This is a genomic window from Sutterella sp. KLE1602, from assembly GCF_001578585.1.
GTDB classification, from domain to species: domain Bacteria; phylum Pseudomonadota; class Gammaproteobacteria; order Burkholderiales; family Burkholderiaceae_F; genus Sutterella; species Sutterella wadsworthensis_A.
In genome coordinates this window covers 6,474-63,724 of record NZ_KQ968570.1, presented here as the reverse complement: position 1 = coordinate 63,724, position 57,251 = coordinate 6,474, and the positions used below count along the sequence as shown (strand labels likewise).

General features: G+C 62.3%; 48 protein-coding genes and 4 tRNA genes. 30 read left to right on the top strand and 22 right to left on the bottom strand.

All coding sequences use genetic code 11. From position 1 onward, the window contains the following. The first annotated feature begins 31 nt into the window (after positions 1-31). The 4 genes from bamB (at position 32) to hflX (ending at position 4,376) form a co-directional block, all read left to right on the top strand. Complete coding sequence (gene bamB, locus HMPREF3036_RS10050; RefSeq protein WP_005433504.1) at positions 32-1,165, top strand: outer membrane protein assembly factor BamB; 1,134 nt, start codon at positions 32-34, stop codon at positions 1,163-1,165. 90 nt (positions 1,166-1,255) lie between these two features. Continuing rightward, positions 1,256-2,602 (top strand): ribosome biogenesis GTPase Der, encoded by a 1,347-nt coding sequence (der, locus tag HMPREF3036_RS10045; RefSeq protein ID WP_005433509.1) that lies wholly within the window; start codon positions 1,256-1,258, stop codon positions 2,600-2,602. A 306-nt stretch (positions 2,603-2,908) separates the two neighbouring features. Continuing rightward, positions 2,909-3,142 (top strand): RNA chaperone Hfq, encoded by a 234-nt coding sequence (hfq, locus tag HMPREF3036_RS10040; protein ID WP_005433510.1) that lies wholly within the window; start codon positions 2,909-2,911, stop codon positions 3,140-3,142. A gap of 34 nt (positions 3,143-3,176) precedes the next feature. Next, a complete protein-coding gene (gene hflX, locus HMPREF3036_RS10035) occupies positions 3,177-4,376 on the top strand; it encodes a GTPase HflX (protein WP_005433514.1) in 1,200 nt (399 codons plus the stop codon). A gap of 69 nt (positions 4,377-4,445) precedes the next feature. On the opposite strand, the gene HMPREF3036_RS10030 is transcribed toward hflX, so the two are convergent. From HMPREF3036_RS10030 to HMPREF3036_RS10020, 3 genes are all read right to left on the bottom strand, one after another. Beyond that, positions 4,446-5,420, bottom strand: a complete 975-nt coding sequence (locus HMPREF3036_RS10030; protein ID WP_062334159.1) for an NAD-dependent epimerase/dehydratase family protein — start codon at positions 5,418-5,420, stop codon at positions 4,446-4,448. Between the two features lie 142 nt (positions 5,421-5,562). Beyond that, complete coding sequence (locus tag HMPREF3036_RS10025; RefSeq protein WP_005433517.1) at positions 5,563-6,039, bottom strand: YjiG family protein; 477 nt, start codon at positions 6,037-6,039, stop codon at positions 5,563-5,565. Between the two features lie 33 nt (positions 6,040-6,072). Continuing rightward, positions 6,073-6,771: a nucleoside recognition domain-containing protein gene (locus tag HMPREF3036_RS10020; protein ID WP_005433518.1), complete on the bottom strand. Its 699-nt coding sequence runs from the start codon at positions 6,769-6,771 to the stop codon at positions 6,073-6,075. A 439-nt stretch (positions 6,772-7,210) separates the two neighbouring features. Between HMPREF3036_RS10020 and hflK the strand changes: the two genes are divergently transcribed. From hflK to HMPREF3036_RS09985, 7 genes are all read left to right on the top strand, one after another. Beyond that, positions 7,211-8,791 carry an FtsH protease activity modulator HflK gene (gene hflK, locus HMPREF3036_RS10015; RefSeq protein ID WP_062334156.1) on the top strand — a complete coding sequence of 527 codons (1,581 nt, stop codon included), beginning with the start codon at positions 7,211-7,213 and terminating at the stop codon, positions 8,789-8,791. Positions 8,792-8,803: 12 nt separating this feature from the next. Next, positions 8,804-9,676, top strand: a complete 873-nt coding sequence (gene hflC, locus HMPREF3036_RS10010) for a protease modulator HflC (RefSeq protein WP_005433521.1) — start codon at positions 8,804-8,806, stop codon at positions 9,674-9,676. After that, positions 9,673-9,861 carry a DUF2065 domain-containing protein gene (locus tag HMPREF3036_RS10005; protein WP_005433523.1) on the top strand — a complete coding sequence of 63 codons (189 nt, stop codon included), beginning with the start codon at positions 9,673-9,675 and terminating at the stop codon, positions 9,859-9,861. Before hflC ends, HMPREF3036_RS10005 begins: the two co-directional genes overlap by 4 nt. 388 nt (positions 9,862-10,249) lie before the next feature. Beyond that, on the top strand, positions 10,250-11,548 hold the full coding sequence (locus HMPREF3036_RS10000; protein WP_005433528.1) for an adenylosuccinate synthase: 1,299 nt from the start codon (positions 10,250-10,252) through the stop codon (positions 11,546-11,548). 195 nt (positions 11,549-11,743) lie between these two features. Then, positions 11,744-12,271, top strand: a complete 528-nt coding sequence (locus tag HMPREF3036_RS09995) for a phosphoribosyltransferase (protein WP_005433529.1) — start codon at positions 11,744-11,746, stop codon at positions 12,269-12,271. A 385-nt stretch (positions 12,272-12,656) separates the two neighbouring features. After that, positions 12,657-13,001, top strand: coding sequence for a hypothetical protein (locus HMPREF3036_RS12360; RefSeq protein ID WP_005433530.1), 345 nt, complete (start codon positions 12,657-12,659; stop codon positions 12,999-13,001). Between the two features lie 465 nt (positions 13,002-13,466). Further along, positions 13,467-14,903, top strand: a complete 1,437-nt coding sequence (locus HMPREF3036_RS09985; protein WP_005433532.1) for a mechanosensitive ion channel family protein — start codon at positions 13,467-13,469, stop codon at positions 14,901-14,903. A 121-nt stretch (positions 14,904-15,024) separates the two neighbouring features. Here the strand turns inward: HMPREF3036_RS09985 and HMPREF3036_RS09980 are convergent, their stop codons facing one another. Continuing rightward, complete coding sequence (locus tag HMPREF3036_RS09980) at positions 15,025-15,459, bottom strand: type II toxin-antitoxin system HicB family antitoxin (protein WP_005433533.1); 435 nt, start codon at positions 15,457-15,459, stop codon at positions 15,025-15,027. Between the two features lie 93 nt (positions 15,460-15,552). Beyond that, positions 15,553-15,639, bottom strand: a tRNA-Leu gene (locus HMPREF3036_RS09975). A 111-nt stretch (positions 15,640-15,750) separates the two neighbouring features. Here HMPREF3036_RS09975 and HMPREF3036_RS09970 point away from each other — a divergent pair. The 6 genes from HMPREF3036_RS09970 to rplI all read left to right on the top strand — a co-directional run bounded on the left by HMPREF3036_RS09970 (position 15,751) and on the right by rplI (position 20,626). Next, positions 15,751-18,162: a ribonuclease R family protein gene (locus tag HMPREF3036_RS09970; protein WP_062334153.1), complete on the top strand. Its 2,412-nt coding sequence runs from the start codon at positions 15,751-15,753 to the stop codon at positions 18,160-18,162. A 113-nt stretch (positions 18,163-18,275) separates the two neighbouring features. Continuing rightward, positions 18,276-19,022: a 23S rRNA (guanosine(2251)-2'-O)-methyltransferase RlmB gene (gene rlmB / locus HMPREF3036_RS09965; RefSeq protein ID WP_005433535.1), complete on the top strand. Its 747-nt coding sequence runs from the start codon at positions 18,276-18,278 to the stop codon at positions 19,020-19,022. 138 nt (positions 19,023-19,160) lie between these two features. Further along, entirely contained in the window at positions 19,161-19,544 is a 384-nt protein-coding gene (gene rpsF, locus HMPREF3036_RS09960; protein ID WP_005433537.1) for a 30S ribosomal protein S6, read from the top strand. Positions 19,545-19,589: 45 nt separating this feature from the next. Beyond that, positions 19,590-19,874: a primosomal replication protein N gene (gene priB, locus HMPREF3036_RS09955; RefSeq protein WP_005433539.1), complete on the top strand. Its 285-nt coding sequence runs from the start codon at positions 19,590-19,592 to the stop codon at positions 19,872-19,874. A gap of 11 nt (positions 19,875-19,885) precedes the next feature. After that, a complete protein-coding gene (gene rpsR / locus HMPREF3036_RS09950; protein ID WP_005433541.1) occupies positions 19,886-20,152 on the top strand; it encodes a 30S ribosomal protein S18 in 267 nt (88 codons plus the stop codon). 21 nt (positions 20,153-20,173) lie between these two features. Then, entirely contained in the window at positions 20,174-20,626 is a 453-nt protein-coding gene (gene rplI, locus HMPREF3036_RS09945) for a 50S ribosomal protein L9 (protein ID WP_005433543.1), read from the top strand. A gap of 358 nt (positions 20,627-20,984) precedes the next feature. Here the strand turns inward: rplI and HMPREF3036_RS09940 are convergent, their stop codons facing one another. The 3 genes from HMPREF3036_RS09940 to HMPREF3036_RS09930 all read right to left on the bottom strand — a co-directional run bounded on the left by HMPREF3036_RS09940 (position 20,985) and on the right by HMPREF3036_RS09930 (position 24,899). Next, positions 20,985-21,497, bottom strand: a complete 513-nt coding sequence (locus tag HMPREF3036_RS09940; protein ID WP_062334150.1) for a DUF456 domain-containing protein — start codon at positions 21,495-21,497, stop codon at positions 20,985-20,987. An 18-nt stretch (positions 21,498-21,515) separates the two neighbouring features. Next, positions 21,516-22,907, bottom strand: coding sequence for a replicative DNA helicase (dnaB, locus tag HMPREF3036_RS09935; RefSeq protein WP_062334147.1), 1,392 nt, complete (start codon positions 22,905-22,907; stop codon positions 21,516-21,518). 213 nt (positions 22,908-23,120) lie between these two features. Further along, entirely contained in the window at positions 23,121-24,899 is a 1,779-nt protein-coding gene (locus HMPREF3036_RS09930; protein ID WP_062334144.1) for a PhoH family protein, read from the bottom strand. 288 nt (positions 24,900-25,187) lie between these two features. Here HMPREF3036_RS09930 and thrC point away from each other — a divergent pair, with 288 nt between their 5' ends. From thrC to clpB, 7 genes are all read left to right on the top strand, one after another. After that, complete coding sequence (thrC, locus tag HMPREF3036_RS09925) at positions 25,188-26,624, top strand: threonine synthase (protein WP_062334140.1); 1,437 nt, start codon at positions 25,188-25,190, stop codon at positions 26,622-26,624. Beyond that, positions 26,617-27,105 carry a molybdopterin-guanine dinucleotide biosynthesis protein B gene (gene mobB / locus HMPREF3036_RS09920; protein ID WP_005433456.1) on the top strand — a complete coding sequence of 163 codons (489 nt, stop codon included), beginning with the start codon at positions 26,617-26,619 and terminating at the stop codon, positions 27,103-27,105. Before thrC ends, mobB begins: the two co-directional genes overlap by 8 nt. Then, on the top strand, positions 27,102-28,307 hold the full coding sequence (gene glp, locus HMPREF3036_RS09915; RefSeq protein WP_062334138.1) for a molybdopterin molybdotransferase MoeA: 1,206 nt from the start codon (positions 27,102-27,104) through the stop codon (positions 28,305-28,307). The genes mobB and glp overlap by 4 nt, the downstream gene beginning before the upstream one ends. A 53-nt stretch (positions 28,308-28,360) precedes the next feature. Further along, the gene (gene moaD / locus HMPREF3036_RS09910) at positions 28,361-28,618 is read left to right on the top strand and encodes a molybdopterin converting factor subunit 1 (RefSeq protein ID WP_005433454.1); all 258 of its coding nucleotides are present in this window, start codon (positions 28,361-28,363) and stop codon (positions 28,616-28,618) included. A gap of 2 nt (positions 28,619-28,620) precedes the next feature. Next, positions 28,621-29,091, top strand: a complete 471-nt coding sequence (gene moaE / locus HMPREF3036_RS09905; RefSeq protein ID WP_005433453.1) for a molybdopterin synthase catalytic subunit MoaE — start codon at positions 28,621-28,623, stop codon at positions 29,089-29,091. Next, positions 29,088-29,480 carry a fluoride efflux transporter CrcB gene (crcB, locus tag HMPREF3036_RS09900; protein ID WP_062334135.1) on the top strand — a complete coding sequence of 131 codons (393 nt, stop codon included), beginning with the start codon at positions 29,088-29,090 and terminating at the stop codon, positions 29,478-29,480. Before moaE ends, crcB begins: the two co-directional genes overlap by 4 nt. 236 nt (positions 29,481-29,716) lie before the next feature. Beyond that, entirely contained in the window at positions 29,717-32,311 is a 2,595-nt protein-coding gene (gene clpB, locus HMPREF3036_RS09895; RefSeq protein WP_062334132.1) for an ATP-dependent chaperone ClpB, read from the top strand. A gap of 350 nt (positions 32,312-32,661) precedes the next feature. Here the strand turns inward: clpB and HMPREF3036_RS09890 are convergent, their stop codons facing one another. The 5 genes from HMPREF3036_RS09890 to HMPREF3036_RS09870 all read right to left on the bottom strand — a co-directional run bounded on the left by HMPREF3036_RS09890 (position 32,662) and on the right by HMPREF3036_RS09870 (position 39,351). After that, a complete protein-coding gene (locus HMPREF3036_RS09890; protein ID WP_062334129.1) occupies positions 32,662-33,918 on the bottom strand; it encodes a hypothetical protein in 1,257 nt (418 codons plus the stop codon). A 191-nt stretch (positions 33,919-34,109) separates the two neighbouring features. Then, positions 34,110-35,594, bottom strand: coding sequence for a sodium/proline symporter PutP (gene putP, locus HMPREF3036_RS09885; protein WP_005433449.1), 1,485 nt, complete (start codon positions 35,592-35,594; stop codon positions 34,110-34,112). Positions 35,595-35,821: 227 nt separating this feature from the next. Continuing rightward, positions 35,822-36,928, bottom strand: a complete 1,107-nt coding sequence (gene moaA / locus HMPREF3036_RS09880) for a GTP 3',8-cyclase MoaA (RefSeq protein WP_062334124.1) — start codon at positions 36,926-36,928, stop codon at positions 35,822-35,824. A 56-nt stretch (positions 36,929-36,984) separates the two neighbouring features. Further along, positions 36,985-37,935: a ribosome small subunit-dependent GTPase A gene (rsgA, locus tag HMPREF3036_RS09875; protein WP_062334121.1), complete on the bottom strand. Its 951-nt coding sequence runs from the start codon at positions 37,933-37,935 to the stop codon at positions 36,985-36,987. 63 nt (positions 37,936-37,998) lie between these two features. Next, positions 37,999-39,351 (bottom strand): M48 family metalloprotease, encoded by a 1,353-nt coding sequence (locus HMPREF3036_RS09870; protein ID WP_062334118.1) that lies wholly within the window; start codon positions 39,349-39,351, stop codon positions 37,999-38,001. 131 nt (positions 39,352-39,482) lie between these two features. On the opposite strand from HMPREF3036_RS09870, the gene orn reads away from it, so the two are divergent. Next, positions 39,483-40,052 carry an oligoribonuclease gene (gene orn, locus HMPREF3036_RS09865; RefSeq protein WP_005433445.1) on the top strand — a complete coding sequence of 190 codons (570 nt, stop codon included), beginning with the start codon at positions 39,483-39,485 and terminating at the stop codon, positions 40,050-40,052. Between the two features lie 346 nt (positions 40,053-40,398). Further along, positions 40,399-41,196, top strand: a complete 798-nt coding sequence (locus tag HMPREF3036_RS09860; protein ID WP_005433439.1) for an FAD-binding oxidoreductase — start codon at positions 40,399-40,401, stop codon at positions 41,194-41,196. Positions 41,197-41,805: 609 nt separating this feature from the next. Here the strand turns inward: HMPREF3036_RS09860 and dcuC are convergent. From dcuC to HMPREF3036_RS09835, 5 genes are all read right to left on the bottom strand, one after another. Beyond that, positions 41,806-43,071, bottom strand: a complete 1,266-nt coding sequence (gene dcuC, locus HMPREF3036_RS09855) for a C4-dicarboxylate transporter DcuC (protein WP_062334115.1) — start codon at positions 43,069-43,071, stop codon at positions 41,806-41,808. A 237-nt stretch (positions 43,072-43,308) separates the two neighbouring features. Then, complete coding sequence (locus tag HMPREF3036_RS09850; RefSeq protein ID WP_062334112.1) at positions 43,309-44,601, bottom strand: AI-2E family transporter; 1,293 nt, start codon at positions 44,599-44,601, stop codon at positions 43,309-43,311. A gap of 20 nt (positions 44,602-44,621) precedes the next feature. Further along, positions 44,622-45,566: a LysR substrate-binding domain-containing protein gene (locus HMPREF3036_RS09845; RefSeq protein WP_062334109.1), complete on the bottom strand. Its 945-nt coding sequence runs from the start codon at positions 45,564-45,566 to the stop codon at positions 44,622-44,624. A gap of 68 nt (positions 45,567-45,634) precedes the next feature. Beyond that, complete coding sequence (recG, locus tag HMPREF3036_RS09840) at positions 45,635-47,728, bottom strand: ATP-dependent DNA helicase RecG (protein ID WP_062334107.1); 2,094 nt, start codon at positions 47,726-47,728, stop codon at positions 45,635-45,637. 23 nt (positions 47,729-47,751) lie between these two features. Beyond that, entirely contained in the window at positions 47,752-48,132 is a 381-nt protein-coding gene (locus tag HMPREF3036_RS09835; RefSeq protein ID WP_062334105.1) for a Rid family detoxifying hydrolase, read from the bottom strand. A gap of 837 nt (positions 48,133-48,969) precedes the next feature. Here HMPREF3036_RS09835 and HMPREF3036_RS09830 point away from each other — a divergent pair. The 4 genes from HMPREF3036_RS09830 (at position 48,970) to HMPREF3036_RS09815 (ending at position 54,872) form a co-directional block, all read left to right on the top strand. After that, entirely contained in the window at positions 48,970-50,955 is a 1,986-nt protein-coding gene (locus HMPREF3036_RS09830) for a fumarate reductase flavoprotein subunit (protein WP_005433419.1), read from the top strand. Positions 50,956-50,975: 20 nt separating this feature from the next. Next, entirely contained in the window at positions 50,976-51,791 is an 816-nt protein-coding gene (locus HMPREF3036_RS09825) for a fumarate reductase iron-sulfur subunit (RefSeq protein ID WP_005433417.1), read from the top strand. A gap of 187 nt (positions 51,792-51,978) precedes the next feature. Next, a complete protein-coding gene (locus HMPREF3036_RS09820; RefSeq protein ID WP_005433413.1) occupies positions 51,979-53,376 on the top strand; it encodes an aspartate ammonia-lyase in 1,398 nt (465 codons plus the stop codon). 170 nt (positions 53,377-53,546) lie between these two features. Next, positions 53,547-54,872, top strand: coding sequence for an anaerobic C4-dicarboxylate transporter (locus HMPREF3036_RS09815; protein WP_197457979.1), 1,326 nt, complete (start codon positions 53,547-53,549; stop codon positions 54,870-54,872). A 171-nt stretch (positions 54,873-55,043) separates the two neighbouring features. Here HMPREF3036_RS09815 and HMPREF3036_RS09810 read toward each other — a convergent pair whose 3' ends face one another. From HMPREF3036_RS09810 to HMPREF3036_RS09795, 4 genes are all read right to left on the bottom strand, one after another. Continuing rightward, positions 55,044-56,660 (bottom strand): carboxylesterase/lipase family protein, encoded by a 1,617-nt coding sequence (locus HMPREF3036_RS09810; RefSeq protein ID WP_062334212.1) that lies wholly within the window; start codon positions 56,658-56,660, stop codon positions 55,044-55,046. A gap of 222 nt (positions 56,661-56,882) precedes the next feature. Beyond that, a tRNA-Leu gene (locus HMPREF3036_RS09805) sits at positions 56,883-56,970 on the bottom strand. 88 nt (positions 56,971-57,058) lie between these two features. Beyond that, a tRNA-Gly gene (locus HMPREF3036_RS09800) sits at positions 57,059-57,134 on the bottom strand. A gap of 7 nt (positions 57,135-57,141) precedes the next feature. After that, a tRNA-Cys gene (locus tag HMPREF3036_RS09795) sits at positions 57,142-57,215 on the bottom strand. Positions 57,216-57,251: the final 36 nt, after the last annotated feature.

Genomic DNA, 57,251 nt, shown 5'->3' with positions numbered 1-57,251 from the left:
GCGAGAAGCCCAACACAACGAGATGAATACGATGTTTGCCAAGAAAGCTCTGCTCGGCGCCGCCGCAGCGTTGACGGTTCTCACCCTCGCCGGCTGCAGCACGCCCGACAGCCACGAACCTGCGGACCTGCAGGACTTCCGTGAAATGGTCAGCCCGAAGGTCTCCTGGACGGCTTCCGTCGGCGAAAGCGACGGCTATCTCACGCCTGCCGTGACGGACAATGCCGTCTACGCCGCGGGCGGTAGCAGCCTCTACCGCCTTGACCGCCATACGGGCGACAAGGTCTGGGAAGCCGAAGCCGGCTCCCGCATCGTCGCAGGCGTCGGCACGGACGGCATGCATCAGGCCGTCGTAACGGACCGCGGCGAAGTCGAGGTCTACGACGCCGAGGGCAAGTTCATCTGGCGTGCCACGCTCTCCGCCGAGACGGACGTTCCGCCGCTCGTCGGCCAGGGCCTCGTCGTGGTGAAGACCTCCGACACGCGCATCACCGCCTTCGACATCGTCACCGGCGAACGCCGCTGGCACTATCAGGGCCAGGCTCCCGCGCTCACGCTCCAGGCCTTCAACCAGATGGCCTGGTCCCCCGCGGGCATCCTCGCCGGTCAGGCCAACGGCCGTCTTCTCGCCCTCGGCCTCAACGGCAAGCCCGTCTTTGACGCCGTCATCGGTCAGGCCGCCGGCATCACCGAGGTCGAGCGGCTCATCGACGTCGTCGGTCGTCCGTGGGTCGACAACCAGCTCATGTGCGCCGCCGCCTTCCAGGGCAACCTCGTGTGCATGAGCTCGACGAACGGTCAGCTCGTCTGGAATGCGAAGGTCGACAGCGTCACCGGTCCGGTCGCCGACGCCCGCATGGTCTACGTCGTCGACGACCAGAGCTACGTCCACGCCTACAACCGCGCCAACGGCCGCGAAGCCTGGGTCAACCGCGACCTCGAGTACCGCACGGTCTCCGCTCCGATCCGCATCGGTGCCACGGTGGCCGTTGCCGACTATGAGGGCTACGTCACGATGATGAACCCCGCCAACGGCGAGGTCGTCGGCCGCACCCGCCTTGACGGCGCCGTGCGCGCGCCCGCCGCCCAGTTCGGCTACGGCGCGGTCTTCCAGACCGTCGAAGGCGAGGTCGCCTACGTGCTTCAGGAGTCGCTCGGCGAATGACGCCGCGCGCCCGCGCTCTTTAAAACGCCTTGAATCCACGCCGGTCGATGCTCCTCTGGAGCGTCGTCCGGCCTCTCTTTTTCCAGAAACATGCTTCCTGTCATTGCTCTCGTGGGCCGTCCGAACGTCGGCAAGTCCACGCTTTTCAATCGCCTCACGCGCAGCCGCGACGCCATCGTCGCCGACTTCCCCGGGCTTACCCGCGACCGTCAGTACGGTCAGGGCCGTGTCGGCCGCATGCCCTACATCGTCGTCGACACGGGCGGCTTCGAGCCCGTCAAGTCCGAAGGCATCGTCAAGGCCATGGCCAGCCAGGCCGAGCTTGCGATCGACGAGGCCGACGTCGTCATCTTCGTCTGCGACGCCCGTTCCGGCCTCACTCCGCACGACCAGCGCATCGCTGTTCGCCTGCGCCAGTCCGGCCGCAAGGTGATCCTCGTCGTCAACAAGGCCGAAGGCCTTTCCGCTGTCGCCGCCGCCGAGTTCTACGAGCTCGGCTTCGGTGAGCCGTGGCTCATCTCGGCCGCCCACGGCCAGGGCGTCAACGCCGTCATGGACCTCGCCCTCGAGGGCTTCGAGGAGGAGCCCGAGGATGAGGAGGATGACGACCCCGATGCGCCCAAACGCCTCAAGGTGACGCTCGCCGGCCGTCCGAACGCCGGCAAGTCCACGCTCATCAACGCCCTGATCGGCGAAGAGCGCCTCATCGCCTTCGACATGCCGGGCACCACCCGCGACGCCATCCGCGTCGACTTCGAATACAACGGCCGTCCCTACGAGCTCGTCGACACGGCCGGCCTTCGCAAGAAGGGCAAGGTGTTCGAGGCCATCGAGAAGTTCTCCGTCGTCAAGACCCTGCAGGCCATCGAGGACGCCAACGTCGTCATTCTCGTCGTCGACGCCAAGAACGGCATCGCCGATCATGACGCCCACATTGCGGGCTACGTACTCGACTCAGGCCGCGCCCTCGTCGTCGCCGTCAACAAGTGGGACCTCATGTCCGACTACGACCGCGAGATGTTCAACCTCGAGCTCGAGCGCAAGCTGCACTTCCTGCGCTGGGCCCGCATGATCCGCATCTCGGCCCTCAAGCGCAACGGCCTCAATCACCTCATGAAGGCGGTTGACGAGGCCCACGCCGCGGCCTACCGCAAGATTCCGACGCCCAAGCTCACGCGAGCCCTCTTCGAGGCCGTCGAGCGCCAACAGCCCCCGCGCGCCCGCGGCGGCCGTCCGAAGCCCCGCTTCGCGCACCAGGGCGGCTCGAATCCGCCGGTCATCGTGATTCACGGCAACGCCCTCGAGGACATCGGCGAAAGCTACCGCCGCTATCTCGAAGGCTTCTTCCGCGAGAAGTTCGACCTCGCCGGCACGCCGCTTCGCATCGAGTTCCGCACGAAGGAAAACCCCTTCGTCAAGGACGACAACAAGCGCTGATCCTCTCGGGATCCGGGGGCGGCCGTCGTCCCCGCGTGCACGAAAACGCTCCCCTCGAATCTGGCGGGAGCGTTTTTTTTCGCCGCCGTCTTTTCTGATGCCCGTGAAAACGCGTTTTTCGGTTTCTTTTTCTGTTTGCGGACGATATTTACAATCGTCAGGTGATAAGATAGAAGGGAGTGCCGCAGTACGTGCGGCCGTGCGCGGGCGGTTGCCGGAACCGGTTCAGATCCACCCGCATCGAATAACAACAAAGACTGATGGGCTGCCGCAAGGAACAGGCCCAGACGGTCGGAGAACAACAAAATGACTCAGAAAGGTCAGCTTCTTCAGGATCCGTTCCTGAACATCCTTCGCAAGGATCGCATCCCCGTTTCCATTTATCTCGTCAACGGCATCAAGCTTCAGGGCCAGATCGAATCCTTTGACCAGTACGTCGTGCTTCTGCGCAACACGGTCACCCAGATGGTCTACAAGCATGCGATCAGCACCGTCGTTCCGACGCGTGCCGTGAACATGCCCTCCGTGCCGGAGAACTGAGATAAGCACGTTCCAGATCGATGAGACGCGCGCGGTGAAGGCCACGCGCGCCTTTCTCGTATGCGTCGTCGTCGGCCGCGTCGTCTACCAGGACTCGGCCGAAGAGCTTGCGCTTCTCGTCAAGTCCGACGGACTCGAACCCGTCGGACTTCTTGATGCCAAGCGCGACAAGCCCGATCCCGCCTTCTTCATCGGCTCGGGCAAGGTTGACGAGCTCGGAGAGCTCGCTCATGAGCTGCATGCCGACGTCGTCGTCTTCGACGTCCCCCTCTCGGCGGCCCAGCAGCGAAACATCGAGCGCGCCATCGAGCTTCCCGTTCTTGACCGCACCCAGCTGATTCTCGACATCTTCCGCGCCCGCGCGAAGTCCCGCGAAGGCCGCCTGCAGGTCGAACTCGCCCAGCTCGAGCATCTCTCCACGCGCCTCGTGCGCGGCTGGACTCATCTGGAGCGCCAGCGCGGCGGCCTCGGCAAGACCGGCGGCCCCGGCGAAAAGCAGATCGAGCTTGACCGCCGAATGATCGGCGTGCGCATGAAGCAGCTTCGCGACCAGCTCAAGCGTCTCGCGCGTCAGCGTGACACGCAGCGCCGCTCGCGCTCCCGCTCCGACACGCTCTCCGTTTCGCTCGTGGGCTACACGAACGCAGGTAAGTCGACGCTCTTCAACCGCCTCACGCGCGCCAAGAGCTACGCGGCCGACCAGCTGTTCGCAACGCTCGACACCACCGCCCGCCGCTGTTGGATCAGCGACGAGGAGACGGTCGTCGCGAGCGACACTGTGGGCTTCATCAGGGGCCTTCCGCATCAGCTCGTCGAGGCCTTCAAGTCCACCCTTGACGAAACGGTCCATGCGGATCTTCTGCTTCACGTGGTCGACGCCTCCTCGTCGGTCCGAGAGGACCAGATCAGCGAGGTTAACGCGGTGCTCGAGGAGATCAAGGCGGACGACGTCCCCGCGATCCTCGTCTACAACAAAATCGACAATACGGCTCTCGAACCCGAGATCGTGCGTCATCCCGACGGCCGGCCCAAGGCGGTCTTCGTTTCCGCCCTTACGGGTGAGGGGCTCGATCTTCTGCGTCAGGCGATCGGCGAGTTCGCGCACCAGTGGCGAGTTGACAATCCGAACGAACCGCGCGCGCCCGAACCCTGGGAGGAAGAGGTCGCACACGACCTTGTCGCCCTGGCGGACGACAACATCGAGGACTTCCTCGTTCGCAAAAAGAAGAGATAGCCGCTGACGCCCTTCTGCGCCTTCATGCAAGAAAGCCTGCATTCGCGATGAATGCAGGCTTTCTGTTCATCAGGCCTGAGAGCTGTGCCCTGACTTTCCGCCGAGCCTTTCGGAGATCGCCTCGAGCATGACGTCCGTCATTGCGTCGAGGTCGTACTCGGGTTTCCAGTCCCATTCCTCGCGCGCCGTCGTGTCGTCAAGTGCGTCAGGCCAGCTCTCGGCGATGCCCTGCAGCAGGGGATTCACCTCGTAGGTGAGCTCGAACCCGGGCATCCGCCTTCTGATGCTCGCCGCCACGTCCTCGGGCGCAAAGCTCATCGCGCCCACGTTGAAGCTGTTGAAGTGCCGGAGTCTTGAGGCATCGGCCTCCATCAGCTCGATGGCAGCGCGCAGCGCATCGGCCATGAACATCATCGGCAGCCTCGTCCCTTCGGCGAGCGGAGAGGCGTAGCGGCCGTGCTCGACTGCCTTCCAGTAGATGTCGACCGCATAGTCGGTCGTGCCGCCGCCGGGCGGCGTCACGTAGGAGATGAGGCCCGGATACCTGACGCTTCGGGCGTCGACGCCGTACTTCGCCCTGTAGTAGTCGGAGAGCAGCTCGCCTGCCACCTTCGTGATGCCGTACATCGTCCTCGGCCTGCAGACCGTGTCCTGAGGCGTCGGATCATGGGGCGTTTCGGGACCGAAGACCCCGATGGAGCTCGGTGTGAAGACGGAGAGGTTCTTGTCGCGTGCGAGCTCGAGAAGACCGATCACGCCATTGACGCCGATGTCCCATGCCGTCATGGGCTTCGACTCGCCCACGGCCGAGAGAATGGCCGCCATATTGAAGATCGTGTCGATGGCGTAGTGTTCGACGGTCCTGCGCAGGCCGTCCGCGTCGAGAAGGTTGACGACGGCCGTCGGACCGCCTTCGGAGAGCGCGGCGGTCAGCGGCGTGCGACCGCTGCCTGCGGCCACGGTCATGTAGCCGCGGCGCCTGAGTTCGGGGACGAGCTCGGAGCCGATCTGGCCTGCCGCGCCGATCACGAGGATGTTCTTCATGGGCCCTCCTTCCAGAGTGTTGTCCGAATCAGGATAGCACGGGTGCGCGGAGGCACAGGCTGTTCAGAACGTACAAGGAAAAAGGCCGCTCCTGCGCCTTGTGGCGCGGAAGCGGCCTTGTTGGAGCGGGCTCCGGGAGAGCTTAGCTCGCGAGAACGATCAGCTTCATCACGAAGAGCGAGACGAAGGCCGTGACGATCGGGAGAGCCATGATCTTGAAGAGGTTCGAGCCCTTGATGCCGATCACGCCGAGGCAGCGGCCCATGTACTGGACCTGGCTGCCCATGAGGTAGATCGACGGGGCGACGATGGCGACGTGCTCGCCGGTGAGAAGCCCCTGGTCAAAGAGCGAGACGGCAACACCCACGCCGCCGCCCATGGACATCCAACCGCCGAGGAGAACGGCGGCGGCTTCGCCGGGGAGGCCGAAGATGGCCATGATCGGGGCGAACAGTTCGCCGAAGATCGTGAGGAGGCCCGAGTGGTTGAGGACCTTGATGATCACGAACGCCATCAGGACGTTCGGAATCGTGGAGGTGACGGCGATGTTCCAGCCCTGGACGGCGCCCTTCACGAACACGTCGGTGACCATCGGATTAGCAGATTCATGTCCGGACATTTTTGTTCCTTCTTCTGTTTTTAACGTTCGTGGTTACTTGCGGGAGGCGCGGATCTGGAGGAGGCGCATCATGTTGGCGGAGAGAACCTTGCCGAGCAGGATGACGCCGAGGCACAGGCCCAGGCTGACCGGAACGGCGAGCGTGCCGTCGGCAGCGACGAGCGTGAAGAGTACGGCGCCGGAGGAGAAGAAGTTCGTGATCGGTGCGTCGGCCGTCATCTGGAACGCGGCGAACGTGTTGGTCTCGGATTCCGTGAGCTCGCCGGCGTCCTTGAGCTGGCGGGTGAGGGCGGCACCACCGTCGGTCGACTGCATCGAGGCGATGAGGGCGAGAGCGGCGGAACCGGGGATGCCGATGAGCGGACGCAGAACCGGGGTGAGGATCTTGCGGGCGGCCTTGAGGGCGCCGTAGTGCTCGAAGACGGTGATCATCGCAAGGGCGAACATCACCGTCGGAACGAGGGAAAGAGCGAACATGAAGCCGTCGATGGCGCCGGAGCCGCCCTTGCCTCGGAAGTTGGCCATGGCCGTCTTGATGGCGTCGCCCTGTTCGGTGACGCCGCTTACGAGTCGGCCGAAGCCGCCGTTGACGGTCGTGAAGTCGAAGACGCCCCACCACTGAGAGGAGGCGCAGAGGCCGGAGAAGAAGACGACGGCAAATGCGAGCGAGAGATACGCGCCGATGCCGACCTTTTCATTGACGGCCTGTTCGGTCGTTTTTTCGGGGGTCATGATACAAGTCCTTTGGTTGTTTTGGAGTAAGGGGGCGGTCTTGAGCCGCTTTTTTCCTTGCTGCGCGGGAAGGGAAAGCTTCGCGCTCGCCTGCAAATCATAATGGAGACGCCTTAAAACGTCGCTAAGCGTTTACCCTCTGCCACTGGGCATGCGGAGGAGATGCCGCTTTTGGTGATCCTTCGGACGTGTTCCGTGCGCGCGACTGCTTGAGGTGTTCCTGCCGGTTGCCGATTGGAAACGCCTATCTTACTGATGAAAAGGCGCTTTCGGATTGCTGTGTGCGAGGCCGGTAGTTGTAAAGAAGCTTGCCCGCGAGTCGGGCATGCAACAAAAGTCATTAAAATGAAAGATTCAGTTCGGGAGTCTTCAGCAGAGTCCTGCGCAGACCCGCCGACACGCCATTCAAAGACAAACATTGCTGACTGGAGCAACGCATATGCCGCTCAATGACCCCCGCTGGGGCCGCTCCTCCGACGAGGAGCCGCGCAGGGACGATCGTTCCGCCGACGAAGAGCCGCCCCGTCGTCCCGACGAGGACGATGACCGACGTGACGACAACCGCCGCGACGACCGCCGCCGCGGCGATCGACGCGATGACAACGACGGGATGGACGATCTCGACCGTCTCTGGAAGGAATTCTCCGAACTTCTGCACGGCGCAACGGGCCGCGACAGGAAGGAGGACCGCCGTCATCCCGACCTTCGCAGCCGAGACGACTTCTCCCGCGACGATGTGGATGAGCGTGATGACCGCTACGGTCGTGACGAGGATCGTGACGACGAGCGTGTCGAGCGTCCTCAGGCCCGCCGATACGGCGACGACGACCGTCGTGACGACCGCGCCGACCGCCCGACGGGCGCCCGCGGCATCTTCGGCGGCCTTGGCGGCATGGGAGGCCTCGGCGGCTTCGGCGGCAAGCGTCCCAATCTGCCTGCGGGCCGCAAGGGGGCGGGCATCGGCATGTCCGTGATCGTGGGCCTGGCGGTTCTCGCCTGGGGCGCCACGGGCTTCTACATCGTGCCCGAAGGCCAGAGCGGCATCGTGACCACGTTCGGTCGCTATGCCGAGACGACCGCCGCCGGCTTCCGCTGGCATCTCCCGATGCCGATTCAGGACGTGCAGATCGTCGACGTCTCGAGCGTTCGCACGACCGAAATCGGCTTTGCCGGCCGCTCCGACCGTCTGCGCGAAGCCCTGATGCTCACCGACGACGAGAACATCGTCGACGTGCAGTTCACCGTCCAGTACCGCATCAAGCCGGGCGACGGCGCGCGCGACTACGTCTTCCGCATCCGCCAGCCCGACCTCACCGTGACGCAGGCCGCCGAGTCCGCCATGCGCGAGGTCGTCGGCCGCAAGGCAATGGACAGCGTCCTCTTCGAAAGCAAGGCCGAGATCGCCGAGGCCGTCAAGAAGTCGATGCAGGACATGCTCGATCGCTACTCCTCCGGCATTGAGGTCATGAGCGTCGCCATCCAGAACGCCCAGCCGCCCCAGCAGGTTCAGGCCGCCTTCAACGACGCCGTCAAGGCTGGTCAGGACCGCGAGCGCTCGATCAACCTCGGCGAGGCCTACCGCAACGCCGTCATCCCGAAGGCCGAAGGTACCGCCGCACGCCTCAAGGAAGAGGCGCTCGGCTATCAGGCCCGCATCGTCGAGACCGCCCGAGGCGATGCCGACCGCTTCTCCGCCCTGCAGTCCCAGTACGCCAGGGCTCCTGAAGTCACGCGCGACCGACTCTACGTCGACACCGTGCGCGACGTCATGAAGAACGTCACCAAGGTCTACGTCGACGCCAAGGGCGGCAACAACCTGCTGTACCTGCCGCTCGACAAGATCGTCAACAACACGAAGTCCGACGCCATGACTCAGGCCCAGAAGGAGGCCGCCGCGCTCGCCGACCACGGCGTCACGGCCGACCAGAGCGCCGTCGAGACGACGGGCTCCGCCCAGCCGACGACTTCTTCCGCCGCTCCCGGCGACGAATATCAGCGCATGCTCCGCGACCGCCGCTAAAGGACGACAGCCATGAAGAAACTCTCCACGCTTTTGATCGCCGTCCTCGTGGCGGCCGGCCTGCTCCGCATGTGCGTCTACACCGTGAACGAGCGCGAGTACGCTCTTGTCTTCGCCCTCGGCGAACTCAAGACCGTGATCTCCGAGCCCGGCCTTCATGTGAAGCTCCCGCCGCCTCTGCAGAACATCGTCTACCTCGACAAGCGCATCCTCAACCTTGATGCGGCCGGCGCCGACCTCGTCCAGACGTCCGAAAAGAAGAACCTTCTGATCGATACGTTCGTCAAGTGGCGCATCGAGGATCCGCGCCTCTACTGGGTCTCCTTCCAGGGCTCCGAACCCGCTGCCGCGAACCGCGTCTCCGCACTTCTGCGCGACGTGCTCAACGTGGTCGTCAACAAGCGCACCGTCAACCAGATCACGTCCTCCGAGCGTGACAAGGCCATGGTCGAAATCTCGCAGCTCCTTCAGGAACGCGTGCGCGACGTCGGCATCGGCATCGTTGACGTGCGCATGAAGCGCGTTGACTTCACGCCCGAGATCTCCGAGTCTGTCTACCGCCGCATGGAGGCCGAGCGCAAGCGCGTCGCGAGCGAGGAACGCTCCAAGGGCGCCGCCCAGGCCGAGCGCATCCGCGCCTCCGCCGACCGCGAGAGCGAGGTGATCCTCGCCCAAGCCTATCGTGATGCGCAGAAGGTCAAGGGCGAAGGCGATGCTCAGGCCGCCGAGATCTACGCCGAGGCCTTCGGCCGCGATCCCGAGTTCGCCCGCTTCTACCGCAGCCTGCAGGCCTACCGCGACAGCTTCGCCGACAAGAACGACGTGATGGTCGTTGATCCGTCCGCCGACTTCTTCCGCTACTTCAAGTCGGAAAAGGCGCAATGAGCAGGCTCGACGTCATGATGCTCGCGCTCGGGTGGGTCCTCGTCATCGAGGGCTTCACGCCGATGGTGGCCCCGGGCTTCTGGAAGGAGTCGATAAGCCGATTCCTCGACGAGCCCGACCGCGCGCTGCGCATCACGGGCCTTCTGCTCGTCGCACTCGGACTGGCGATCATCTGGATCGTCTGATCCGCTGATTCAGGATCAGGTCCTCGGCTCTCAAAGCCGTTCGAGCCGAGTTGAATTGGGACACTGTCCTTCAGGGGGCGGATGCTTTGAGGTATCCGCCCCCTGAGTTTGTTGCGCTCGGCGAAGGCGTCTAAGTGGTTTTTCGGACCCTGATTCGGGAGCGGCGCGCGCATTTTGCTAAACTTACGATTCGTGTGAGAGACGACGCCCCGCCGGCGGGTACCAAGCCCTGTCGGCTTCCGCCGTGCCCGCAGACTTTGCGGTCGCCTGCAGCGGGCCTGCGTCGCCGCTCTCAATCCATTTCAAGCCCGCAGCTGCTTCCCTGCTTCTGCGGGCAGCCAATGGGCGGCTCGGATCCGCCGTCAATCTGTTCATTAAGGGTAATCTCATGGCCAAGAATGTAGTTGTGGTCGGCGCTCAGTGGGGCGACGAAGGCAAGGGCAAGATCGTTGACTGGCTGACCGAAAAGGTCGCCGGCGTCGTCCGCTTCAACGGCGGTCACAATGCCGGTCACACGCTCGTGATCAACGGCAAGAAGACCATTCTCCGTCTCATTCCGTCCGGCATCATGCATGCCACGTCCGTCTGCTACCTCGGCAACGGCGTCGTCCTCTCTCCGGAAGCCTTCTTCCGCGAAGTCGACGAACTCAACGCCATCGGCGTGCCCAACGTTGAGAAGCGTTTGCGCGTCTCCGCCAACGCCGCCCTCATCATGCCGTACCACGTCGCCCTTGACCATGCCCGCGAAGCCGCTGCCGGCGACAAGAAGATCGGCACGACGGGCCGTGGCATCGGCCCCGCCTACGAGGACAAGATTGCCCGCCGCACGCTGCGCGTCGCCGACCTCTTCGACAAGGAACGCTTCGTCGAGCAGGTCCGCTCCGTCCTGAAGTATCACAACTTCGTTCTCGAAAACTACCTTGGTGCCAAGCCGCTTGACGCCGACGAAGTCATCGACCACATGCTCTCCTACGCCGAGCGCCTCCGTCCGATGGTCTGCGACGTCTCCGCCGAACTCCATCAGCAGTGCGCCGAAGGCAAGCAGTTCCTCTTCGAAGGCGCCCAAGGCTCGATGCTCGACATCGACCACGGCACGTACCCGTACGTCACGAGCTCCAACACCGTCGCCGGCTCTGCCTGCGCCGGCGCCGGCGTCGGTCCGCACATGCTCAACTACGTCCTCGGCATCACCAAGGCCTACTGCACCCGCGTCGGCGAAGGTCCGTTCCCGACCGAACTTCACGACGAAGTCGGCCAGATGCTCCGTGAAAAGGGCTGCGAGTTCGGCGCCGTCACGGGCCGTCCCCGCCGCTGCGGCTGGTTCGACGGTGCCGCCCTGCGCCGCGCCGTTCAGATCAACGGCCTCACCGGCCTCGCCGTCATGAAGCTCGACGTCCTCGATGGCATGGAAACCGTCAAGCTCGGCGTGGGCTACAAGTACCGCGGCGAAGAGATCGCGATCATGCCCGCCGGCGCCGATGCCGTCGCCGAATGCGAACCGATCTACGAAGAATTCCCGGGCTGGAAGGAGAGCACCTTCGGCGTCACGAAGTGGGATGAACTCCCCGAGACCGCCCGTCAGTACCTGACGCGCCTCTCCGAAGTCGCCGGCGCCCCGATCGCTCTCGTGTCGACCGGTCCTGACCGCGAACAGACGATTCTTCACGTCGACCCGTTCGAAGCCTGAACTCCGTTAGACTGAAACCATGAAAAAAAACGGCGGGAAGCTCATGCTTCCCGCCGTTTTTTTCATCTATTTCGCCCCTTCTTGACCGAAACCTCTCAACAAGGCGAGCTTTTTGGTCTAAAATCCCGTCTTTCATTTCTCGGATCCCGCCCATCCTCGCGGGTCCGCTCACTTGGCACGTTCAGAGAGACACACATGTCGGACATTTCTTACACCTGGGAAGAGTACATCGACCTTAACGAAAAGCTTGTTGCCATGGTCGCCAAGAGCGGCTGGCAGTTTGACAGCATCCTTTGCCTGTCTCGCGGCGGCATGCGCCCGGGCGACTTCTTCAGCCGCGTCTACGACATGCCTCTTGCCGTTCTCGCCACGAGCTCCTACCGCGAAGCCAAGGGCACGGTCCAGTCCGACCTCGACATCTCCGACTGCATCACCGGCGTCTCCGAACTCAAGGGCCGCGTCCTTCTCGTCGACGACATGGTCGACTCCGGCAAGACGATCCGCGAAGTGATCGAGCACCTCAAGAAGCGCTACCCCGGCATCACCGAGATCCGCGTCGCCGTCCTCTGGTACAAGGCCCACTCCGTCCTCGTCCCCGACTGGCACGTCGAATACCTCGAGGACAATCCCTGGATCCACCAGCCGTTCGAATGCTACGACGCCCTCGGCCCGGCCAAGCTCATCGAGCTCGTCGAAGCAAAGGAAGCCGCCAAGAAGGCCTGAGGACCTGTCGGGGCGTCACATTTCGAGAGCTTTTCGGCTCTTGAACACGCCTCGCGCTGAGTTATACTGACCAGAGCGCAAAGCCGTTTTCGGAACTTTCCGGAAGCGGCTTTTGAACTGATTTCCCATCTATGCGAAGCATGGGGGGCAAGCGGGGCTGATGAAGTCTGTATGGGTGTCGATTGATCGTTGATCCACTTAAGTTGCGCCGAAACGCAATGAGGGTGATTTTGATTTGGTATATGATCTGTGCGGGGTGATGGGTAATCAGGATTAAAAAGCATACTAATGTTCGATTTTAATGTAGTGCTTTTTAAGCCTGTCCAAAAAAATCAAAACTTGGTAGCATGGATCCATATTCCAGTTAACCAGACTGCAGATTTCGATGAAGATTGCGTCCGCCTATTCCGTGCACCTGCGCAACTTCTGCCGCGTCTTCGATGATACGGTCGAGGTGTATCGCAAGGCAGTGGACTTTTTCATCGAGATCATGCTGAGGCACCGGGATCCGAAATTCACGGAACTCAAGCATGACAACGACTGCATTCGACTTGCAGAGGGGTTGAACGTTGTCAATAAGGACATTGCCGTCAAGACGGCAAACTTCATCGTGAAGCTTGCGAATGAATTCAAGGTTGACGTCATCGTCATGGAGCACCGCGATCTTACGGGTCGAAAACGGGGCACCAAGCGGCAACGGCTGCATCACTGGCGGGCCAAGTATGTCTAGAAGATGGTGGAGCACAAGGCGCATCGGTGCGGCATTCGCATTCGTCGCGTCTGCGCCTGGAACACGTCGAAGCTTGCCTACGGCGGCTCGGGTCCTGTCGCAAGAGACACGGAGAACTACAGCATGTGTACGTTCAAGACAGGGAAGCGCCATGAGTGTGATCTGTCGGCTTCGTACAATATCGGATCTCGCTACTTCCTTCGGGAGTACGAGAAGTCCATTCCGGCAACGGAATGGCGACGCATTTCGGCAAAAGTTCCGGAGTGCGCCCATAGGATCCCTCGCACCCTGAACACTCTAATTAGGGTATGTGCGGAGCTGCACTCCAAGTGAGCGCAGAGTTCTGAGCATTCCCGCTATCTGTGGTTAGGGAGCCCTCTGGTAAGTCGGAGGGAAGGCACGTCCATGCGACCGAAAGGGAGGATGGGCGTGGAAGATTCTCAATACTCATACTGAGCAACAACAATGACTCAACCTGTTACGCCCGACCTGACCAACGCCGGCATGGACGTCACGGAACTCGCCGTTGGTGCGAAGGACGTCATCGCCTCGACGGCCGAGCGCTTCACGAGCGTGATCGAGGGGCTACTCCAGCACCTCTCGCTTGAAAACGTGCTCATGCAGATTGCGGCCGTCTTCGTCAGCATGGCGATCGGCTACGTGATCTCCCGCCGCATCAACACGCTCGTCGACCGCGTGCTCCCCGGCGAGGACGTGCGCGGTCTCGGCGCATACGCCCGCCGCGCGCTCGTCGCCTTCACGCACAACGTTTCCTTCAGCTTCATCTCGGGCTCTCTTCTCGCCCTCATCGTCTACTGCATCGTCAAGATCTTCGAATTTGCGCCGCAGTCGATGGTCATCGCCCGAGTCTGCTACAACATCCTCTACGCCTTTGCGCTTCTCTCGCTCCTCATGGCCTTCCTTCAGGGAGGCATCGGGCTGCGCATGATCACGCCGGGCGTTCGCCGCATCGTCACGATCATCTTCTGGGTGATGGCCGTGCTGCAGTTCTTCGGCATCCTCACCGACATCATCCAGTACCTCGATACGACGGTCATCCCGATCGGCGGGGGCAGCATGACCGTCTGGAAGCTTCTCGTCGCGATCGTCTCCGTCCTCCTCACGCTCGGCGTCGCGAACTGGCTCGCATCCCTCGTCAACCAGATGGTCGAGGGCCTCGAGAACATGTCCGAGAACATCAAGGTCGTCCTCAAGCGTGTAGTCACCGTAATCTTCATGGTCCTCGCCGTGATCATCGCGCTCGGCACCGTCGGCATCGACCTCACGATCCTCTCGGTCTTCGGTGGTGCGGTCGGTGTCGGTCTCGGCTTCGGTCTGCAGAAGATCGCCTCGAACTACATCTCGGGCTTCATCATCCTGCTCGACAAGTCGATCAAGATCGGCGACCTGGTCACGGTCGGCGGCTTCAAGGGGCGCGTGACGGAAATCAACACCCGCTTCACCGTTGTGCGCAACAACGACGGCGTCGAGAACATCGTGCCGAACGAGTCCTTCGTGACGAGCGCGGTGCTCAACCACTCCTACACCGAGTCCACGTCCGTCCAGTACATCGACATCTCGGTCGCCTACGACGCCGACGTCGAGCGCGCCCTCGCGATCATGCTCGAGGAAGGCATGCGCGCGCGTCCGCGCATCGATACGGGCCGCCGCGGCTGGGCCTATCTCGACACCTTCGGCGACTCGGGCATCAACCTGAGGCTCGGCTTCTGGGTGAAGGATCCCGTCAACGGCGTCGCCGGTCTCAAGACCGCCATCTCGCTCGCCATTCTCAAGCGCTTTGCCGAAGAGGGCATCGAGGTGCCGTACAACCAGCTCGAGGTCAACCTGCGCAAGGTCGACGTCGGTGAAATTCCGGTCCGCATGAAGGTCCAGTCCTCCTGACGATCGTCACCGACAACTCGGAAATGTTCAACGAGAAAGGGCGCGCCTTCCGCGAGGCGCGCCCTTGTTATTTCGATTGCTGCGGTCGGACTTGAGCGCGGACGCGGCTGCTTTCGACCAGTCAATGTCTGAAGGTGACCGAACAGGTGAGTTCGCCACCGAGCGCTGAGAGCGCCGCGGAGATCGTGTCGATCTTCGTCGGGTGGCTGAGTTTCAGAAGACGGTGGGTTTCCTGCGGCAGGCAGCCCAGACGCCTGGCAAGCTCGGAGCCGCTCAGCTTCTCCTTCTTCAGCGCGACGATGAGGTGAAGCTTGCTCGCGAAGTTGGGGGAGAGCGAGAAGACTTCCTCGCCTGCGCGGGGCTCGCGCGGCTCGGGCAGCCTGTCCTCCTTGAGCCTTGCCTCAAGTGCGGGCAGCACCTCGTCCTGCAGCCCCTCGACGAGCTTTGCGATGCTCGGCGCCGTAGGCAGAATTTCCGGAATGCTCGGAAAGCGCGCGCGGTAGCTGCCGTCGGCTGTGCGTTCAATCCAGTAGGGGAAGCGTGTTGTTGTGATCATGGACGATAATGGTGTTCTGCTGTCGACAGTCAGGATAGCACGGGCTGAAATGAAAAAAGGCCTGTACTTTCGTACAGACCTTTTAGAATTTGGTGGTGCCCGGAAGAGGACTCGAACCTCCACGGCCGTGAAGCCGCCAGCACCTGAAGCTGGTGCGTCTACCAATTTCGCCATCCGGGCAACCTTGAGGATTTGAATTATGCACATGCTTTTCGAGTTTGTCAAGAATTTCTAAAAATATTTTTTTGAGTTGGCTGTAGACTGTCGCAATGCATGAACAACAGAGGTGTTATGGCTAAAAAGAAGAAGACGCCAGTGGCGCAGATCGAACCGATTTCCCTTCCTGACGAGGATCTCGCCAAGGCGCGTGCCTGGCTTGAGGGGCTCAATGCCGACATTGCCTACTCGCAGGCAAAGCGCCAGCTTGCAGAAGCCTGTGGCTGGGAACGCTCGAAGTCCAACGCCGTCATCGTGGCCCTCCACGAGGAGGGTTTCATGGCGGGCGAAAAGAACTATTTCTGCAATCCGAACGCGCCTGCCGAACCCGGCGTCGTGCGCGGCGCCCGCGAGGTCTCGAACTTCACGATCATGCTCCAGAGCGATCCTGAGGTTTCGGTTCCCTTGCCCTACGCAATCCATTGCCTGCCCGGCGACGTCTTCATGCTTCGCAAGACGGTCACGGGCAACTGGCGCGTTTCGAACTTCATCGCACGTCATCAGACGCGCTGGGTCTGCAAGCTTCGCGGCCGCATCCGCCGCGGCCGTCGTTCGGGTATCGCACAGGTCGTTCCGATCAACGGCTTCGCCCCGGTCGAGATGCAGATGGACCTTGCAGATGTTCCCGCCGAGGTCGATCTCGAGAAGGCGGCCTTCGAGGTCGAGTTCCTGCCCGAATCGATGAAGCCCGAGCCCTACGTCGAGATCTTCGTGCGCTTCGTCAAGGAGATCGGCAACCGCTTCGATCCGCTCGGCGAAATCGCCATCGCCTCGGCCGAATACGACCTGCCCGTTGAATTCAGCGCTACGGCGCTTGACGAGGCTCAGGCCCTGCCTGACGAAGTCGATCCCAAAAACATGGGTCGCCGCGTCGACCTGCGCGACATCCCGTTCGTGACGATCGACGGCGAGGATGCCCGTGACTTCGACGACGCCGTCTACTGCGCGCGCGTCGAAGACGGCAGAACGCGCCTTCTCGTCGCCATCGCCGACGTGAGCCACTACGTCAAGCTCGGTGCGCCGCTCGACGTTGACGCGCAGCAGCGCGCCACGAGCGTCTACTTCCCCGCGAGCGTCGTGCCGATGCTGCCTGAGAAGCTCTCGAACGGCCTCTGTTCGCTCAATCCCGGCGTCGATCGCCTGACGATGGTCTGCGATGCGGTCATCGATCCTGAGGGCAGGACCGAGGCCTATCAGTTCTATCCCGCCGTCATCCACTCTCACGCACGCCTCACCTACACCCAGGTCTGGGGCGCGATGCAGGGCGAGGAAGGGGGACTAGCCGCCGTCGGTGATCGCCTTGACGACATCCGTGCGCTTTACGAACTCTTCAAGACGCTGCGCAAGGCCCGGGATGCACGCCATACGCTCGACCTGGAGACGAAGGAGACGATGGCCGTCTTTGACGACAAGGGCGTCATCAGCGAATTCAAGGTGCGCGAACACAATGACGCGCACCGTCTCATCGAGGAGTGCATGCTCGTCGCGAACGTCTGCGCCGCGGACTTCGTGATCCAGAAAAAGCGCGGGGCACTCTTCCGTGTTCATGACGCGCCGAGTCAGGAGCGTCTCGAGACGCTGCGCACCGTTCTCAAGAGCTTCAACGAGAAGCTCGAGTCGCCGACGCCCGAGGGCTTCGCAGAGCTCATCTCGCGCACGAAGGAAAATGAATTCCTGCAGACCGCCATCCTGCGCTCGATGTCCCGTGCCTGCTACTCGCCCGACAACGTCGGTCACTACGGGCTGCAGTACGAGGCCTACGCCCACTTCACGTCTCCGATTCGTCGCTATCCCGACCTGCTGCTTCATCGTGCGATCAAGGGAATTCTCTCGCGTCGCATCTATGTGCCGCAGGTGGTCTTCGACGACTCGTCCCTGATGGTCTCGCGTCAGGCCCGAGGCCTCGGCAGCAGGCCTGAGGCAGGGGACGGAGACAAGCCCGCAACGCAGGCCGAGAAGCGCCACAGCGTCTGGGAGCGCCTCGGCATTCTCTGCTCCGCGGCGGAGCGCCGCGCCGACGACGCGACGCGCGACGTGATGAACTATCTCAAGTGCGACTACATGCTTCGCCACGGCAAGGGCCGTCACGAGGCGGTCGTCACGGGCATGATTCCCGCGGGCGTCTTCGTCGCCCTGAAGGACATCGCCGTTGACGGCTTCATCCACATTTCGAACCTCGGTTGGGGCTACTACGAATTCGACGAGAAGAACCTCACGATGACGAGCCGCGAGGAGATGACGCAGGTGCGCGTCGGCGACCGCGTCATCGTCAGGCTTGAGGAAGTCGACCTTGAGAACCGCCGCATGTCCTTCGTGCTCGAGTCGAACCTAGAGCGCCGTCTGATCAAGGGCGGAAAGGGCGGCTCGCGCCGTTCTTCGAGACGCGGTTCGAGGCTCTATGGGCGCAAGTTCGACCCGTTCGACATTGATGACGATGACTTCGACGAGCTGTTCGGCCAGGAAGGCGATGACGACTGGGACGATTGAGCCCGTTTCGAGCTGACGCTCGAAACATCGTGCGCTACAATGAGCGCAAATTTCAAAACCCCTGCGCGCTGTTGGTTTGCTCGACAGCGCGCTTTTAATAGTAGTTGCTGTAAGTGAAGAACATTGTTTTGGCAGGCTTCCATGCCGTGGGCGCCCGTCTGCGCATGGACCCGAAGTCCATCTCCGCCGTCTACCTTGATCCCGAACGCCGCGACAAGCGCATGCGCGAGATGCGCGAGAAGCTGATCGCCGCCGGCGTGCGCGTGATGACCGCCGACAACCGTCGCCTTGACGGCATGGCTCCCGACGTTCCGCACCAGGGCATCGTTGCGATGGCCGAGGAAAAGCAGGCCCAGCTCGAGTTCGATGAACTGCTCGATCTGATTACCGACGACACGCTCATCCTGATCCTTGACGGCGTGACCGACCCGCGCAACTTCGGCGCCTGCCTGCGCGTCGCCGACGCCGCCGGCGTCCAGTGCGTACTCGTGCCGCGCGACCGTTCCGCCCACATGTCGCCCGCCGCCCTCAAGGCCGCCGCCGGCGCTGCGGAAACGGTGCCCGTCGTCACGGTGACGAACCTCGCCGCCTCGATCGTTGAACTGCGCGACGCCGGCGTGACCGTCGTGGGTACTGCCGGTGAAGCCACGAAGTCGATCTACGAATTCGACCAGAAGAAGGCGTTCGCCTGGGTGCTCGGCGCCGAGGGCGACGGCCTGCGCCAGCTGACCCGCCGCCGCTGCGACGACCTTGCCGCCATTCCGATGGCCGGCGCCGTCGAGAGCCTGAACGTGTCCGTCGCCTCGGGTATCTGCCTCTATGAATCCGTGCGCCAGCGCACGGGCGGCAAGCTCAAGTAATCTTTTTTCCGGGCATGCGATTTTTTCCGCTTTTCGGGTGGCGAAAGCCCGAGAAAGTGAGTAAAATCGCATGCTTTCTGTCCTTGCTGCACCGGAGTAGACGCCCGGGCAGCTTTCATCCGCAAGGAGACAATAACAATGCGTCACTACGAACTTTGCATTCTCGTGCATCCTGATCAGAGCGAACAGGTTCCCGCCATGATCGAACGCCTCAAGACCCTTGTCGCCGAACAGAACGGCAAGATCGAACGCGTCGAAGACTGGGGCCGTCGTCAGCTCGCCTACCCGATCGAAAAGCTCGTCAAGGCTCACTATGTTCTCATGAACATCGAATGCGGCCATGAGACGATTGAAGAAATCGAAAACGGCTTCCGTTTCAACGACGCCATCCTGCGTCACCTCACCGTCAAGACGAAGCATGCCGAAACGGCTCCGTCCGTCATGATGAAGGCTGTTGAAAAGGAAGAAGCCAAGAAGGTCGCCGCTGCTGAAGCCGCTGCCGCCGAAGCTTCCGCCGAATAATTCAGTCTCGACTGAACAGATTTTTCTGTGCGATCTGAGATCTGAGTGAACCTCATCGAGATTTCCGGCACGTTGACTTCCAAGGAGGAAGTTCGATACACGCCGGCGGGCATTCCGGTTTTTGAGGGTGTCTTTCACCATCGATCCGAACTGACCGAAGCAAACAGGATCAGAAAACTCGAGTACGACTTCCCCGCCATCGCCTTCGGCGCTCTGGCCGAGAGCCTGAACAAGGCTCAGATGGGACAGGACGTGAACATCCGAGGCTTTCTGGCGCCGCGCTCGATGAAGAGTTCCAAACTGATCGTACACATCACCGAATTAAATTAAGGAGCTACAAAATGGCTTTCAAGGGTAAGGGCAAGCCCCGTCGCGCTAACCAGCAGAACTCTCTCTTCAAGCGCAAGAAGTTCTGCCGCTTTACGGCCGAAGGCGTTGAAACGATCGACTACAAGGACATCGACACGCTCAAGGACTTCATCCAGGAAAACGGCAAGATCATGCCGGCTCGTCTGACGGGCACGAAGGCTCACTATCAGCGTCAGCTGGACACCGCCATCAAGCGTGCCCGCTTCCTCGCTCTCCTCGCCTACACCGACAACCAGTAATCAGATTTAAGGAGATATCAAATGCAGGTTATTCTTCTCGAGAAGATTGCTCACGTTGGTGACCTCGGCGACGTCGTCAAGGTCAAGGATGGCTACGGCCGCAACTTCCTGATCCCGACCGGCCGTGCCAAGCGCGCCACGAAGGCTGCCATCGCCGAATTCGAAGCCCGTCGTGCCGAGCTCGAAGCCGCTCAGGCCGAACGTATCGCTGCCGCCCAGAAGATCGCCGACACGATCAACGAAGGCGAAATCGAAATTTCTTCCAAGTGCGGCGTTGACGGCCGTCTCTTCGGTTCCGTCACGAACGCTGACATCGCCGAAGCCATCGATGCCAAGTACGGTCTTCAGATCAAGAAGTCCCAGGTCCGCACGCCGCTTGGCGCCATCAAGGCTGTCGGCGACTACGTTATCACGATCGGTCTTCTCACCGACATCACGGCTGACGTCACGGTCCACGTTGTTGGCGAAGCCTAATTCGCTTCCGCTTCAACTGACTTGAAGTCAAAAAAAGGCCCGCAGTGTTGCGGGCCTTTTTGCCATTCAGGCGTCGGGAGAGCCATGCCTCAAACTTTCGTTTGAGTTAAGATGTTGCCAGATGCTCGCGTCTGCCTGCTGACGCCGTGCGGCCATTCGAGTTTCAGATCTGATGCTGGCTTGAGTTAAGATGTTGCCCCGCCCGCAGTACCCTGCAGCGCAGAGGAAAAGGAGCCAAGCAGTGGAGCATTTTTTCGAAAATGCCCCGCCTGTCGAAAAAAACAGCATTTTTTGCGTAATTTTGCAAAGCATGGCCTGGGCAAAAGGGAGTTGAGCTCGCGCTCAACTCTTTTTTTTATCAGACGAAGTACATCACGATCATCAGCCCGAGCATGGTGAATGCCAGAGCGATTTTGACGGCAGTTCCGACGACCATGCCGATCCAAGTCGCAACACCTACGCGCCCCGCGTGAAGATAATCTCGTTTGGCCCAGAACTCGCCGATGAATGCACCGACGAGCGGCATGATGAAGATGCCTACAAGACCGCCCATGAAGACACCGACGAAGGTACCAATGACCGAACCCCAGATGCCGTAGGAGCTGGCACCGGCCTTCTGTGCCCCGGCGGTCTGCGCCACAGTGTCGACGATGACGCCGATGATGGCAAGAACGGCGAGCGTCGCGATCGTGCCCCAGCCGATCAGTTCGAAACCGCCTGCCCATCCGATCAGGGCGCCTCCTGCGGCGATCAGCGGAAGTCCGGGAATGGCTGGGATGACGGTGCCGGCGAGGCCGGCGATGATCAGCGAAACGGCACTCAGCCAGCAGATGACGGCAAACCAGTCTATTTGTGCAAACCAGTCGAGCATTCGAAATTCCTCTTTAGGTTACTGTGCGCCTTCCCAATAGCCGACATCGCCTGCCCAGGGCTCGAAGCGGGTGTTGCCGCCGCGGAAGACCATGCGGAGCGTACCGATTGGACCGTTACGCTGCTTGGCGATGATGATCTCGGCAAGATTCTTGTCAGGAGTGTCCTTGTTGTAGACGACCTCGCGATAAATGAACATGATGACGTCGGCGTCCTGTTCGATTGCGCCGGATTCGCGAAGGTCGGACATGATCGGGCGCTTGTCGGCTCGCTGTTCAAGAGAGCGGTTGAGCTGCGAGAGCACGATGACCGGGCAGTGCAGCTCCTTTGCCAGCGCCTTGAGGCCGCGTGAAATTTCAGACAGTTCGGTCGAGCGGTTGTCGACGCCGGCACGGCCCGTCATCAGCTGAATGTAGTCGACGACGATGAGGCCGAGCGGGCCCGTCTGGTTGACCAGACGTCGAGCACGGCTCGAAAGCTCTGAGATCATCAGGGCGGGCGTGTCGTCGATGTAGATGGGCTTGTTTTCCAGACGATGGACGGCCTTCGAGAAGGCGTTCCATTCCTCGTCCTCGAGCTGCGCCTTCCTGAGCTTCTGGGCGTCGATGTTGGCGACGGAGCTGATCAGACGCTGGGCGAGCTGGTCGCCACCCATTTCGAGAGAGAAGACGGCGACGGGCAGTTCCTGACGTACGCCGACGTTTTCTGCAATGTTGATGGCGAACGAGGTCTTGCCCATTGAGGGACGGCCCGCGATGATGATCAGGTCGCCGCGCTGCAGACCCGCAAGCTCTCTGTCGAGATTGGGATAGCCCGTCGGCACACCCGTGACTTCCGAGCCCTGCTGGTTCTGGTAAAGATCGATGATCTTCTCGGAAACTTCTCGAACGAGCGTGGCCATGGGCTGGAAGCCGCGCTGGCCGCGAGAATTGCGTTCGTTGATCGCGAGCACGATGCGCTCGGCCTCATCGAGGATCTGCGCCGTTTCGCGTCCTTCGGGTTGCAGCGCGCATGTGACCATGTGGTCGCCCGCACTGATCAGCTGTCGCAGAACGGACTTGTCGTGAACGATTTCGGCGTAGCGGCGGATGTTGGCAGCGGAGGGCGTGTTGTTGACGAGTTCCGCAAGATACGCAAAGCCGCCCGTATCGGTGTCGAGGCCGGCATCGCGAAGCGACTCGGCGACGGTCAGCGAGTCGGCGGGACGGCCGCGCTGGATCATCGCGGCGATGTGCTCGTAGATGATCTTGTGGTCGCGGCGGTAGAAGTCATCGGGCTGAATGATGTCGACGATGCTGTCTAGAGCATTGTTGTCGATCATCAAGCCGCCCAGAATGGACTGTTCGCTGTTGATGCTCTGCGGAGGCCTACGCACGGCCTGCGCGGCGGGATCGTCAATCATGTCAGTCATGTGTTTGCTTCTTCCTCGTGTGTGAGCTCAATATCTTAGCTTCAATCACGCTTGAAAGTGAGGTCGGTCTTCGTCAAAAAACTGAGCATGTTTGCGACAGTCTGAAGATGAAGAAACAGCTTTCATTGTGCGAGAGACGTTGACGAGTTTTCCGGCCCTCCAGAAACGAAGAGGCGCACAATGCGCCTCTTCGTTGTTGTGGGGAAAACGTTGTCAGAGCACTTCAGTCGCGAAGTCCGCCAGACGCGAGCGTTCGCCGCGCGTGAGCGTGATCGTGGCTGCGTGCGGCCAGCCCTGGAAGCGTTCGACGACGTAGGTGAGGCCGGAGCTGCCTTCCGTCAGGTAGGGCGTATCGATCTGGGCGATGTTGCCCAGACAGACGATCTTCGTGCCGGGGCCCGCGCGCGTGATGAGGGTCTTCATCTGCTTCGGGCTCAGGTTCTGCGCCTCGTCGATGATGACGAACTTCTTGAGGAAGGTGCGTCCGCGCATGAAACTCATCGACTTGATGCGGATGCGGGCCTTGATGAGGTCGAGCGTCGCCTGCCGACCCCAGTCGCCGCCCGTGCTGTTTTCCGAGCGGTGAAGCACCTCGAGGTTGTCCTCGAGCGCTCCCATCCACGGCGCCATCTTCTCCTCTTCGGTGCCGGGCAGGAAGCCGATGTCCTCGCCGACGCTGACGGTCGCGCGCGTCACGATGATTTCGGAGAATCGGCGCTCGTCTACCGTCTGGGTGAGGGCGGCGGCAAGGGTCATCAGGGTCTTGCCCGTGCCCGCCTGGCCGAGCAGCGTGACGAAGTCGATCTCGGGATCGGTGAGCAGGTTGAGCGCCATGTTCTGTTCGGCGTTGCGCGCATGAATGCCCCAGACCTTGAGGCGGGTTCGGTAGTCGCGCAGCAGGCGGATCGTGACCGCGTCGGGCTCGACGCTCGTGACGATGGCCATGAAGTCGGGGTCGCCCTCGATCGTCAGACACATGTTGACGACGTAGCGGCCGGCCTCCTTCGTCTCGAAGCGGTAGTGCGTCGTGCCGTCGTCCTGCCAGGACTTGAGGGATTTGCCGACGGTCGTCCAGAAGTCGGAGGGCAGCGCCATGCGGCCCGAGTAGAGCATGTCGGTGTCGTCGAGCACCTTGTCGGAGAGATAGTCCTCCGCGGGAATGCCCAACGTCGTCGCCTTGATGCGCATGTTGATGTCCTTGCTCACCAGCACGACGGCCAGATCGGGGAAGGCGCCTTCAACGCCTTTGACGACCGCGAGGATGCGGTTGTCGCCCTTGAAGGTCGGCAGTGCGGCGGGAATCGGCACGTCGACGGCGTGGGTTTCAAAGAAGAGCCTGCCCGTCGCTTCCTTGTTGCCCAGAAGCGAGAGCGGCACGCCCTGTGTCAGATCGTGTCCGTTGAGCTCCATCAGCTGATCGAGGCTGCGACTCACCGAACGCGCGTTGCGTGCGACGTCGCTCGTGCCCTTCTTGTGGTTGTCGAGCTCTTCGAGCACGGTCATGGGCAGGAAGACGTCGTGCTCGGCGAAGCTGAAGATGCTCGTGGGATCGTGGATCAGCACGTTGGTGTCGAGCACGAAGAGCTTGCGCTTGTCGGCGGGCGTTGCGGCGCGTCCGCGGCGGTTGGAGTGCCTGGATTCGCGCACGTCGGACTCGGCGACTTCGGGGGCCGTCTGGGGCTTCACTGCGGTTGCGGCTTTTTTGACGGGGGGCTTCTTCACGGCGGGCTTCGCGGGCGTCTTCGCCGTCGATTTGGGGGCGGCAGTCTCCTGCGCGGTGACGGTCTTTTCGACAGTCTTCGTCGTTTCGGCGGGCGCGGCCTTCACGGTCTTCCTCGTCGTGCGGCGGGGCTTCGAAGCCGTCTCGGGAGCCTGCGACGGTTTGGCTGCGGCCTTGGGCGCAGCCTTTCCGGCGGGCTTGGTCAGATCGGCTTCGGGACCGTAGTCGGTCAGCACGTCCCCTCGCTTGGCGGGTCTTTTCGGAAGCGGCATGGCGTTTCTCTCTAATCTATTGTCAATGAAGTCATTGTAGAGGTTCGGTGGCCGGCGGGCGTCCCCCTTCTGTCTGAAGGTCGACAAGACTTACAATTACGATCGAGTGGACGGGTGTTTCGCGTGAGCATCTGCTCGAAAGCACCTATTTCGCTGTAGGTCAAATGCCTGGGTTCCGTAAAAAACCGTCTCTTTAAGTTTTCGGAGAATGATTTTCAGGTAGTATGGCTTTATCGTCATTTGCCTGATGAGTGACAGCGACTATTTCCCCCTTTTCAAGGAGGTTTAATGCAGTACATTTCCACCCGAGGCCTCGAATCGAGCTTCTCGTTCAGCGACATTCTCTTCGAGGGCTATGCCGAGGATGGCGGCCTCTACGTGCCTGCGGTGTTCCCGAAGGTCGACGCCCACACCCTGATGACGTGGCGCGGCCTCTCCTATGCCTCGCTCGCCTTCGAGGTCATCCGCCTCTTCGCCGAGGAGCTCCCGAAGGAGGATCTCTGGCAGATCTGCTCCGAAGCCTATCAGGCCGGCAACTTCGGCCACACCCGCGGTATGTTCACGGCCGAGGAGATCACGCCCGTGAAGTGGCTCCACGACCAGGTCGGCCTGCTCGAGCTTTCGAACGGTCCGACGCTTGCCTTCGACGACATTGCCCTGCAGTTCATGTCGAGGCTCTTCGACACGTCGTTCGCCCAGGGGCGCCCGCGCACGCTGCTCGGCGCCACGACGGGCGACATGGGGGCTGCGGCCGAGGCCGCGTTCGGCGGGCACAAGAACATCAAGGTCGTCATGCTTTCCCCGAAGGGCCGCATGAGCCAGTTCCAGGCGGCGCAGCTTTATTCCAATCAAGATCCGAACGTCGTCAACATCGAGGTCAACGGCACGTTCGACGAATGCCAGGACATCGTGCGCACGATCCTCGAGGATCGCGAGTACGCGAAGGCCCACGGCCTCGGCGCGATCAACTCCGTCCTCTGGGCCCGCATCGTGCCGCAGATCGTCTACTACTTCTACGGCTATCTGAGGGCCGTCGAACGCGTGGGCGAGGAGGTCGTCTTCGCGGTGCCGGGCGGCAACTTCGGCAATGCGTACGCGTGCTGGGTCGCCAAGAAGATGGGGCTTCCGATCATGCGCCTCATCGTCTGCACGAACGAAAACGACGCGATGGACGAGTTCCTTCGCACGGGTCGCTATGCGCCGAAGCCCTCGAGCGAGACGATCGCAACGTCCTCGCCCTCCACTGACATCTCGCGCGCCGCGAGCTTCGAGCGCTTCCTCTTCGACGTGCTCGGCCGCGACGGCGCCCGTGTTAGGGAGCTTGCCGAGGATCTGAAGACGAAGGGCGAATTCACGCTCACGGCCGAGGAATTCCGCAAGGTCCGCCTGTCGGGCGTCGTGTCGGGTTCCTCGAACCATCCGAATCGCCTCGAGATCATCGAGCAGATGCACCTCGAGTACGACACGTACGTCGACCCGCACACGGCCGACGCGCTCTTCTCGGGCATCTACCTCCATCCCGTCGGCGTCAAGACGCTCTGCGTCGAGACGGTTCAGGCCGTCAAGTTCCCGAGGATGGTCAGGCAGGCCACGGGCGTTGCCGTCGAGCCGCCCGAGGACATGGCCGACCTCTTCAGCCGTCCGCTGCGCAAGGTCCAGACGCCTGCGTGTGAAGCGGCGGTCCGAGAGGAGATCGAGAGGCTGACGGAGCGCCCTGATGCCTAAAACGGTCGGGTTCGTCGGCTTTTCCGAAAGCGGCAAGACGACCCTTGCGACCCGGGTTGCGGCGGAACTCACCCGCCGCGGTTTCCGGGTCGCGGCGCTTAAGGACGCGCACCACGGGTTCGACATGGACAAGCCCGGCAAGGACAGCTGGCGCTACAGGGAGGCGGGTGCCTCGCAGGTGATCGTGCGCAGCGACCGAAGATGGGCCATGCTCGTTGAAACGCCTGAACAGCCGTCGGTTGAAGAGCTGCTTGCCAGATTTTCGGATGTCGACGTCATCCTTGTGGAGGGGTTTAAAAACGAGGGCGCATTCCCTAAAATTGAAGTCCGACGCAGGGCGTGCGAGGCCAATCCGAGACTCTCGCTCATGCATGACGACGTGGTGGCCGTCGCCTCCGACTTCGAGGAGCCGGACGAAAGGGTGCCGCGGCTCGACATCAACGACCCTGCAGCCGTTGCAGATTTTGTTGTAAGCCTATGATCACCTACGCCGAAGCCCTGCGCCGCCTCATGGAGAAGGCGGTGCCCGTCGAGGGAATGGAAACCGTTCCGCTCCTCTATTCAACCCACCGCGTGCTCGCCGAAGACATCGTGAGCCCTATCGCCGTTCCCGGATGGGACAACTCCCAGATGGACGGCTACGCGGTCAGAGCGGCCGAGCTGGCTGAGGCGTCCGAAGATCATCCCGTCGTGCTGCCCGTTTCCGACCGCATTCCCGCCGGTCAGGTTGGCTCAAGGCTTGCGCAGGGCAGCGTCGCGCGCATCTTCACGGGCGCGCCGATGCCCGAGGGTGCCGACACGGTCGTGCCCCAGGAAAACGTCGAGGTGACGCCCGAGGGCGTCTGCTTCAAGTCCCCCGTGCGCGAGGGCGCATGGGTCCGCCGCCGCGGCTCCGACGTGCCTCAGGGCGACGTCGTGCTCAAGAAGGGCGCCCGCCTGACGCCCGCCGCGATCGGCATGGTCGCGTCCATCGGCCGCGCCTACGTCAAGGTTTACCGCCGTCTTCGAGTCGGCATCTTCTTTTCGGGCGACGAGCTCGTGCAACCGGGCGAACCCCTGCCGCCGGGTGGCATCTACAACTCGAACCGCTTCATGATCCGTAGCCTCCTTCAGGAGCTCGGCTGCGAGGCGCTCGACCTGGGCAGCGTGCCCGACACGCTTGAGGCCACGATCGAGGCTTTCGAGAGCGCGGCCGCCTCGGCCGACGTCATCCTGACGACGGGCGGCATGAGCGTGGGCGAAGAGGACCACATCAAGCCGGCGGTCGAAGCAGTCGGTTCGCTCAACGTCTGGCGCGTCCGTCTCAAGCCCGGCAAGCCCCTCGCGTTCGGCGAGGTGCGCGGCGTGCCCTTCATAGGCTGTCCGGGCAATCCCGTTGCGGGCTTCGTGGTCTTCCTGATGATGGCCAGACCCTACCTCCTGAGGACGATGGGCCTCACCGACATCGACGTAAAGCCCATGGCCGTGAGAGCCGACTTCGACTGGCTCAAGCCGGGCGACCGTCAGGAGTTTGTGCGCGTGCGCCGCAACGACGAGGGCGGGCTCGACCTCTATCACACGCAGAATTCGCAGGTGCTTTCCTCCTGCGCCTGGGCCGACGGTCTCGTCGACATTCCCGTGGGCGGCACCGTCCGCAAGGGCGACATGGTCAGCTACTACCCGTTCTGCCAGTTCTTCGCCTGAGAGTGGCTCGAAATGCGCAAACCTGAAACACAAGAAAGAGAGGACATAACAAAATGAAGATCCGCATCCTTTACTTTGCGCTTCTGCGCGACGCCCTCGGTCGTGCGCAGGAGGAGCTTGAGGTGCCTGAGGACGTGACGACGGTCGCAGGGCTTCGCGAGTGGCTTCGCGGCTGCGGCGAGCCGTATGCGACTGCGCTCGGCAATGCGCGCCGCGTGCGCGCGGCCGTCAATCAGGAGATGGCCGAGCCCGACGACGCCGTGAAGGCGGGCGACGAGGTCGCCTTCTTTCCGCCGGTGACCGGAGGCTGATCATGTCCCTGACGACCATTCGCGTGAGCGAGGCGGACTTCAATCCCGGCGAGGAGATCGAGAGGCTCATCGAGTCCTCTCCCGAAGCGGGCGGCGTGGCGAGCTTCGTGGGCGTGGTGAGAAACCGCAATGACGGCAACGACGTCACGCATCTCACGCTCGAGCACTATCCCGCGATGACCGAAAGGGCGCTCGCGGGCATCGTCGAGCGCGCAAGGGCACGCTGGGACGTCTGCGGCGTGACGGTCATCCACCGCGTGGGCGAGATGGCCGTGGGCGAGCACATCGTGCTCGTCGTCGTCACGAGCGCGCACCGCCGCGAGGCCTTCGAGGCCTGCGAATTCATCATGGACTGGCTCAAGACCGAGGCCCCCTTCTGGAAGAAGGAGAGGACGCCCGAGGGCGAGCGCTGGGTCGACGCGCGCGAGAGCGACGAAGAGGCCAGGCGTCGCTGGGGTGAGGCCGCACGATGACCAGGGACGGGCCGCTCTGGCTCGTGATCCTCGCCGTCGGTACGGGCGCCGGACTCGGCGCCGTCTGCCGATGGATGCTCTCCTATTTCCTCAATCCGCTCGCAGGATGGATGCCCTGGGGAACGCTCGCCTCCAATGCCGCGGGCGGCCTTCTGATCGGCGCCGCACTCGCCTGGACGAGCGCGAATCCCGAGCTGCCGCCCGCCGTACGGCTTTTCGTCATCACGGGCTTTCTCGGAGGTCTGACGACCTTCTCGACCTTTTCGGCTGAAGCCTTCTCGCTCATCACGTCGGGCGCCTTCATCAGGGCCGGCGTGCACATGGCCTCGCATTTGCTGCTGAGCCTGACGGGCACTTGGGCGGGCTGGACGGCCGTCCGCTCGCTCTGAGCACGGGAAGGCAGCCTGAACGCTCACGGCCCCGCCGGTCTTGCACCAGACGGGGTCGTTTCATTTCGGCTCTCCGAGAGTCTTGACGCCGGATAAACTCTGTAGCAACTTCAATGTTCAGATATCTTGAAATGTCCTGTTCTATCCCCATATAGGTAGGGACATCAGATGAGAATCCCGTGATCGCAGGCAGAGTCAATGCGGTCCCATGCAGGGGTTTTCGAAGGAACAAGAACATGCGTCAAGACAAGTTAACGACTAAATTCCAGGAAGCGTTGGGCGAGGCCCAGTCGCTCGCGCTTGCTCATGACAACCAGGTCATCGAGCCTGTGCACATTCTGGCGGCTGTGCTCGCCGACGGTGAAGGTTCGAGCAGGAGCCTTCTTGAACGTGCGGGCGTGAACGTCCAGAGCCTGACGCGCGAAGTGAACGCGGCCGTCGAGCGCCTGCCGAAGGTTTCGGGCACGGGCGGCGACGTGCAGATCTCGCGCGACCTCATGAACCTCCTCAACCTCACGGAGAAGGAGGCGATGAAGCGCGGCGACGAGTTCATCTCGACGGAAATGCTGCTTCTCGCCCTCACGGAGGACAGGAGCGAGGCGGGCCGTCTTGCGAAGAATGCAGGGCTGACTCGCGCTGCCATTGAAGCGGCGGTCGAAACCGTCCGCGGCGGCGACAAGGCCGACAACCCCGATGCGGAAAGCCAGCGCGAGGCGCTCAAGAAATACACGGTCGACCTGACCGAGCGCGCCCGTCAGGGCAAGCTTGATCCCGTGATCGGTCGTGACGACGAGATCCGCCGCACGATGCAGATCCTGCAGCGCAGGAGCAAGAACAACCCCGTCCTGATCGGCGAGCCCGGCGTGGGCAAGACGGCCGTGGTCGAGGGTCTGGCGCAGCGCATCGTCAACAACGAGGTGCCCGACAGCCTTCGCGGCAAGCGCATTCTCTCGCTCGACATGGCGGGCCTGATTGCGGGTGCGAAGTACCGCGGCGAGTTCGAGGAGCGTCTCAAGAAGCTTCTGAAGGAAGTGACGGCCGAGTCCGGCAGGATCATCCTCTTCATCGACGAGCTGCACACCGTGGTGGGTGCCGGCAAGACGGAAGGCTCGATGGATGCGGGCAATATGCTCAAGCCCGCGCTCTCGCGCGGCGAGCTGCACGTGATCGGCGCGACCACTCTTGACGAGTACCGCAAGTACGTCGAGAAGGATGCCGCCCTCGAGCGCCGCTTCCAGAAGGTGTTGGTCGACGAACCGAGCGTCGAGGACACGATCGCCATTCTGCGCGGCCTGCAGGAACGCTATGAGGCGCATCATGGCGTCGAGATCACCGACCCAGCCATCGTGGCCGCGGCCGAACTTTCGCACCGCTACATCACCGACCGCTTCCTGCCCGACAAGGCCATCGATCTGATCGACGAGGCCGCGGCCCGCGTGAAGATGGAGATCGATTCCAAGCCCGAGGCTCTCGACAAGCTTGACCGCCGCCTGATCCAGCTCAAGATCGAGCGCGAGGCCATGAAGAAGGAGACCGACGACGCCTCGAAGAAGCGTCTGCAGGCGATTGAGGACGAGATCGACAAGCTCTCCCGCGAGTATGCCGACCTTGAGGAGGTCTGGAAGAAGGAGAAGAGCGAGGCGCTCGGCGCCAAGAGCGTCCGCGACGAGATCGACCGCACGCGTCACCAGATGGAGGAGTACCGCCGCACGGCCCAGTACGAAAAGCTCGCCGAGCTTCAGTACGCCGTTCTGCCCAAGCTTGAGGAACGCCTGAAGAAGGCCGAGAAGGCCGAAGCGGGCGATGCGCCCAAGCCGAAGCTTCTCAGAACCACCGTGGGTGCCGAGGAAATCGCCGAAGTCGTCAGTCGCGCAACGGGCATTCCCGTCGCGAAGATGATGGAGGGCGAGCGCCAGAAGCTCCTGCACATGAAGGATGCGCTCGAGGAGCGCGTCGTGGGGCAGGACGAAGCCGTCAAGCGCGTGGCCGAGACGATTCTGAGAAGCCGTGCAGGGCTTTCGGATCCGAACCGTCCATACGGCAGCTTCCTCTTCCTCGGCCCGACGGGCGTCGGCAAGACCGAGCTCACGAAGGCGCTCGCGCAGTTCCTCTTCGACACGGAGGATGCGCTCGTGCGCATCGACATGAGCGAGTTCATGGAAAAGCACAGCGTCGCCCGCCTGATCGGCGCGCCTCCGGGATACGTGGGTTACGAGGAAGGCGGCTACCTGACGGAGGCCGTTCGCCGTCATCCCTACAGCGTGATTCTTCTTGACGAAGTCGAGAAGGCTCATCCCGATGTCTTCAACGTCCTGCTGCAGGTGCTTGACGACGGCCGCATGACCGACGGCCAGGGCCGCACGGTGGACTTCAAGAACACCGTGATCGTCATGACCTCGAATCTGGGCTCCTCCGAGATTCAGGAGATGATCGGCGAGTCGAGGGAGGGCGTGAAGAATGCCGTGATGACCGAGGTGCGCGAGCACTTCCGTCCGGAGTTCATCAACCGCATCGACGAGATCGTGATTTTCAACTCGCTCGGCAGCGAGGCCATCCGTCGCATCGCCGCGATCCAGCTCAAGAGCCTGCAGGCCCGCGTGGCCGCCCAGGACGTGACGCTCGAGGTGACCGACGAGGCCATGGCGGAACTCGCCGAAGTGGGCTTCGATCCGCATTACGGCGCACGTCCGCTCAAGCGCGCGATCCAGGACCACATCGAGAATCGTCTTGCGATGGTCATGCTCGAGGGTTCCGCAGGTCCCGGCGACACGATCCGCGTGGGCGCGAAGGACGGCAGGTTCACGTTCGACGTGGAGAAGGCCGCTCAGTGACGCTGAGGTGCTCGGATCCGTCCGACTCGTGAGCTGCTCATGACGAAAGGGGCTTCGCCGGCAACGGCGAAGCCCCTTCGCAGTGTGTGCGTCGCGATGCGCAATGAGGCAGCTGCATGAGGGGAGTGAGCGTGTCCTTGCCCGAGGAGGTCTCACGGACATCGCCCCAACAGGGCGATGGAGTAAAGCTTGCCGTGAGAAGTCAGCAGAGGCCATGGTGCCAAGCAGGAGGGTGCTCGGGTTGGCAATACATGGTCAGCTCCATGTTTGCAAGTGCAGGGGGAGGGTTTTCGTGAAAAAGACGGTCTCGCGCAGGAAGCGCAGGGCCGTCTTTTTGCATGTGCCGCGCGTCAGTTGAGGAAGTGTGCGGGCATGACGGGGGCGAAGTTTGGGTTGAGCGGCATGGAGACGCCGCGGGCGTTCACGTAGATGCGGCCGCCCTCGTCCTCGTATTCATAGTAGCGGGGCTCTTCGTGGATGACGACGTCGGTGAGGCCGAGCATGTTGAAGAAGCGTTCGAAGTTGGTGGCGTATGTGTTGAGGTCGACGCCCGTGTCCTGGAAGGAGATGCAGTCGCCCGAGAAGGGCTGGTCGCGGGAGGTCTCCATGGAGAGTGCAATGCGGATTTCGGAGGCGTAGATCTTGGCCGCGTCGGGACGCGAGCAGAAGATGGCGATCGAGGCGCAGAATTGGTCGGGCTCGCAATCCGCCGTCTGCACGGCATTTGTAAGGAGCGGGTAGATGCGGAAGGGCGAGAGCTGCTGCTCGAAGAAGTCGAGTCCCTTGACGAGGGGCATGGGTTCCGTGAAGATCGTCTGGCAGGACGCGATGTTGGACTTGAGGGCCTCCTGCATGTCGAACGCAAACGGATTCTTGAGGATCTGGTTGGGATCGAAGTGGCCGCTGACGCAGAACTCGGGGTGGCGCGTGGTGTCCCACCAGCGGTAGGGATGCACGACGGCGAGCTCGCCCGCAGGCACGGTTACGGTGATGACGAGGTGGCGCAGGTAGAGGCCGTAGATGCGTTCGTTCTCAAGCGCGGCGATGGGGTCATCCTCGCCTTCTGGTACGTCGAGGTGTTCCTTGGTGTAGAGGGTTCCCTTGCATTCGGCCATCGCACGCGTGAGCCTGCCCGCCGTCTCGGTATCGTTGGCGGGCCCTTGGTTGCTGCGGAGCATTTCATGGAAGATCGTGATCTTGGCCTTCGGGTTGATGTAGTGCTTCTTGAGGATCTCGACAACCTTGTCGGCGGTTTCCTGCGAGAGCGTGACGTTGGGGCAGGCGGTCTTGAAGAACGTGCTCATCATCAGGCCGACCATCAGCATCGATGTGGACTCGGTCGGGGTCTTGTATTCGTACTTCACCTCGGAGAGCATGCCGTAGAAGTTCCCGCGGGCCTCGTTGGCGACGGAAGGATGCTGGGCCTCGATCTTGTCGAAGACTTCGTTGGCCATGATGTAGAAGTCGTCGGAGAGCGGCTTCTCGAGGATCGTGCGCAGACGCTGCTCGAGGATGTCACGGTCGGCGAGGGTCGTATAGGCCGTCAGGCGGTTGAGGATGAAGCTGAGTTCGCGGCGCTGGGCCGCAAGATGTGAAGAGCGTGCCATGAATGAAGGTCATGCGGCAGCCGGTTGCGGGCGCCGCGGAAAGCGGGATGGGGACGGCCGCTGCGGCGGCTTCCCCGAAAAGCGTTGTGCAGGAGATTCTAACGGATTTGGCCTGCACGGACTGCATTCGGGTCGGATGTGAAAAGAGGAGCGCGAGGCTCCTCTTTTCAATCGTGGCAGGCCTGAAGCGGTCAGGCGGGATTGCGCACGGCGGCCTGGACTTCGTCGAAGGTCTTCGCGATGCTCTTGGAGGGAGCCTTGTCGAGAAGGCTCACGACGACGATGGCGATGAGGGCGAAGACGAAGCCCGGAAGGATTTCGTAGAGGCCGAGCCAGGCGTAGTGGTTCCAGACGAGGACCGTGACGGCGCCGGTGATCATGCCCGCGAGCGCGCCGTTGCGCGTCATGCGGCGCCACCAGAGCGACATGATGATGACGGGGCCGAAGGCCGCGCCGAAGCCCGCCCAGGCGTAGGAGACGAGGGAGAGCACGAGGCTGTTGGGGTCGCGGGCGAGCCAGACGGCGACGACCGAGACGAGGAGCACCATGCTGCGGCCGAACCAGACGAGTTCGCGCTGGGAGGCGTTGCGGCGGATGAACGTGCGGTAGAAGTCCTCGGTGAGAGTCGACGAGCACACGAGCAGCTGGCAGGAGAGCGTGGACATGACGGCCGCGAGAATGGCGGACATTAGGATGCCGGCGATCCAGGGATTGAAGAGAAGGCCCGAGAGGACGATGAAGACGCGCTCGTGGTTCTGTTCGACGAGGGAGGCGACGTCGCGGTGCTCTGCGAAGAAGGCCGCGCCGAAGAAGCCGACGGCGACGGCGCCCGAGAGGCAGAAGCTCATCCAGAGGGTGGCGACGCGGCGGGCGTTCGGGATCACCTTGATGGAGCGGGTGGCCATGAAGCGCACGAGGATGTGCGGCTGGCCGAAGTAGCCCAGACCCCAGGCGAGAAGGCTGACGATGCCCACGAGGGTGTGGCCCTCGAGGATGTTGAGCATCTTGATGTCGACGCTCGCGACGCACTCGGTGGCGGCGGTGAAGCCGCCGAGGTCGTACATGACGGCGATCGGCGTCACGATCAGGGCGAGGCACATGAGGAGAGCCTGAATCGTGTCGGTCCAGGAGACGGCGAGGAAGCCGCCCACGAAGACGTAGCAGATCGTGGCGGCGGCGCCCAGAATGAGGGCCGTCTCATAGGACATGCTGAAGGTGTTCTCGAAGAGGCGGGCGCCCGCGACCACGCCCGAGGCGCAGTAGATCGTGAAGAAGAGCAGGATCACGACGGCGGCGATGATGCGCAGCAGGTTTTGCTTGTCCTCGAAGCGGTGAGAGAAGTAGTCGGGGAGCGTGAGCGCGTTGTGGGTCTTCTCCGTGTAGACGCGCAGGCGGGAGGCGACGACGCACCAGTTGATGTAGGAGCCGAGGACGAGGCCGATGCCGATCCACGACTGGGAGATGCCGGCGAGGTAGACGGCGCCGGGGAGGCCCATCAGAAGCCAGCCGGACATGTCGGAGGCGCCGACCGAAAGGGCCGTCACGAAGCCGCCGAGGCTACGTCCGCCGAGAATGTAGTCGCCGTAGCTGCGGGTGTGGTAGTAGGCGTAGAAGCCGACGCACACCATGACGAGCAGATAGCCGACGAAGGTGATCGCAGTGGGATTGCTGAACATAAGGGGGACCCTTTCTTATATTGATTGTTCGCCGGGCGGGGGCGCGGCGGGCGCGTCATCGAGAAGGGGCCTGGCAGGGTGAAGAAAACGGGCGCAAAAAAAGCGCGGCCTGGCCGCCGGATGACCGAAGACTTGTGTTCGGGTATTCAAGTATACGGACGCGAACGCCTTCTGTCCCACTGAACGGGAGAAAAGGTGAAGGACTAAGGCAAGATGCCTAGGCGAAACTACCCGCCGATGTAGCTCATTTCGATCTTCGCGCGCTCGGGCGCGAGACCGAGCGAACGGAGCTCGGAGTAGTGGTTGTCGCGGACGGACCAGATTCGGCCGAGCGCTTGCTCGATCTCGAAGTCGGTGGCGCCGCCGCGGAGCATCGTGCGGATGTCGTAGCCCTCGGTCGCGAAGAGGCAGAGGTAGAGGCGCCCGTCCATGCTCAGGCGCGCGCGGGAGCATTCGTCGCAGAAGGCCTGGGTGACGGAGGAGATGCAGCCGAATTCGCCAGCGCCGTCCAGATAGCGCCAGCGGGAGGCGGTTTCACCCGGATAGTTGGCGCCGACGGGCTCGACGGGCCACTTTGCGCGGATCATCCCGACCACCTCCGCGGAGGGAACGACGTCGGTCATGCGCCAGCCGTTGGAGGTGCCCACGTCCATGTACTCGATGAAGCGGGGGATGATGCCCGTGTGGCGGAAGTGTTCGCAGATGCGGACGATTTCGGACTCGTTCACGCCGCGCTTGACGACGGTGTTGATCTTGACGCGAAAGCCCATGTCGGCCGCAAGCCTGATGTTGTCGAGCACTTTGGCGGCGGGAAAGCCCACGTCGTTGAAGCCCTGGAAGATGCCTTCGTCGAGCGCGTCGAGGCTGATCGTGACGCGGTCGAGGCCCGCGTCGCGCAGGGCCTGCGCCTTCTTGTGAAGGATGGAGGCGTTCGTCGTGAGCGCGATGTCGATGTCGCGGCCGTCGGGCGTCCTGAGCCTGCGCAGTTCTGCGACAAGTTCCTCGAGGCCCTTTCTGAGCAGGGGCTCGCCGCCCGTGAGGCGCAACTTCTCGACGCCGTTGGCGACCACGATGCGCGCGATGCGCAGGATTTCCTCGAAGGTGAGGAGCTCGGTGTGGGCGAGAAAGGCGTGGGGATTGCTGAACTTCTCCTTGGGCATGCAGTAGCGGCAGCGGAAGTTGCAGTGGTCGGTCACCGAGATGCGCAGGTCCCTCAGGGGGCGTCCGCGGGTGTCGGTCCAGTGGCCTACCGAGCGTCGCACGGCGCCTGTCTGCGGAATCGGAAGACTGCGCACGGGGGCGGGATTCGTAGCGATGGGAATGACCTCGGCCATGACGGTGGACCTCTGTGGAACGTTTCTGCGGGAGTCGTTTCGGGGAAATTGAATGATTATAGAGGCAGCGTGTCGGCGTGGACTGCGAGCGACCTGTAGAAGGCGTAGCGCGCCTCGTCGACCTCGCCCGCCTCGACGGCGGCCTTGACGCCGCAGCCGGGCTCCTCGAGGTGCCGGCAGTTGAAGAAACGGCAGCCCGAGACGTGCGCTGCGATGTCGGGCATGGCGCGCAGGATGTCGTTGAGCGAGAGGTGTGCGAGGCCGAACTCCTGGAAGCCCGGGGTGTCGATGACGCTGCCTTGCCAGTCGTCGTCCTTGGCGTCGTACCAGCGGGCGGCGGTGGTCGTCTGCTTGCCGAGGTTGAGGGCCACGGAGAATTCGCGCGTGGCGGCCTGGGCGTGCGGGACGAGAAGGTTGAGGATCGTGGACTTGCCCATGCCCGACTGGCCGACGAGGAGCGAGGCTCGGCCTTCGAGACGCTCGATGAGGCGGGCGCGGGTCGCCTCGGGCTCGCCCGTGGCGGAGACCGTGATGACGTCGTGGCCGATCGACTCGAGAAGGCGTACGGCGGCCGCAGCCTCCTCGGCGCCTTCGGCAAGTTCGGCCTTGTTGCGGATGACGAGCGCGGGGATGCCTGCCTGATGGGCGGCGAGAAGCGCCCTCCAGATGAACCAGGGGTTGAAGGTCGGGCGGGACGCGAAGACGATGCAGACGAGGTCGATGTTGGCGGCGAGCGACTTGATGCGCCATTCGTCGGAGCGGTAGAGAAGGTTTCGGCGCTCTCGGATCGACTCGATGGCGGAGACGCCCGAGACCGGTTCGGTGCACTCGACGACGTCGCCCACAACGACGTCGCCCTTCTTGCCGCGGCGGTGGGCTTCAAGCACGGCGCCGTCCTCCGTCGTCACGAAGTAGTGGCGGCCGTGGCCTGCGGTGACGCGGCCTGTGATGAGGGGGCCGGCAGCTTCGGCGGTCGGACGGTGCTTGCGGGACGGAGTTTTGGCCATGGGACAGTAGCTGAGGTTCGTGAGCGGACGTGAGCCGCGAAGAAAGGTTGCTGGTGAGGTAGTTTAGTCCGCTTCGGGCGCTCGGGGCTCGGCGGGCTTCGGAAAGAGGTGCTCGAGCCGGCCGCCGGGCGCCGACAGGCGCTTGAGGCGCTGCAGGTTCGCAACGCGCATGCCGGGGTGCGGACGCTTGTAGTGAAAGAGCGAATAGACGAGGGACGGCGAGAGAGATGTCGTCGTGTCCTTGTGCAGCTTCACGAGGGCGCTGATCATCGGGTCGAGTCCCGCGATGCGCGCGGCGTGCAGGTCCGCGTCGTACTGCATGAGGCGTGCGGCGAGGTTGAGCAGGGGCGAGAGCGGGTAGAGAAGCATGGGGAAGACGACGAGCGCGACCGCGCAGACGCTGCCCGCATGGGTGCCGGGCATGTCGAGCGTGAGCATCGGCGAATAGTTGAAACCCTCGAAGAACTGGACGTGCGTGGCGCCCCAGCCCGCGAGCCAGCAGAAGATGTAGGAGACGGCGACGTTGATGAGGAGGCGGAGCACGCCGTGGAAGTGGCGCACGTGTGCGGCCTCGTGGGCGGCGAGCGCGACGATCTCGTCCTTCCTGAGCAGGTGCGCGACGTGCGCGAAGACGATGACGCGGCGCCTGAGGCCCCAGCCCGAGAGCACGATGTTGGAGTGGTCCCAGGAGGCGGGGCGGGTCATGACGACCATTTCGGTCATGGTGATGCCCTGACGGTGCAGGCTCTCCCGAACGGCCTCGCGGGTTTCGGCGTTCGCATAGGGGCGGCTCCGGCGCTTCCAGAAGACGCCGTAGACGCTCGAGAGCTTCCAGCGCCAGAGGAGATAGACGAGCCAGACGCCCCATGCGAGCTTCCACCAGTCGCCGCCCGCGTATTCGAAGATAGTGAGAAGCGCGGCGGAGACGGGCATGAAGACGAGCCAGCCCCAGAGGGCCTCTGAAAGGGTGCGCGAGAGCCAGCGCATGCGCGGCTCGCGCATGTAGCCGTAGCGTTCCTTGACGCGGTAGCGGGCCCACCATCCGAAGGGAAGCTCGATGAGGAGCATGAGGAGGACGATCAGGCTGATGAGGACCCAGTCGGCGGTAATGCCCGGACCCATGATCGTCTCGATGACGGCCGTGAAGACGTTGAGGCCGTTGCCGAACGTCATGAAGAGCGCGAAGCCCGCGCCTACCACGGTGAGCAGAAGGTTCGCTTGGGCGAGTTCGCCCGTGTAGTCCGCCGCCTTTCGAATGCCCGCGAGCGTGAGCTTTTTCTCGAAGCCCTCGGGCACGCGTCCGCACGACTTCTCGGCCGCGCGGGTCTGCAGGATCGTGACCGCGCACTCGAGCGTCACGTATAGCGCAAGGATGCTGACGAAGGTGTGCTCGATGAAGGTGGCGTGCAGGGACATGGGACGGACTGCGCGGACGGGCGTGATGAAAGGGACGATAATCCTATATTATGGCGGATCGGCGCCCCCGCAGGAAAGACGCGGGGGGCGGAGCGCCTCTGCTCGAACCTCTTTTGGACAAACGACTACCCATGACGAACGACATTGAACGAGATCCCGCGTATTCGGACGACAACCTGATCTGGATCGACATGGAGATGACCGGGCTTCAGCCCGAGGTGAATCGCGTGATCGAGGTCGCGGCGATCATCACCGACAAGAATCTGAACATCCTGCACAAGGGCCCCGTGGTTGCCGTGCATCAGAGCGACGAGGTCCTCGACGGCATGGACGCCTGGAACACCGACACGCACACCCGCTCCGGACTCGTGGCCCGCGTGAAGGAAAGCACGATCGACGAGGCCGAGTGCGAGAAGATCTTCCTCGAGACCTTCCGCCGCTTCGTGCCGCAGGGCAAGAGCCCGATGTGCGGCAACACGATCGGCCAGGACCGCCGCTTCATGGCGCGCTGGCTCCCGAACCTCGAGGAGTACTTCCACTACCGCTACCTCGACGTCTCGACCCTCAAGGAGCTCACCCGCCGCTGGGCTCCCGAAAAGACGCGCAACATCCAGAAGGCCACGAAGCACCAGGCCCTCTCCGACATCGAGGAAAGCATCGAGGAGCTTCAGTACTACCGCCGCGAGATCCTGAAGATCTGACGGACGGACCTCATCTGAATTGACGAAGACGGCTGTCTCCCTTGCGGGGGACGGCCGTTTTTCTTTGATTTTTTCATTTCAAACGCTGCGCAGGGAGGACTTCCCGAGTGCAGTGTCTGCGCACGAAAGGGGTTGATAAGGGTTGATTTCTATACCGAAAAGGGTAGTGGATCTGTAAGGGGTAGTCTGGTTTATCTAAAAGATCAACAAAAGTCGATGCGAAAGGATTAGGTGGTAGTAGTTAGGGGTATGCTTTAAACAACAGGACGCCGAGACCGGGCGTCAGCTGAAAGCCATTTGCAAAGCGCTCGAAACGCCTGCGCAAGAATTAAAAAGGAGAAGCATCATGTTCGGATTTTTCGAAAAGAAGGAAGCCCACGTTGATGAAGTCAAGGCCCCGGCCTTCGTCGAATGGAAGGGCTGGCGCAAGTTCAAGGTGATGAACCGCAAGCAAGAATGCGTCGACACGACCACCTTCACGCTGATGCCCGCCGACGAGCAGCCGCTTCCCGCCTTCCGCGCCGGCCAGGGCGTGGCGCTTCGCCTCGAGGGTTTTGAGCCGCGCGCCTACACGCTTTGCAGCACGCCCGACGAAGGCTGCTACCGCATCACCATCAAGGTGCTCGACAACGACCGCGGCGCCCTTTCCGCCCAGCTCGCCCAGTGCCTGCACGTCGGCGACGAGATCGAGGTTTCCGAACCCGCTGGCGGCTTCGTTCTTGACGACCGTGAAACTCCCGTCGTGATGATCGCCGAAGGCATCGGCATCACCCCGATGGTCGCGATGCTCTCCGAGATCGCCACCGACCACCCGCTGCGCCGCGTGCATCTCATCTACTCCACGAAGAACGGCGAGCACTTCCCGCTTCAGGAGGAGACGAAGAACCTCATCAAGCTTATTCCCGACAGCGGCATGGCCGTGGGCTACACCGAACCGCGCTTTGACGAACACGTCGGCCAGGACTACCAGTTCACGGGCAAGCTGATGCCCGCCACGCTGCGTCACGCCTGCATGGACGCCGAAAGCGACGTCTATCTCTGCGGCTCCGAAATCTTCGTCGAGTACGTGCGCAACATCATCCTGCAGTACCGCACGATTCCCGCCGATCACATCCACACCCAGGTGTTCGTGCGCACCCGCTGATCTGAACGGAATTGATAATCCCCTCCCAATCGATTGGAAGGGGATTCTGGGGGGGCGTACCCCCCCATTCTAGTCCCTACCCAATTCGGGCAGTAGCGGGCTGCATCAAACAGCCCTCATCGGTTTCGTCTAGCTTTTTCAAGCTTCTGAAAGCGGACGGAACGTTTGACCGTCGGATTCCTGCTTGGTCATGACGTTCATGAAGGAGTCGTGCAGATGCTTGATCTCCTCGCACGAATTTCCTTCACGAGTCTCGTAAGTTCCTCGCCGTGATGATCACGTTGGGAGGAGCTGCGGCGATGAGCGCAAGGAAGCGGGGGCGGCGAGAGAGGTGTTCCGGTTGCAGTCGTCTGCCGTGCCGAGGATCCCACGGGAAGGTGAAGGATGGGCAGGCGCGGACACGCAGGAAGGTCCTTCGCAGTCTCTGGGGGCGGGAGCGGGAGGAGATGAGGTGCGTGGAGCAGGGGGCTGCGGGTCGGGCGGGCGGCGCTGCAGGACGAGAGGCGAGAGACGGGGAGAAAGAGGGAAATGAAAAGGGCCGCACCTTTCGGAACGGCCCTTCTTGTCTCTGTCATGAAGCTCTCGGAGAGGACTTCAGGCTCTGATGAATTAGACCATCAGGAGAGCGCAGGCGACGACAGCGACGATACACGGAACGGCGGTGCGCTTGATGACTTCGATCGGGGAGACCATGGCGATACCGGACACGAGAATCGTCACGCCGGCGAGCGGGGACATCGTGCGGCCGAGAGCGCCGGTCAGGAAGGCGAGACCGCCAAGACCCGGGATGGTCATGCCGAAGGATTCGGCGTGCGGGGTCACAGCTTCGTTGAAGGCCTGGGTGGCAGCGTCGCCGGAACCGGTGATGACGCCCATGATCCACGGACCGAGGGAGCCGCCCCAACGGGCGAATTCGTTGGAGTCCTTAAGGGCGGCGACGGCGGTGTCAATGAGACCCGTGGCGCGGAGACCGGCGGCGAACACGCCGGCGGCGATGATGATGCCCATCACGTCGGCATAGCCCTTGCCCATGCCGCTGAAGAATTCCTTCGTGAGCTGCTGCGGGTTGGCGCGGGCGATGACGAGAGCGGCGATGGCGCCGATCAGCATGGCCTGGGCAACGCCCATCTTGATGGCCGGAAGGCAGGTGTTGCCGAGCACGAGGATGGCAATGGGCACGAACGGAACGATGGCCTTGAGCGGGGACGGAACGAAGTCCATCTTCTGGAGCTTGGATTCGTCGACCTGGGCGTTCTTGTCACCCTTGTGGTCGCCGAGGATGAAGGCGACGAGAGCAATGCCGACGATGAGGATGGCGCCGCACATCAGGGAGAACGTGGAGTGATAGGCGATGAAGTCCATTTCAGACATCTTGGCCATGTTGGCGACGAAGACGTTGTGGGACGTGCCCGGAGATAGGTACGAACCGATCGTGCCGCCGAGAACGGCAGCAGCGGCGGCGGCCGGTTTGATGCCGGCGCGGAGCATCACCGGAATGAGCGTCGAGCCGACGGCGGCAGCGCAGCCGGCGGCAGACGGAATGGCGATGTTGATGAAGAACGTGATCGTCGTGCAGACCGGCAGCAGGAAGATGCCGAGGCCGCGGATCGGGGAGGCGAGGTAGTGAACGAGAGAACGGTCACACTGCGTGTAGGAAGCCACGAAGGCAAAGCCCATCGAGCCGCAGATTGCCATGATGAGGGACTTGTTCGTCATGGACTTGCCCATGGCGTCAAGACCGTACATCGGGTCAAGACTAATGCAGCAGAGGAAGAGACCGGCGGCAAGAAGCACCAGTCGCGTTTCATAGCGCTTGATCAGGGCCCAGACCGTAACGAGCGTCACGGCAATGGCGACCCAGCTTTGTATCGACATAAGAAACTCCAAATCCTTTGGTTGTTGAGTGTTTTTATGGGTAGGGCCGCTCTGTAACAGACTCCGCCTGAGGGCGGTCCTCCGAATACAGTTGCTAGTATGCCCTACTGTCAAGGATCGCGCCTGAAGGTTTTTACGTACTGCTTCAGGCAAAAAGGAGCTTCAAAAGGGCCTGATCGGGTCCTAAAAAAGGAGGTTGCAGTTCTGCAACCTCTTGATACGCAACACTTTCTGTAGTTATTCGGAGGTGTTTTCCTGATCAGATGGATTATCTAGGGAATTTCCCTTGGCTTGAGTGCTTTCGCGTTTCTCCCGCTTGATCGGACGTCTGCTTCTGCGGGGACGGTCGGGATCAAGCTTCGCGGCGAGGATCGGATTCTTGAGCCATGCCTGAAGCATGGAGAGGCCGACGGCGAGCAGGATCGGGCCGAGGATGAGGCCGAGGAAGCCGAAGGCGATCACGCCGCCGAAGACGCCCAGGAAGATGAGGGCGAGGGGCAGTGAGGAGCCGCGCGCGATGAGGATCGGCTTGAGGAAGTTGTCCACGCTCGAGACGGCGAGGAGCCCCCAGAGGACGAGGAAGACGGCCATGCCCGTTTCGCCCTGCGAGTAGAGCCAGATGGCGGACGGGCCCCAGACGAGGGGAGGTCCGATCGGGACGATCGAGAGGACGAAGACGAGTGTGCAGAGCATGAGGATGCCAGGCACGCCTGCGATCCAGAAGCCGATGCCTGCGACGACGGCCTGGCCGAGCGCGGTGCCCACGAGGCCGAAGACGACGGAACGGGTCGTGTTGACGAGGATCTTCGTGAGTTCGTTCGAGAGGTCGCCCGAGACGCGCTTCATCAGGGCCTGCACGCGGTCGGCGAACCAGGCGCCGTCGCGGTAGAAGAAGAACACGATGAAGGTGACGAGGGCGAGCTGCAGGAGGATGTTGCTCACGTTGACGGCTGCATTGAGAAGCGCGGCCGAGAGCGGCTCGAGGAGCTTCTGCATGGTGGTCGAGAGCGACGCGGGGTCGATCGCGAAGAGCAGCTGGTCGTGAAGCCAAGGGCCGATGCCCGGAATCTCGGAGATGGCGGGCGGAATCGTGAAGCCGCTGGCGATCCATTCGCGGATGACGGAGATGCCCTTGGGGATCTGCTGTGCGAGCGCGATGAGCAGGAAGCTCGACGGGATCAGCACGCCGATGATGAGCAGGAAGACCATCAGGAGCGCGGGCAGCGTCGTGGAGCCGCCCGCCGACGAACGGGCGCTCGCGAAGAGCGGCCATGTGACGACGGCGAGAATCGCCGCGATGACGATCGCTGTGAGGAACGGCTCGATGATGAAGTAGCAGCCGATCGAGACGGCCACGGCAAGTACGACGCGGATGAGCAGGTCGACGCGCTCGCTGAAGCTGAGCATGGAACGCAGCGTCTGCGGGCCGCGGTTGCGTTCGGCGGCGGGCGACTGGGCGTGGGGCTCAGGCTGGGCCGCCTGCGCGGACGGACCGGGCTCCGCGCCCGTTCGGGTGTCGGGTTGGGTCATGATGGCCTCGGCGGTGCGGCTCAGTCGGCGACGGGCGGCTCGTCAAGATAGAAGCAGCCGTTGAGCGTGGTGCTCTTGACCGCCTGGGCGAGCGTCTCGATCGCGCTCATGCGCGTGAAGCTCTTGCGCCAGACCATGATGACGCGGCGCGAGGGCGACGGGCTCTTGAACGGGATCGTCTTGATGCTGTTGACGTTCGAGCGCAGATAGGGCACGCAGGAGGCGGGCAGCACGGTAATGCCGAGCCCCTGGGCGACCATGTGGCAGATCGTCTGCAGCGAGGAGCCCTCGACCGTGCGCTGGACGTCGGCGATGCCGATGTTGGCGCGCACGAGGTCCGGGCAGATGCCGATGATCTGGTCGCGGAAGCAGTGGCCGGCGCCGAGCAGAAGCATCGTCTGGTCGCGCAGTTCCTGCGGACCGATGTAGTTGCGGTTGACCCACGGATGGTGGGACGGAACGGCGACGACGAAGCTTTCCTGATAGAGGGCCTGGGTCATGAAGCCCGTGTCGGAGATCGTGTCGGCCATGATGGCGACGTCGATGGCGCCCGTGCGCAGCTGGGAGATGAGCTCGGTGGTGTACGTCTCCTCAAGGTAGACGGGCATCTTCGGGGCGAGCGTGGAGAGCTTCACGATGAGCTCGGGCATGAGGTACGGGGCGACCGTGTAGATCATGCCGAGGCGGATCGGGCCGGCGAGCGGATCCTGACCGCGCTTGGCGATCTCGGAGATGAGACGGCTTTCCTCGAGCACCTTCTGGGCCTGCTCGATGATGGCGGCGCCCACGGGCGTGATCGAGATGTCGGGCGTGCGGCGCTCGAAGATCGAGACGCCGAGCTCTTCCTCGAGCTTCTTGATGGCGACGGAAAGGGAGGGCTGACTCACGAAGCAGGATTCGGCGGCGCGGCCGAAGTGCCTTTCACGGGCCACCGCGATGACGTACTTGAGTTCGGTGAGAGTCATGATCAGGGATCCTTGTTTGTGGATTGTGTGAATATGTTAGTGCGGTTGCGGGACGTTTCGCAAAGGGCTCATGCGGCTAGGAATTCGCCAGCCGTCTTGAACCAGCGGGCCGCGTGCCTGAGGGCCGCATCCCTGTCCTTTTCGAGCCAGGCATCGGCCGTGCGGCGTGCGGCGGCAAGGAGCGCCTCGTCGCGATCGAGATCCGCAAAGCGTAGGAGCGGCGTGCCCGACTGGCGTTCGCCGAGGAATTCTCCGGGGCCGCGCATCTCGAGGTCGCGCCTCGCGATCTCGAAGCCGTCGGTCGTGTCCCTGATCGCCTTGAGGCGCTCCCATCCCGCGGGCGAGATGTCCTCGCCGAAAAGCAGGATGCAGGCGCTCTGGGCGGCGCCGCGGCCGACGCGGCCGCGAAGCTGGTGGAGTTGCGCGAGGCCGAAGCGCTCTGCGTGCTCGATCACCATCAGGGTTGCATTGGGAACGTCGACGCCCACCTCGATGACGGTGGTGGCGACGAGAATCTGGGTGAGGCCCGAGACGAAGTCCTGCATGACGGCATCCTTCTCGGCAGCGGGCATCGCACCGTGCACGAGGCCGACGGTGAGGTCGGGCAGGCGCTGCTGAAGGTCGTCGCGGCAGACGGTCGCGGGTGTGAGGTCGAGCTTGTCGCTTTCCTCGATGAGCGGACAGACCCAGTAGACCTGGCGGCCCTGCGCAACGACGCTCCTCACGACGGAAAGCACGTCGTCCTTGCGGGAGGTCTTCACGGTCTTGGTGACGACGGGCGTGCGGCCGGGCGGCAGCTCGTCGATGACCGAGACGTCGAGGTCCGCGAGGTAGCTCATGGCGAGCGTGCGCGGAATCGGGGTCGCGGAGAGCATCAGGAGGTGAGGGACGAGGGCGGACTCTGGGCGGGTGCGCAGCGCAAGTCGCTGGGCAACGCCGAAGCGGTGCTGCTCGTCGACGATCGCAAGCCCGAGGTTCGCGAATTTGACGCCTTCCTGAATGAGGGCGTGGGTGCCGATGACGATGCGTGCTTCGCCTGAGGCGACGGCCTCGAGCGCGGCATTCTTCTCCGCGGTCTTGAGGCGGCCCGTGAGCCAGGCGGTGCGGATGCCCAGAGGCTCGAGCCAGGCGGCGATCTTCCTGAAGTGCTGCTCGGCGAGGATCTCGGTGGGCGCCATGAGGGAGGCCTGATGACCCGAGGCCACGGCGCGCAGGGCGGCGAGCGCAGCTACGACGGTCTTGCCGCTGCCGACGTCGCCCTGAACGAGGCGGTGCATGGGACGGTTCGCGGCCAGATCGGCGAGGATCTCGTCCGTGACGCGGCGCTGGGCGTTCGTGAGGTTGAAGGGAAGCTGCGCAAGGAAGCAGCCGACCAGTTCGGCGTCGTCGCCCGCGAGCGGCGGGGCGGTGCGCTGAAAGGCCACGGCGCGCGATTCGCGCAGCGTGATCTGCTGGGCGAGGAGTTCGTCGAAGATGAGCCTGCGCCAGGCGGGGGCGGAGCGCTCCTGCAGACCGATGACGTCGGCGCCCGAGGGCGGCGTGTGGATGTAGGAGAGTGCTTCGCGAAGGCCGGGAAGGCCGAACTTCGTCCTGACCGCCTCGGGCACGAGGTCCGTGAGGTCCAGATCGAGCAGTGCGCGGTCGATGCGTTTGCGAAGCCATCGCTGCTGGATGCCTTCGCCTGCGGGGTAGACGGGCGTGAGCGCCTTGGGCAGTTCGGTCTCGGCAGCCTTGCCGGACTTGATGCGCGGATGCACCATCTCGAGCCCGCCGTAGTAGCCCTCGCGCGGCTCGCCGTAGAGGCGCACGGTGCTGCCGACGGCAAGCTGCTTCTGGATGGACGGGAAGTAGTGGAGGAAGCGGATCGTGATGCTGCCCGTCGAATCCTCGACGACGGCCTGAAGCTGCTGACCGCGGCCCGTGCGCACGAAGCGCTGGTCTGCGACGCGGCCCTCGATCTGGGCGTGCGTGTTCACGGCGAGCGAGCCGATGGGTGTGACGCTCGTCTCGTCCTCATAGCGAAGCGGGAGGTGAAGCGCAAAGTCCCAGTCGCGCACGAGCCCGAGCTTCTCGAGCCTGACGTCAAGGGGCGCGAGCTTCTCCTGACGGATGACGCCCGAGGCGCGCTCCTGCTGTTTCGGGGCGGCGGCCATGTTCTGCATATATACAAAGAGGGGGGATTGCCTTACGGCCTCGTCACCACGGCCTCGATCTCGACGCGGGCGGCCTTGGGAAGTGCGGCGACCGCGAAGCAGGAGCGGGCGGGATAGGGCTCGGACATGACTTCGGTCATCACCTTGTTGACCACGGCGAACTCGTTGATGTCTGCAAGGAAGATCGTCATCTTGACGGTGTTGCCGAGCGTGGTGCCCGCTGCGGCACAGATCGCCTCGAGATTGGCGAAGGCCTGTCGAGCCTGAGCCTCGACGCCCTCGGCAAGTGCGCCCGTTGCGGGCACTAGACCAAGCTGGCCCGACGTGAAGAGGAAGCCCTCGGCGAGCGTCGCCTGACTGTAGGCGCCGATGGCGGCGGGGGCGTTGTCGGTGTGGACGGGATTGACGGGCATGGTGGGTATCCTCCGAAGTCGGTGCGCGCATGTCGGGCGCGTTGCGGCGAAATCCGCTGAATGCCTATATTCTATCGGAAAATTTTGCACGATAGGGGGTGATTCTATCGGATTTGTTAAGGAACACTATAAAGCCTATGAGGAGGAAAAGTGAGTATAAATACGCAGAATTCCCTAGGCGAGACGGCCTACAACGAGATTAACATTTAAGGCATTTTAGGGGTTAACGTGTATTACTTGAGTGGTAGTACCTTGGGATAGGTTGGCGCGCAGTCCTAGGTAGGAGCCCGTTCGGGGGGCGCCGGAGGGCGGATCGGGCGAATGCTTGGGGAATCAGGAGAAGCGGGGCGATCAGAGATTTGAGGACCCTTGACTGAATCGTAAGAAAAAAAACAGAAACCTAGGGTTACCCCGAATGTTTCTGAGGTGGTAGTAGTAATAAACTGCGCGTGACTTAAGAAAAGCCGCCTTGGGTGTTTTGCCTAGTTCGAAAGAATCGATGCTGACACGGGTGACCGTAGAAATACGTAGCTTTTCGAGAAGGCAGATCGTAAAGATTGGGCAAAGTTTGACGCAGACGTCATCCTCCCGACTTTCCCGCTACCCGATTTCGGCAAAGCTGATATAAGGAATGCGGAGAAAGAAAGCGTTACTTTCTTGCTTCAAAGTCCGCCTCTTGAACGACTGCCGCAAGGTCGTGAAGAGGCCAGTTCAACTGAGTCGCACCAGGAGAACGGCGATTCAGGTGAATTGACGGAATCTGACCCCGTGCCGGGCAGGGCGGAACCCCAGTTTCGCTCTCGGCACATCGTCTTTGGATCTAGGAGACCATTGGAAATGAAAATTATCTACACCGACGTGCTCGTGATCGGTGGCGGTCTTGCCGGTCTGCGTATGGCCGTTGCTGCCAAGCGCCGTGGGCATGACTCGATCGTCCTGTCGCTGGTTCCGCCGAAGCGCAGCCATTCCAAGGCTGCTCAGGGCGGCATGCAGGCTTCGCTCGGCAACGTCATCAAGGGCGTCGGCGACAACGAAGACGTCCACTTCGGCGACACGGTCCGCGGCTCCGACTGGGGTGCTGACCAGGAAGTCGTCCGCATGTTCGTGAACACCTCCCCGAAGGCCGTGCGTGAGCTCGCTGCCTGGGGTGTGCCCTGGAGCCGCATCACCCCGGGTGATCGCCAGGTCATCATCAATGGTGAAAAGGTCACCATTACCGAACGCAAGGAAGCTGCCGGCCTCGTCGCCCAGCGTGACTTCGGCGGCACGAAGAAGTGGCGTACCTGCTACGTGTCCGACTGTACCGGTCACTCCATGCTCAACGCCGTTTCCGACCGCATCATCGCCGAACAGGTCCCGGTCATCGAACGCGTTGAAGCCCTCTCTCTGATTCACGACGGCAAGCGCTGCTACGGCGCCATCGTTCGCTGCCTCATCACGGGCGAACTCATGGCCTACGTGTCCAAGGCTACGGCCATCGCCACGGGCGGTGCCGGCCGTATCTATCGCGTGACGACGAACGCCGTCATCTGCGAAGGCACCGGCTACGACCTCGCTCTCGAAACGGGCGTCGCCTCCCTCGGCAACATGGAAGCCATCCAGTTCCACCCGACCGGCATCTTCCCCGCCGGCATTCTCGTCACGGAAGGTTGCCGTGGTGACGGCGGTCTGCTCCGCGACGTCGACGGCCACCGCTTCATGCCGGACGTCGAACCGGAAAAGAAGGAACTCGCCTCCCGCGACGTGGTTTCCCGCCGCATGGAAGAACGCATTGCCCAGGGCAAGGGTGTGAAGAGCCGCTTTGGCGAACACATCTGGCTCGACATCACGCTTCTTGGCGAACACCACATCAAGCACAAGCTGCGTGAAGTCTACGAAATCTGCCATTACTTCCTCGGCGTTGACCCGACGAAGGAATGGGTGCCCGTCCGTCCGGCCCAGCACTACACCATGGGTGGCGTGCGTACGAAGCCGACCGGCGAATCCCCGACGCTCAAGGGCCTCTTCGCTGCCGGCGAAGCCGCCTGCTGGGACATGCACGGCTTCAACCGCCTCGGCGGCAACTCCGTTGCTGAAACCGTCGTGGCCGGCATGATCGTCGGTGAATTCATCGCCGACTTCTGCGACAAGGCTGAAAACGGCATCGACATCCCGACGTCCCTCATCTACGGCGCTCTCGCCAAGGAAGAGGCTCGCCTGAAGTCCTTCATGAACAATGGCGGCTCTGAAAACGCCTATGAAATCCGCACCCGCATGCAGGAAATCATGACGACGAAGATCGGCATCTTCCGCAAGGGCGCTGACATGGAATCCGCCGTCGCTGAACTTGAAGAGCTCTACAAGCGCTCCTTCAAGGTGTCCGTCAAGGACGTGGTCGGCCCGAACCCCGAGCTCATCTACGCCTACCGTACCCAGAAGATGCTCCGCGTGGCCCTCTCCGTGGCCTACGGCGCTCTCAACCGCAAGGAATCCCGCGGCGCTCACTACCGCGAAGACTTCCCGGTTCGTAACGACATCGAATGGCTCAACCGTACGATCGCTACGTGGAAGGAAGGCGACACGCTGCCGACCCTCAACTACGAAAAGCTTGATATCAGCAAGATGGAACTTCCCCCGGGCTTCCGCGGCTACGGTGTGAAGAACTACATCGAAAATCCGGAATCGGCCAAGCGCCAGGCTGAAGTTGACGCTATCCGCGCCAAGATGGAAGCCGCCGGTGCCGACCGCTTCGCTATTCAGGACGCCCTCATGCCCTACCAGGATCTGCTGCCGAAGCGCCTCAAGGGCAAGAACGAACGCGTTGATGAACCGCTGAAAGACTAATTTTGGAGATTGACGTCAAAATGGCTGATATTCAACAGACCACCAACAAGCAGCACCGCATGCTCAAGATCAGCATCCTGCGCTTCAACCCGCAGGATCCTGAGAGCGTGCCGCACATGCAGACCTATGAGCTGGAAGAATCCGACTCGATGACGCTGTTCATTGCTCTCAATGAACTTCGCGACACCCAGGATCCGACGCTCCAGTTCGACTTCGTCTGCCGCGCCGGCATCTGCGGTTCCTGCGCCATGATGATCAACGGCAAGCCGGGTCTCGCCTGCCGTACGCTGACGCGTGACCTTCCGACGGAATTCACGCTCGCCCCGCTTCCCGCCTTCGAACTTATCGGCGACCTCTCGGTCAACACCGGCAAGTGGATGCGCAACATGTCCGAACGCATGGAAACGTGGGTTCACATGAAGGAAGAGGAAGTCGACCTTCGCAAGAAGGAAGTCCCGATGGACCCGCAGCTCGCCGAAGACATCTACGTTCTCGACCGCTGCGTGGAATGCGGCTGCTGTATCGCCGGTTGCGGTACGGTTCGCATCCGCCCGGACTTCGTCGGCGGCGTTGGCATCAACAAGATCGCCCGCTTCCGTCTCGACCCGCGCGACACGCGTAACGACGCCGACTACTACGATATCGTCGGTGACGAATCCGGCGTGTTCGGCTGCATGTCCCTCCTTGCCTGCCATGACTTCTGCCCGAAGGAACTTCCCCTGAAGACGCAGATCGCCTTCATCCGCCGCAAGATGGCTGAACAGGGCATGCGTGGTTACGACAAGGTTCTGCCGACCCAGAAAAAGGCTATTCCCATTAAGCCGGCTAGGCAGTAAAATGTAGGTCGTGAGAGGTGATCTTTTGGTTTGAGATCATTTGATCACCTCTTGCGGTTTCGACCCGTTTCCCGGGATCAGCGTTCAGGACCAAACATAACGCCCCGCGGGAAACACAAACGGTGAGGATCACCGGCAGAGAATTCTCTCTGTCTGGTCCGACCCGAATATTTGAGGAGCAAATAAAATGTCTCGTATTGAAAGCGACTTCCTTGGCGAACTCGAGATTCCGGATGAAGCCTACTACGGCGTCCAGACGATGCGTGGTAAGCACAACTTCAACATCACCGAAATGCCGATGTCCCAGGAACCGTTCTTCGCCATCGCCTACGGCTATGTGAAGAAGGCCTCCGTGATGACGAACAAGGAACTTGGCTGCATCCCGGCCGACGTCGCTGACGCCCTGATCTGGGCCTGCGATCAGATCATCGCTGGCAAGTACAACGACCAGTTCGTCACCGATTGGCTCCAGGGTGGCGCTGGCACGTCCACGAACATGAACTGCAACGAAGTGCTCTGCAACCTCGCTTGCGAACACCTCGGCCTCCCGAAGGGCGACAAGAAGGTCTCCCCGAACGACCACGCCAACTTCGGTCAGTCCACGAACGACTCCTACCCGACGGCCTTCCACCTGTCCCTGATCCTTCGCTCCAACGTCCTTCTCAAGGCTGTTGAAGACCTCGTCGCTTCCTTCTACAAGAAGGCTGAAGAAACCAAGGACGTTCTCAAGATGGGCCGTACCCACCTTCAGGACGCCGTTCCGATGTCCTTCGGTCAGGAATTCCACGGCTGGGGCTTCACCATCGCCGACGAAATCAAGACGATCAAGGAAGCTCAGGAACACCTCAAGGTTGTCAACCTCGGCGCTACCGCCATCGGCACGACCGTGACGACGCATCCGGAGTTCCCGGCCAAGGCTGTCAAGCACCTCGCTGAAATCACCGGCATCGACTTCCGCAACAGCGAAGACCTCATCGCTGCTACGTCCGACTGCGGCTCCTACGTTGCTCTCTCTTCCGCTGTGAAGAGCCTCGCCGTCAAGCTCACGAAGGTCTGCAACGACCTCCGTCTCCTCGCTTCCGGTCCGCGTACGGGTCTCTCCGAGCTCATCCTTCCGCAGCTCCAGCCGGGTTCCTCCATCATGCCGGGCAAGGTCAACCCCGTGATCCCGGAAGTCACCAACCAGGCTGCCTTCCTCGCCATTGGTCTCGACACGACGGTCATGCTCGCCTCTTCCGCCGGCCAGCTCGAACTGAACGTCATGGAACCGGTCATTACGTTCGCCCTCTACATGCAGATGAAGGTCATGACGAATGCCTGCAACCATCTGCGTGAAAAGTGCATCGACGGTATCGTCGTGAACGCCGAACACTGCAAGGATCTCGTCATGGGTTCCCTCGGCATCATCACGATCCTGAAGCCGCACTTCGGCTACAAGCCCTGCGCCAACATCGCTCGTGAAGGCTTCCTCACCGGCAAGTCCCTCCACCAGCTCGTTGTCGAAGAAAAGCAGATGCTTACCCAGGAACAGTGGGACAAGGTCTTCACGTACGAAAACCTCATCAACCCGAAGTTCGAAAAGTAAGAGAATAAAGTCTGGATCCAGGCCGCTCTGAAAAAGGGTGGTCCCGGACAAAAAAAACGAAGCACTCCGGTTTGGGCTCCTGCCCAAGCCGGATTGCTTCGATTAACCAACCAAAGAAAAGAGAGGATTCAAAAGCGGCTCCCGCCGTTTTTGAAGCTAATATGGACTTCATCACCCTTCTCCAGTTCGTGGTCGTTCTCGCCGCGATCTTCCTCGGTGTCCGCCTTGGCGGCATCGGCATTGGCTACGTCGGCGGCGCCGGCGTTCTCGTCCTCGGCCTTGGCTTCGGCATGAAGCCGGGTAATGTGCCCTGGGACGTGATTCTCATCATCGCTTCCGTGATTGCCGCTATTGCTGCCATGCAGCTCGCCGGCGGTCTCGACTACCTCGTTCGCATCGCTGAACGCGTCCTCCGTCGCAACCCGAAGCAGATCAACTATCTCGCTCCGGTCGTGACCTATGTGCTTACGCTCTTCGCCGGCACGGGCCACACCGCCTTCTCGATGATCCCGGTTATCGTTGAAGTCGCCAAGGAACAGAACATCCGTCCGGCTGTTCCGCTTTCCATCGCTGTGGTTGCCTCCCAGATCGCCATTACGGCCTCCCCGGTTTCCGCCGCTGTGATCTACATGTCCGGCGTGCTTGAAAAGTTCGGCTGGTCCTACCCCGCCCTGCTCGGCATCTGGATCGTCACGACGTTCGCCGGCTGCATGCTTACGGCCTTCATCATGACGCTCATCTCCAACATGGACCTGAGCTCTGACCCGGTCTACAAGGAACGCCTTGCAAAGGGTCTCGTCAAGGCCCCGAACGCTGCTGAAAAGAAGGAACTCCCGGCCGGCGCCAAGACGTCCGTCCTTATCTTCCTCCTCGGCGTTCTCTGCGTTGTCTTCTACGCCTCCGCCATCTCCCCGGCTGTTGGCCTGATCTCCCCGGTCGTTGTGCCGCGTGACGCCGCTATCTGGTGCTTCATGTTCATCATCGCCACGCTGATCTCCTTCTGCTGCAAGATCGACATCAACAAGATCGGTCAGTCTTCCGTCTTCCAGTCCGGCATGATCGCCTGCATCTGCGTGTTCGGCGTGGCTTGGCTCGGTGACACGTTCGTTTCCGGCCACTCCGCTGAAATCAAGGCCATGGCTGCTGACTCCGTTGCCCAGTATCCGGCTCTCCTCGCTGTGGTGTTCTTCATTGCCGCCATGCTCCTGTACTCCCAGGCTGCTACGGCCAAGGCCATCACCCCGGCCATCGTCGCCGCTCTCGGCATCACCGCTGCCAACCCGGGCGACTCCTACATGCTGGTCGCTTCCTTCGCCGCTGTGTCCGCCCTGTTCGTTCTCCCGACGTACCCGACCCTCCTCGGCGCCGTCCAGATGGACTACACGGGTTCCACCCGCATCGGCAAGTGGGTCTTCAACCACTCCTTCTTCATCCCGGGCGTCATCGCCATCGTCATTTCCGTCGCTCTCGGCTTCGTTGCCTGCAGCCTCTTCTAATGACTTCGGGATCTGCCGCTCAGCTTGCCTGATCGGCTGACAAAGAAAACACGGGCTCCAATCCTTCGGGATCGGGGCCCGTTTTTCATGGGCGGTTCGTCCGTTCCAAAAACAAGGCCCCGCTGCGCACAATGTCGCAGCGGGGCCTTGCCGTCAGATGAGTCCGACTGCTCAGCGGGCGGGATTGGCGAGGCGCTCAAACGCCCAGGGATCGCTCACGAGGGACGGGGTCCTCGTGAAGGAGAGGGCCCTGCGGGTGCGGAATTCGAATTCGGGCCAGTGAGCCTTCTGCGTCTTCGCGAACTCAACCCACGAGGAATGCATGGCGTAGGCGAGGGACCTCGGAGCGTCGGCACCGTTCGACTTGAGGGAGCGGGGCGCATCGAGGTTGTCGAAGACGAACGGAACGTCGTTCGAGTGGGCGGCTCCGATGGGAACGCCGCTCTTTCCTTCGACGGGACTCTCCCAGTCAAAGCTGTAGGCCCAGACCGTCGCGCCGCCCCTGCGCAGGGATTCCATGAGCCGCACGCACGGCATGCGGAAGATGATGTCGCTCTGGATCTGGGCGAATATGTCGCCCGGCGTCGAGCCCCTGCCTGCACGGCGGTAGGCTTCGGGCAGATCGGCGGAAAGCCCGGCGTTGACGCAGAGCGCCTTCACCGCAGCTTCGTTCACCTTGGCGATGAGGCCGTTGGGAACGATGTAGTGTCTCCACTCGGAACGGGTGGAACCGCTGATCACGGCGAGACCCTCGCACGCGCCGGCAGCGATGGCGTCCACGGGACGCACCGGCATGAAGTCGTCGCCCACGTATGCCTTGAAGAGCGCGATGTTGCCGTTGGTGCTCCGGGCCCATGCGGCGTTCTTCGCGAGCCTGCCCGCAAGCGATCCGAAGGCCGCAAGGCTTTCATTGGGTATCTTCAGCATGGCTTCGCGGGTGGGTTCGCAGCCGATGGCGTCGCAGACGAGCTTTGCGGCTTCCTCGGCCTGGGCAGCATCCCGCCACTGTGCGACGGCTGACGGACTCTGGATGACGGCACCTGCCAGCAGTCCCTTCGTGTACGGAGAGGCGATCACGTCGACGAGGTGGGTGCCGCCCGCCGACTGGCCGAAGGCCGTGATCTTGTCGGGGTCTCCGCCGAAGGCCGCGATGTTGGCCTTGACCCATCGCAGGCCTTCGAGAATATCGCGGTTGCCGTTGCCTGAGTCTCCGCCCCTGAGCTTGAGGAAGCCGTCGACGTTCACGCGGTAGGCGAGGGTGACGAGCACGACGCCGTCACGGGCGAAGTTCGTGCCGTCGAAACGTTCGTCGTTCTGGGCACAGCTGATCGATCCGCCGCCCGGCACCCAGACCATGACGGGAAGGTTCTCACCCGCCTTCGGCGCCCAGATGTTCAGGCAGAGCGGACCGTCGCCGCCCACCATCTTCTTCTCGACATTCTTGTCGGGATTGGGCTGGAGCGGAATGCTGCCGTGCTTCAGGCAGTCCATGACGCCCTCGTGCGCGCCGTAGGGTTCGGGTTTCAGGTAGCGGCGCACGGGCTCGTAAGGATTTTTGATGAAGGGAATGCCGAGCCAGCGGCGCACGCCCGTGCCATCAAGCACGCAGCCCCTGTAGGCACCCGTCGGCGCCACGGCGGTCACGTGGGCGGACGCACCTTCGGGGAGCGTCGCAACGGTTCCGGCGGGTTCGGACTTAGGGGCGGCAGCACAGCCCGTCAGAAGGGCGGGGGCGATCGTGACGGAGCCCGCAGTTGCGGCGGCTCCGATGAGTTGTCTTCTTTGCATGGTCTTGGATCTCATGAGGAGCGGCGAGGGGAGGAGCCTGACGCCGTCCGGTCGTTGATGGTTTCCGTCCATTTTAGAAATGTGCGCCTGTTCAGACGGGCCTAATCATTGCAGGCTTGCGCGCGGGCAAGTTACGCGCGTAAGCCGAACAATTCAGATGTCGGGACGGGCGGATCAACAAGAAAAAAGGCCCCGCGGGTGTCCGCGGGGCCTGATGTCTGATGGTGCCGGAAACGGGGGTCGAACCCGTACGCAATTTTGTTGCGGCGGATTTTAAGTCCGCTACGTCTACCAATTCCGTCATTCCGGCACCGAAGCCGATGCTTCGGACGCTCTCTGGATTTTCGGAGCGTACATACGAAAAAAGGAAGCCTGCCGCTTCCTTTTCTCTTGAATTCTGGAGCGGGAGACGAGTCTCGAACTCGCGACCTCAACCTTGGCAAGGTTGCGCTCTACCAACTGAGCTACTCCCGCAGATGTCTGGAGGCGCGAGGCGGAATCGAACCGCCGTGAACGGATTTGCAATCCGGTGCATAGCCACTTTGCTATCGCGCCATCCTGGAGCGGGAGACGAGTCTCGAACTCGCGACC

Bases quoted from the DNA above. Each gene is read 5' to 3' on its own strand.
- thrC (WP_062334140.1), top strand. From the start codon at position 25,188: ATGCAGTACATTTCCACCCGAGGCCTCGAATCGAGCTTCTCGTTCAGC.
- recG (WP_062334107.1), bottom strand. From the start codon at position 47,728: ATGCAGAACATGGCCGCCGCCCCGAAACAGCAGGAGCGCGCCTCGGGC.
- moaE (WP_005433453.1), top strand. From the start codon at position 28,621: ATGTCCCTGACGACCATTCGCGTGAGCGAGGCGGACTTCAATCCCGGC.
- HMPREF3036_RS09845 (WP_062334109.1), bottom strand. From the start codon at position 45,566: ATGACTCTCACCGAACTCAAGTACGTCATCGCGGTGGCCCGTGAAAGG.
- HMPREF3036_RS09820 (WP_005433413.1), top strand. From the start codon at position 51,979: ATGTCTCGTATTGAAAGCGACTTCCTTGGCGAACTCGAGATTCCGGAT.
- dnaB (WP_062334147.1), bottom strand. From the start codon at position 22,907: ATGACTGACATGATTGACGATCCCGCCGCGCAGGCCGTGCGTAGGCCT.
- putP (WP_005433449.1), bottom strand. From the start codon at position 35,594: ATGTTCAGCAATCCCACTGCGATCACCTTCGTCGGCTATCTGCTCGTC.
- moaA (WP_062334124.1), bottom strand. From the start codon at position 36,928: ATGGCCGAGGTCATTCCCATCGCTACGAATCCCGCCCCCGTGCGCAGT.
- HMPREF3036_RS09985 (WP_005433532.1), top strand. From the start codon at position 13,467: ATGACTCAACCTGTTACGCCCGACCTGACCAACGCCGGCATGGACGTC.
- HMPREF3036_RS09850 (WP_062334112.1), bottom strand. From the start codon at position 44,601: ATGACCCAACCCGACACCCGAACGGGCGCGGAGCCCGGTCCGTCCGCG.
- HMPREF3036_RS10030 (WP_062334159.1), bottom strand. From the start codon at position 5,420: ATGAAGAACATCCTCGTGATCGGCGCGGCAGGCCAGATCGGCTCCGAG.
- rsgA (WP_062334121.1), bottom strand. From the start codon at position 37,935: ATGGCCAAAACTCCGTCCCGCAAGCACCGTCCGACCGCCGAAGCTGCC.
- rplI (WP_005433543.1), top strand. From the start codon at position 20,174: ATGCAGGTTATTCTTCTCGAGAAGATTGCTCACGTTGGTGACCTCGGC.
- HMPREF3036_RS09995 (WP_005433529.1), top strand. From the start codon at position 11,744: ATGTCGGACATTTCTTACACCTGGGAAGAGTACATCGACCTTAACGAA.
- HMPREF3036_RS10005 (WP_005433523.1), top strand. From the start codon at position 9,673: ATGAGCAGGCTCGACGTCATGATGCTCGCGCTCGGGTGGGTCCTCGTC.
- HMPREF3036_RS09980 (WP_005433533.1), bottom strand. From the start codon at position 15,459: ATGATCACAACAACACGCTTCCCCTACTGGATTGAACGCACAGCCGAC.
- der (WP_005433509.1), top strand. From the start codon at position 1,256: ATGCTTCCTGTCATTGCTCTCGTGGGCCGTCCGAACGTCGGCAAGTCC.
- orn (WP_005433445.1), top strand. From the start codon at position 39,483: ATGACGAACGACATTGAACGAGATCCCGCGTATTCGGACGACAACCTG.
- hflK (WP_062334156.1), top strand. From the start codon at position 7,211: ATGCCGCTCAATGACCCCCGCTGGGGCCGCTCCTCCGACGAGGAGCCG.
- mobB (WP_005433456.1), top strand. From the start codon at position 26,617: ATGCCTAAAACGGTCGGGTTCGTCGGCTTTTCCGAAAGCGGCAAGACG.
- HMPREF3036_RS09970 (WP_062334153.1), top strand. From the start codon at position 15,751: ATGGCTAAAAAGAAGAAGACGCCAGTGGCGCAGATCGAACCGATTTCC.
- hflC (WP_005433521.1), top strand. From the start codon at position 8,804: ATGAAGAAACTCTCCACGCTTTTGATCGCCGTCCTCGTGGCGGCCGGC.
- moaD (WP_005433454.1), top strand. From the start codon at position 28,361: ATGAAGATCCGCATCCTTTACTTTGCGCTTCTGCGCGACGCCCTCGGT.
- rpsR (WP_005433541.1), top strand. From the start codon at position 19,886: ATGGCTTTCAAGGGTAAGGGCAAGCCCCGTCGCGCTAACCAGCAGAAC.
- glp (WP_062334138.1), top strand. From the start codon at position 27,102: ATGATCACCTACGCCGAAGCCCTGCGCCGCCTCATGGAGAAGGCGGTG.
- rpsF (WP_005433537.1), top strand. From the start codon at position 19,161: ATGCGTCACTACGAACTTTGCATTCTCGTGCATCCTGATCAGAGCGAA.
- HMPREF3036_RS10025 (WP_005433517.1), bottom strand. From the start codon at position 6,039: ATGTCCGGACATGAATCTGCTAATCCGATGGTCACCGACGTGTTCGTG.
- crcB (WP_062334135.1), top strand. From the start codon at position 29,088: ATGACCAGGGACGGGCCGCTCTGGCTCGTGATCCTCGCCGTCGGTACG.
- HMPREF3036_RS09830 (WP_005433419.1), top strand. From the start codon at position 48,970: ATGAAAATTATCTACACCGACGTGCTCGTGATCGGTGGCGGTCTTGCC.
- hfq (WP_005433510.1), top strand. From the start codon at position 2,909: ATGACTCAGAAAGGTCAGCTTCTTCAGGATCCGTTCCTGAACATCCTT.
- dcuC (WP_062334115.1), bottom strand. From the start codon at position 43,071: ATGTCGATACAAAGCTGGGTCGCCATTGCCGTGACGCTCGTTACGGTC.
- HMPREF3036_RS09835 (WP_062334105.1), bottom strand. From the start codon at position 48,132: ATGCCCGTCAATCCCGTCCACACCGACAACGCCCCCGCCGCCATCGGC.
- clpB (WP_062334132.1), top strand. From the start codon at position 29,717: ATGCGTCAAGACAAGTTAACGACTAAATTCCAGGAAGCGTTGGGCGAG.
- HMPREF3036_RS09890 (WP_062334129.1), bottom strand. From the start codon at position 33,918: ATGGCACGCTCTTCACATCTTGCGGCCCAGCGCCGCGAACTCAGCTTC.
- HMPREF3036_RS10020 (WP_005433518.1), bottom strand. From the start codon at position 6,771: ATGACCCCCGAAAAAACGACCGAACAGGCCGTCAATGAAAAGGTCGGC.
- HMPREF3036_RS12360 (WP_005433530.1), top strand. From the start codon at position 12,657: ATGAAGATTGCGTCCGCCTATTCCGTGCACCTGCGCAACTTCTGCCGC.
- HMPREF3036_RS10000 (WP_005433528.1), top strand. From the start codon at position 10,250: ATGGCCAAGAATGTAGTTGTGGTCGGCGCTCAGTGGGGCGACGAAGGC.
- HMPREF3036_RS09825 (WP_005433417.1), top strand. From the start codon at position 50,976: ATGGCTGATATTCAACAGACCACCAACAAGCAGCACCGCATGCTCAAG.
- HMPREF3036_RS09860 (WP_005433439.1), top strand. From the start codon at position 40,399: ATGTTCGGATTTTTCGAAAAGAAGGAAGCCCACGTTGATGAAGTCAAG.
- HMPREF3036_RS09930 (WP_062334144.1), bottom strand. From the start codon at position 24,899: ATGCCGCTTCCGAAAAGACCCGCCAAGCGAGGGGACGTGCTGACCGAC.
- HMPREF3036_RS09940 (WP_062334150.1), bottom strand. From the start codon at position 21,497: ATGCTCGACTGGTTTGCACAAATAGACTGGTTTGCCGTCATCTGCTGG.
- HMPREF3036_RS09870 (WP_062334118.1), bottom strand. From the start codon at position 39,351: ATGTCCCTGCACGCCACCTTCATCGAGCACACCTTCGTCAGCATCCTT.
- bamB (WP_005433504.1), top strand. From the start codon at position 32: ATGTTTGCCAAGAAAGCTCTGCTCGGCGCCGCCGCAGCGTTGACGGTT.
- HMPREF3036_RS09810 (WP_062334212.1), bottom strand. From the start codon at position 56,660: ATGCAAAGAAGACAACTCATCGGAGCCGCCGCAACTGCGGGCTCCGTC.